Origin of the sequence: Lentzea sp. NPDC004782, from assembly GCF_040609115.1 — a bacterium.
Taxonomy (GTDB): domain Bacteria; phylum Actinomycetota; class Actinomycetes; order Mycobacteriales; family Pseudonocardiaceae; genus Lentzea.
This window is the reverse complement of record NZ_JBEXJN010000048.1, coordinates 1-42050: the sequence shown is the minus strand read 5'-3', so window position 1 is coordinate 42050 and position 42050 is coordinate 1. Positions and strand designations below refer to the sequence as shown.

General features: G+C 68.5%; 48 protein-coding genes. 28 read left to right on the top strand and 20 right to left on the bottom strand.

Translation table 11 applies throughout. From position 1 onward, the window contains the following. Positions 1-147: 147 nt before the first annotated feature. The 3 genes from ABZV40_RS34590 to ABZV40_RS34580 form a co-directional block, all read right to left on the bottom strand. Complete coding sequence (locus ABZV40_RS34590) at positions 148-783, bottom strand: lamin tail domain-containing protein (protein WP_355451340.1); 636 nt, start codon at positions 781-783, stop codon at positions 148-150. Between the two features lie 138 nt (positions 784-921). Continuing rightward, positions 922-1359 (bottom strand): lamin tail domain-containing protein, encoded by a 438-nt coding sequence (locus tag ABZV40_RS34585; RefSeq protein WP_355451337.1) that lies wholly within the window; start codon positions 1357-1359, stop codon positions 922-924. A 229-nt stretch (positions 1360-1588) separates the two neighbouring features. Then, a complete protein-coding gene (locus tag ABZV40_RS34580) occupies positions 1589-1897 on the bottom strand; it encodes a helix-turn-helix transcriptional regulator (protein ID WP_355451334.1) in 309 nt (102 codons plus the stop codon). Positions 1898-2151: 254 nt separating this feature from the next. Here ABZV40_RS34580 and ABZV40_RS34575 point away from each other — a divergent pair, with 254 nt between their 5' ends. The 4 genes from ABZV40_RS34575 to ABZV40_RS34560 all read left to right on the top strand — a co-directional run bounded on the left by ABZV40_RS34575 (position 2152) and on the right by ABZV40_RS34560 (position 5830). Then, the gene (locus ABZV40_RS34575; protein ID WP_355451331.1) at positions 2152-2562 is read left to right on the top strand and encodes a nuclear transport factor 2 family protein; all 411 of its coding nucleotides are present in this window, start codon (positions 2152-2154) and stop codon (positions 2560-2562) included. Then, positions 2559-3176: a ScbR family autoregulator-binding transcription factor gene (locus ABZV40_RS34570; RefSeq protein WP_355451328.1), complete on the top strand. Its 618-nt coding sequence runs from the start codon at positions 2559-2561 to the stop codon at positions 3174-3176. The genes ABZV40_RS34575 and ABZV40_RS34570 overlap by 4 nt, the downstream gene beginning before the upstream one ends. 95 nt (positions 3177-3271) lie before the next feature. Beyond that, entirely contained in the window at positions 3272-4504 is a 1233-nt protein-coding gene (locus ABZV40_RS34565; protein ID WP_355451325.1) for an ATP-grasp domain-containing protein, read from the top strand. Between the two features lie 69 nt (positions 4505-4573). Next, positions 4574-5830: a serine/threonine-protein kinase gene (locus ABZV40_RS34560; protein WP_355451322.1), complete on the top strand. Its 1257-nt coding sequence runs from the start codon at positions 4574-4576 to the stop codon at positions 5828-5830. 105 nt (positions 5831-5935) lie between these two features. Here the strand turns inward: ABZV40_RS34560 and ABZV40_RS34555 are convergent, their stop codons facing one another. From ABZV40_RS34555 to ABZV40_RS34545, 3 genes are all read right to left on the bottom strand, one after another. Next, positions 5936-6601, bottom strand: a complete 666-nt coding sequence (locus tag ABZV40_RS34555) for an HAD family hydrolase (protein ID WP_355451319.1) — start codon at positions 6599-6601, stop codon at positions 5936-5938. A gap of 22 nt (positions 6602-6623) precedes the next feature. Next, complete coding sequence (locus tag ABZV40_RS34550; RefSeq protein ID WP_355451316.1) at positions 6624-7922, bottom strand: wax ester/triacylglycerol synthase family O-acyltransferase; 1299 nt, start codon at positions 7920-7922, stop codon at positions 6624-6626. Between the two features lie 61 nt (positions 7923-7983). Beyond that, entirely contained in the window at positions 7984-8883 is a 900-nt protein-coding gene (locus tag ABZV40_RS34545; RefSeq protein WP_355451313.1) for an anti-sigma factor RsbA family regulatory protein, read from the bottom strand. A gap of 257 nt (positions 8884-9140) precedes the next feature. On the opposite strand from ABZV40_RS34545, the gene ABZV40_RS34540 reads away from it, so the two are divergent. Continuing rightward, positions 9141-9881 (top strand): alpha/beta fold hydrolase, encoded by a 741-nt coding sequence (locus tag ABZV40_RS34540; RefSeq protein ID WP_355451310.1) that lies wholly within the window; start codon positions 9141-9143, stop codon positions 9879-9881. A 145-nt stretch (positions 9882-10026) separates the two neighbouring features. Here ABZV40_RS34540 and ABZV40_RS34535 read toward each other — a convergent pair whose 3' ends face one another. Beyond that, positions 10027-10566, bottom strand: a complete 540-nt coding sequence (locus tag ABZV40_RS34535) for an MOSC domain-containing protein (protein ID WP_355451307.1) — start codon at positions 10564-10566, stop codon at positions 10027-10029. A gap of 18 nt (positions 10567-10584) precedes the next feature. Further along, positions 10585-10764, bottom strand: a complete 180-nt coding sequence (locus ABZV40_RS34530; RefSeq protein WP_355451304.1) for a hypothetical protein — start codon at positions 10762-10764, stop codon at positions 10585-10587. Between the two features lie 162 nt (positions 10765-10926). Between ABZV40_RS34530 and ABZV40_RS34525 the strand changes: the two genes are divergently transcribed. From ABZV40_RS34525 to ABZV40_RS34475, 11 genes are all read left to right on the top strand, one after another. Beyond that, positions 10927-11922, top strand: a complete 996-nt coding sequence (locus ABZV40_RS34525) for a LacI family DNA-binding transcriptional regulator (protein WP_355451301.1) — start codon at positions 10927-10929, stop codon at positions 11920-11922. Between the two features lie 157 nt (positions 11923-12079). Further along, the gene (locus ABZV40_RS34520; protein WP_355451298.1) at positions 12080-13723 is read left to right on the top strand and encodes an ABC transporter substrate-binding protein; all 1644 of its coding nucleotides are present in this window, start codon (positions 12080-12082) and stop codon (positions 13721-13723) included. Further along, positions 13720-14634 carry an ABC transporter ATP-binding protein gene (locus ABZV40_RS34515; protein ID WP_355451295.1) on the top strand — a complete coding sequence of 305 codons (915 nt, stop codon included), beginning with the start codon at positions 13720-13722 and terminating at the stop codon, positions 14632-14634. The genes ABZV40_RS34520 and ABZV40_RS34515 overlap by 4 nt, the downstream gene beginning before the upstream one ends. Further along, on the top strand, positions 14631-15611 hold the full coding sequence (locus ABZV40_RS34510; protein ID WP_355451292.1) for an ABC transporter permease: 981 nt from the start codon (positions 14631-14633) through the stop codon (positions 15609-15611). The genes ABZV40_RS34515 and ABZV40_RS34510 overlap by 4 nt, the downstream gene beginning before the upstream one ends. 7 nt (positions 15612-15618) lie before the next feature. Continuing rightward, positions 15619-16437 carry an ABC transporter permease gene (locus tag ABZV40_RS34505; protein ID WP_355451289.1) on the top strand — a complete coding sequence of 273 codons (819 nt, stop codon included), beginning with the start codon at positions 15619-15621 and terminating at the stop codon, positions 16435-16437. Next, on the top strand, positions 16434-17417 hold the full coding sequence (locus ABZV40_RS34500) for an ABC transporter ATP-binding protein (RefSeq protein ID WP_355451286.1): 984 nt from the start codon (positions 16434-16436) through the stop codon (positions 17415-17417). Before ABZV40_RS34505 ends, ABZV40_RS34500 begins: the two co-directional genes overlap by 4 nt. A 58-nt stretch (positions 17418-17475) precedes the next feature. Next, complete coding sequence (locus ABZV40_RS34495; protein ID WP_355451283.1) at positions 17476-18720, top strand: SidA/IucD/PvdA family monooxygenase; 1245 nt, start codon at positions 17476-17478, stop codon at positions 18718-18720. A 12-nt stretch (positions 18721-18732) separates the two neighbouring features. Then, complete coding sequence (locus ABZV40_RS34490) at positions 18733-18927, top strand: MbtH family protein (protein WP_355451280.1); 195 nt, start codon at positions 18733-18735, stop codon at positions 18925-18927. A 164-nt stretch (positions 18928-19091) separates the two neighbouring features. Next, on the top strand, positions 19092-19457 hold the full coding sequence (locus ABZV40_RS34485; RefSeq protein ID WP_355451277.1) for a GntR family transcriptional regulator: 366 nt from the start codon (positions 19092-19094) through the stop codon (positions 19455-19457). After that, the gene (locus ABZV40_RS34480) at positions 19457-20332 is read left to right on the top strand and encodes an ABC transporter ATP-binding protein (protein ID WP_355451274.1); all 876 of its coding nucleotides are present in this window, start codon (positions 19457-19459) and stop codon (positions 20330-20332) included. The genes ABZV40_RS34485 and ABZV40_RS34480 overlap by 1 nt, the downstream gene beginning before the upstream one ends. Further along, positions 20329-20988 carry a hypothetical protein gene (locus tag ABZV40_RS34475; RefSeq protein WP_355451271.1) on the top strand — a complete coding sequence of 220 codons (660 nt, stop codon included), beginning with the start codon at positions 20329-20331 and terminating at the stop codon, positions 20986-20988. Before ABZV40_RS34480 ends, ABZV40_RS34475 begins: the two co-directional genes overlap by 4 nt. Before the next feature lie 130 nt (positions 20989-21118). Here ABZV40_RS34475 and ABZV40_RS34470 read toward each other — a convergent pair whose 3' ends face one another. Further along, positions 21119-23047, bottom strand: a complete 1929-nt coding sequence (locus ABZV40_RS34470) for a hypothetical protein (protein ID WP_355451268.1) — start codon at positions 23045-23047, stop codon at positions 21119-21121. A 226-nt stretch (positions 23048-23273) separates the two neighbouring features. Here ABZV40_RS34470 and ABZV40_RS34465 point away from each other — a divergent pair, with 226 nt between their 5' ends. Continuing rightward, positions 23274-24101, top strand: coding sequence for a prolyl oligopeptidase family serine peptidase (locus ABZV40_RS34465; protein WP_355451265.1), 828 nt, complete (start codon positions 23274-23276; stop codon positions 24099-24101). Positions 24102-24157: 56 nt separating this feature from the next. On the opposite strand, the gene ABZV40_RS34460 is transcribed toward ABZV40_RS34465, so the two are convergent. From ABZV40_RS34460 to ABZV40_RS34445, 4 genes are all read right to left on the bottom strand, one after another. Next, positions 24158-26677, bottom strand: coding sequence for an ABC transporter permease (locus ABZV40_RS34460; RefSeq protein ID WP_355451262.1), 2520 nt, complete (start codon positions 26675-26677; stop codon positions 24158-24160). Further along, positions 26670-27461: an ABC transporter ATP-binding protein gene (locus ABZV40_RS34455; protein ID WP_355451404.1), complete on the bottom strand. Its 792-nt coding sequence runs from the start codon at positions 27459-27461 to the stop codon at positions 26670-26672. Before ABZV40_RS34455 ends, ABZV40_RS34460 begins: the two co-directional genes overlap by 8 nt. 183 nt (positions 27462-27644) lie before the next feature. Continuing rightward, complete coding sequence (locus ABZV40_RS34450) at positions 27645-28130, bottom strand: hypothetical protein (protein WP_355451259.1); 486 nt, start codon at positions 28128-28130, stop codon at positions 27645-27647. Between the two features lie 45 nt (positions 28131-28175). After that, complete coding sequence (locus tag ABZV40_RS34445) at positions 28176-29153, bottom strand: LLM class flavin-dependent oxidoreductase (protein WP_355451256.1); 978 nt, start codon at positions 29151-29153, stop codon at positions 28176-28178. Positions 29154-29189: 36 nt separating this feature from the next. Between ABZV40_RS34445 and ABZV40_RS34440 the strand changes: the two genes are divergently transcribed. The 6 genes from ABZV40_RS34440 to ABZV40_RS34415 are packed head-to-tail and all read left to right on the top strand — an operon-like array spanning position 29190 to position 31954. Beyond that, complete coding sequence (locus ABZV40_RS34440) at positions 29190-29459, top strand: GNAT family N-acetyltransferase (protein WP_355451253.1); 270 nt, start codon at positions 29190-29192, stop codon at positions 29457-29459. Positions 29460-29507: 48 nt separating this feature from the next. Continuing rightward, positions 29508-30497 (top strand): MBL fold metallo-hydrolase, encoded by a 990-nt coding sequence (locus ABZV40_RS34435; RefSeq protein WP_355451250.1) that lies wholly within the window; start codon positions 29508-29510, stop codon positions 30495-30497. Then, complete coding sequence (locus ABZV40_RS34430; RefSeq protein ID WP_355451248.1) at positions 30494-31219, top strand: lysophospholipid acyltransferase family protein; 726 nt, start codon at positions 30494-30496, stop codon at positions 31217-31219. The genes ABZV40_RS34435 and ABZV40_RS34430 overlap by 4 nt, the downstream gene beginning before the upstream one ends. Beyond that, a complete protein-coding gene (locus ABZV40_RS34425; protein ID WP_355451245.1) occupies positions 31216-31350 on the top strand; it encodes a hypothetical protein in 135 nt (44 codons plus the stop codon). The genes ABZV40_RS34430 and ABZV40_RS34425 overlap by 4 nt, the downstream gene beginning before the upstream one ends. Before the next feature lie 4 nt (positions 31351-31354). Then, positions 31355-31480, top strand: a complete 126-nt coding sequence (locus tag ABZV40_RS34420) for a hypothetical protein (protein ID WP_355451242.1) — start codon at positions 31355-31357, stop codon at positions 31478-31480. Positions 31481-31513: 33 nt separating this feature from the next. Further along, positions 31514-31954, top strand: coding sequence for a ClpX C4-type zinc finger protein (locus tag ABZV40_RS34415; RefSeq protein WP_355451239.1), 441 nt, complete (start codon positions 31514-31516; stop codon positions 31952-31954). On the opposite strand, the gene ABZV40_RS34410 is transcribed toward ABZV40_RS34415, so the two are convergent. Genes ABZV40_RS34410 through ABZV40_RS34400 form a run of 3 tightly spaced genes read right to left on the bottom strand, consistent with a single transcriptional unit; the run spans position 31929 to position 35048 of the window. Next, the gene (locus tag ABZV40_RS34410) at positions 31929-32369 is read right to left on the bottom strand and encodes a response regulator (protein WP_355451236.1); all 441 of its coding nucleotides are present in this window, start codon (positions 32367-32369) and stop codon (positions 31929-31931) included. The genes ABZV40_RS34415 and ABZV40_RS34410 overlap by 26 nt on opposite strands. Next, entirely contained in the window at positions 32362-33906 is a 1545-nt protein-coding gene (locus tag ABZV40_RS34405; RefSeq protein WP_355451233.1) for an ATP-binding protein, read from the bottom strand. The genes ABZV40_RS34410 and ABZV40_RS34405 overlap by 8 nt, the downstream gene beginning before the upstream one ends. Continuing rightward, positions 33903-35048, bottom strand: a complete 1146-nt coding sequence (locus ABZV40_RS34400) for a SpoIIE family protein phosphatase (protein ID WP_355451230.1) — start codon at positions 35046-35048, stop codon at positions 33903-33905. Before ABZV40_RS34400 ends, ABZV40_RS34405 begins: the two co-directional genes overlap by 4 nt. 65 nt (positions 35049-35113) lie before the next feature. Here ABZV40_RS34400 and ABZV40_RS34395 point away from each other — a divergent pair, with 65 nt between their 5' ends. Further along, on the top strand, positions 35114-35599 hold the full coding sequence (locus ABZV40_RS34395) for a GNAT family N-acetyltransferase (protein WP_355451401.1): 486 nt from the start codon (positions 35114-35116) through the stop codon (positions 35597-35599). Here ABZV40_RS34395 and ABZV40_RS34390 read toward each other — a convergent pair. The 4 genes from ABZV40_RS34390 to ABZV40_RS34375 form a co-directional block, all read right to left on the bottom strand. Beyond that, a complete protein-coding gene (locus ABZV40_RS34390) occupies positions 35534-36004 on the bottom strand; it encodes a DUF1232 domain-containing protein (RefSeq protein ID WP_355451227.1) in 471 nt (156 codons plus the stop codon). The genes ABZV40_RS34395 and ABZV40_RS34390 overlap by 66 nt on opposite strands. Positions 36005-36136: 132 nt before the next feature. Further along, positions 36137-36550 (bottom strand): hypothetical protein, encoded by a 414-nt coding sequence (locus ABZV40_RS34385; RefSeq protein WP_355451224.1) that lies wholly within the window; start codon positions 36548-36550, stop codon positions 36137-36139. A gap of 83 nt (positions 36551-36633) precedes the next feature. Then, positions 36634-37371 (bottom strand): zf-HC2 domain-containing protein, encoded by a 738-nt coding sequence (locus tag ABZV40_RS34380; protein ID WP_355451222.1) that lies wholly within the window; start codon positions 37369-37371, stop codon positions 36634-36636. Beyond that, positions 37368-37937, bottom strand: a complete 570-nt coding sequence (locus ABZV40_RS34375) for a sigma-70 family RNA polymerase sigma factor (protein ID WP_030468711.1) — start codon at positions 37935-37937, stop codon at positions 37368-37370. Before ABZV40_RS34375 ends, ABZV40_RS34380 begins: the two co-directional genes overlap by 4 nt. Before the next feature lie 114 nt (positions 37938-38051). Between ABZV40_RS34375 and ABZV40_RS34370 the strand changes: the two genes are divergently transcribed. The 4 genes from ABZV40_RS34370 (at position 38052) to ABZV40_RS34355 (ending at position 41797) form a co-directional block, all read left to right on the top strand. Continuing rightward, positions 38052-38654 carry a hypothetical protein gene (locus ABZV40_RS34370; RefSeq protein WP_355451219.1) on the top strand — a complete coding sequence of 201 codons (603 nt, stop codon included), beginning with the start codon at positions 38052-38054 and terminating at the stop codon, positions 38652-38654. Positions 38655-38715: 61 nt separating this feature from the next. Then, positions 38716-39426, top strand: coding sequence for a DUF4142 domain-containing protein (locus ABZV40_RS34365; RefSeq protein WP_355451216.1), 711 nt, complete (start codon positions 38716-38718; stop codon positions 39424-39426). 164 nt (positions 39427-39590) lie between these two features. After that, positions 39591-40418, top strand: a complete 828-nt coding sequence (locus ABZV40_RS34360) for a ferredoxin (RefSeq protein ID WP_355451213.1) — start codon at positions 39591-39593, stop codon at positions 40416-40418. Next, positions 40415-41797, top strand: coding sequence for an FAD/NAD(P)-binding oxidoreductase (locus ABZV40_RS34355; protein ID WP_355451210.1), 1383 nt, complete (start codon positions 40415-40417; stop codon positions 41795-41797). Before ABZV40_RS34360 ends, ABZV40_RS34355 begins: the two co-directional genes overlap by 4 nt. Positions 41798-42050: the final 253 nt, after the last annotated feature.

The window sequence follows — 42050 nt, the reverse complement described above, 5'->3', positions numbered from 1 at the left end:
GGCCTTATTTCTTTGGTCAACTGGTTATCGGGGGGTTTCGTCGGGGTGGGCTATTCCGCCCCACACGAACAGGGGCCCGGGGGCGGTCGAGGGGCGACGGCCAGGGCGCCTCGGGTGCACCCGCTGGACGGTTCAGTTGTTGATCTCTTAGAAGGTGCGCAGCTGCAGCGAGAAGTCACGCTGGTTGTTGTTCGTGTCCTGGCTCAGGATGTTGCGCGTGTTCGATCCGCCGAGCGCGGCGGTCTGCGGGGTTTCCGGAGCGGCGTTCGTGCCTTCCTTCGGCGTGATCGCGCTTGACGAGAACGCGACGCCGTCGATCTTGAAAGCGGTCGGGGAGTTGCTGCCGAAGATCGCGACACCGCCGAAGACCGGAATGCCCTCGGTGCCGAGGAAGTTCACCGGGAGAACGTGAGGAGTGCTCACCGTGCCGGAGAAGTCGGCGCCCGTCAGCACGAGCGTGCTGCCGACGTTGTTCTTGGGCGCGAGCACGATCGGCTGGCCGAGCGTGTCCATCAGCGGAATGGTCTGAATGACCTGGTTCTGCTGGTTGTAGATCTTCAGGACCCAGTTGGTGAGGTCGAGTTGCTGGTCCGTGGTGTTGACGAGCTCGATCGCCTCGTCGAGCGGTCCGTTCGGGCCCATCGTGGAGACCTCGTTGATGAGCACGGAGGGCACGGCCATGACGTCGGGGCCCTGGGGCTCCTCGGCCGCGGACGCCATGCCCGCGAACGCGATGGTGCTCGCGAATGCGAGAGCGGCGGCACCGCTCAGCAGTCGACGCATTGTTCCAGTCCCTTCGAGAAAGTGAATTCGGGGTTTTCTCGCACACGGCAACTGTGGTCGAGGGGAACGACCTGTCTTGCCGCTGGGACTGACTTTGCTCGCATTTGTTCGGGATCGAAAGGGGCCATTTCAGATAGGTTACAGATTGTTTTCGCCGGGAGACGGAATTCGGCACCTGAAGTCGTCCGAGTTACGATCGGTGTCGCGGGAGGTGCTGTCGCGGCCGAGCGAGGAATCGGTGCAGGGCGTCGCGGCTCCTGCTTCGCGACACGGCGACGTGGTGCTGAATCCCACGCTGTCGGTGTGCGCGCCGTACCGGTTCCTGACGATTACGCCCGTTCCGTCCACGGTGTCCACGACGAGGCTGTTGGGTGCTGTTCCGCTGAACGCGCTGCCCACTATCACGAAGTATTCACCCGGAGGTAGGACCGTGCTGGGTGAGATGGTGGCGAGGATTCGCGTGGCCGGGCCGGAGCAGGACTGGACAGTCCATCCTCCGATGTCTGCGGAGGTTGTGCCGGTGTTGCGCAGTTCGACGAATCCGGCCGGTCCGAGCTCGATCTCGTTGACCTTCACCGGGGAAACCCCCGGCGCGGTGCCGAACGTGCTACCGGCAAGTAGTGACAACGTTGCGACTGAGTTTCCAAAGGGGATCACAGCTCGCAGTTTGGCCCCCTGTGCGCGGACGCACAGGGGGCCAAAGGTCCTTCCTGCCTGGGACTTGTGGGAGGGCGGCGCCCGCGGCGGCCGTCGGGCGCCGCCCTCTGAGCGGGCGGGCAGACCCCTGCCGTCTGCCCGCACTCCGCTAGTGGGAGTGGTCTTCGTTCCTCGTCCTGCGAGATTCCCGTTCGAGCACCGCGGCCCGGTCGACCTCGGCGTGCGGCACATCGAGCGCCGCGCTGATCCAGGCACGCCAGTAGGGGCCGGGAATGCGTTTACCGCGTTCCCATCTCGACACTTCTTCACGGGTGACGCTGTCGTTTTGTGAGATCTCGCACAACAGGTCCGCGAGTTCGCGCTGGGTGAGACCCTGCTCCCGCCGCGCCTGCGGAATCAAGGCGGTAATCGGCGGGGTGTCCTGGTGCTCGTGGGCTCGATGGACTGCCTTGAGCACGGTTCTGCTCCGTTTCAGTGAGATGGCGGGTGCGTCATCCACCATGCCGCAGAACCTGGGAGTTCGGTCCGTGCAATGCGGTGATACCGACGGTCGTTGAAACTTCGCGTACCGTCTGAATCATCCGATCGGATGTTTGGGTGAAACGCAACTGGGCCAATGGGGTGTGCGCGCCCACAATGTGCGCCCGCCGCTAGTGTATGCAGGACCGTGATCGTTGCGACAGCAATGACCGGGGTGAGAAGGTGGAGGAAATGCTCTCGACGGTCGAAGTGGTGCAGGTGTTCCTCTCGCGGTTGGCGGCACAGGACGCATCGGGCATCGCGCGGTTGTGCGCACCGACCGTGGAATGGGAGTCGCCCGAACCGGGCGGCACCCGGTGGGCACCCGGTCCGCGTACCCGCCGCGAGGTCGAGTCCCAGTTCCTGACCTTGTTCGCCACGTTCGACCTGGAGCAGCTCTCGGTGCGCCAGGTGATCGTCGACGGAGGTGACGCGGCCGTGGTCGGCTGGGCGCGCTGGCGGGTCCTCGCCACCGGTGAGCAGGCGGAAGTGCGTTTCGCCGCGGTGCTCTCGGTGCACCTGGGTGAGATCGAGCAGTACTGGCACATGCCCGACACGCTGGCGGTGGCACTGGCGACCGGTGCCGCGCGGACCGAGGCATGAGCGTCAAACGCGAGCAGTCGACGCGCACTCGGGCGAGGCTTCTCCGTGCCGCGGCGGAGGTGTTCGACCGCGACGGCTTCGCGGGCTCCAGCCTCACCGCCGTGTGCGCGCGGGCCGATGTGTCGAAAGGTGCGCTCTATTGCCACTTCCGCTCCAAGGAGGCGCTCGGCGTCGCCATCATCGAGGAGCAGTCCCTGCTGTGGCACCGGTTGCGCGACGAGCAGCTCGCCGTCGAGTCGTCGCCGATGCAGGCGCTGATCGCGATGTCGTTCGAGTTCGTCCGCAGGCTCGACTCCGACCTCACCGTGCGGGTGAGCGCGAAGTTGTTGCGGGAGGCGGTGTTCTTCGACGTCGCGGCCGCCGCGCAGGTCGTCGGCTGGATCGCGGTCGTGCGGGACCTGCTCTCGCAGGCACAGGAACGCGGTGAGCTGCGGTCCGAGGTGAACGTGCGGCACGCGGCCGAGCAGCTCGTCGCGGAGCTGCTCGGCCTGCAGTTCGTGGCGCAGGCGTTGAGCGGCGGCACGGACCTGCGCGCCCGGCTCGCGCGCGTGTGGAAGGCGTCTTCTGGCTGTCTGGTGACAGCCTCTGTCTACGAGACGTTGCGGTTCGAGTGACGGTCGTCTCGACCCAATCGAGACAGGAATGCCTGGTCAGGCCACTGCTGTTGTGCTCCTCGTTCGGAAGAGTCCTTTACTTTTGAGGAGCAGCGGTGGCGAGCATCGTCGTGGTGGATCCGTACTCGGCCGGCAAGGGCATCGCGCCCGCGTTCGCCGAACGTGGCGTCGAGGCGATCGCCGTGCTGACCACTCCCGAACCGCCCGCCGGCCTCGCCAAGTCGTGGATCCCGGAGAACTACCGCGAGGTCCACGTGCTGACCGACCTCGACGAACTGGCGTCGAAGCTCGCCGTGCACGAGCCGATCGCCGTCGTGCCGGGCACCGAGACCGGCGTCGAGGCCGCGGAGATGTTGTCCGAGCTGATCACGCCCGGCCGGTCGAACGTGCTCGCCCTGTCGTCCGCGCGTCGCGACAAGTGGCAGATGGCCGTGGCGTTGCGGTCGGCCGACGTCCCGCACCTGCGTCAGATCAGCTCCGACAACGCCGGCGAGGTGGCCGCGTGGCTGCGCCGGGAAGGGCTCGCGGACTCGCCGATCGTGCTGAAGCCGCAGGAGAGCGGCGGCACGGACGACGTGTTCGTCGCTCGGCCCGGTGACGACTGGCGGGCCAAGTTCGACCGGATCCTCGGCAGCGTCAACAAGCTGAACCTCCGCAACGACCGCGTGCTGGTGCAGGAGCTCGCGGCCGGCACCGAGTACGAGGTCGACACGTACTCGATCGACGGACGGCACGGCCTGGCCGCGGTGTGGCGCTACGCCAAGGAGTGCCGCGGCGACCGGCTCGGCATCTACCTGTCCAACACGCTGATGCCCGCGGACGATCCGGTGGTCGACGTGCTGTTCGAGTACGTGTGCCGGGTGCTGGACGCGACCGGTGTCCGCAACGGTCCCGCGCACGTCGAGGTCATGATCACCCCCGACGGTCCGCGGCTGATCGAGATCGGCGCGCGGCTGGCCGGTGCCGAGCAGCAGGAGCTGACGATGATCGGCGCGCGCGAGAGCCAGATCACCCGAATGGTCCGCCACCGAGTGGATGGTGCCGTTGACGTTTGGCGGTACACGCGGCACCAGCACGTGAAGTCGGTCTACCTGTCGTCACCCGCGGCCGGTCAGCTGAGCGACGCCGCGCGGCTCGACTCGCTTCCGGAGCTGTTGCCGAGCTTCCAGCGCGCGGTGCTGCCGTACCGCGAAGGTTCGCAGGTACCGCGCACGGAGGACCTGTGGACGTCGCTCGGTTACGTCGTGCTGGCCACGACCGATATCTCAGTGCTGGAACGTGACGAGGCACTGGTGCGGGAGATCGAGGCCGGACTCGTCGTAGTTTGATCTTCAGGACGGCCGGGTAGCCGTGATTCCACGCGACCCGTTAGGTTGCTGCGCGACGAGCGGAGGCCCATGAGCGCACCCTGGGACGGCGACCTGACCGGCGCGGTGATCGACGACCGGTACGTCGTCGGCTCCTTGCTCGGCTCCGGTGGCATGGCCGAGGTCTACCGCGCCTACGACCGCTCCACGACGTCGTCCGTCGCCATCAAGATCTTCACCGGCCCCGGCCTGCCCGACGACGAACTGCGGCTGCAGCGCGAGGCCACGATGCTCGCGTCGCTCGACTGCCCCGGCCTGATCCCGGTGTACGCGTCCGGCACGGTGTCGCGCCGCCCGTACTTCGTGATGCGGGAGATCACCGGTGGCACGCTGCGCCAGCGGATGCGCGAACCGCTGCCGCCCCGGTTCGTGGCGCGCATCGGCGGGCAGATCGCCGCCGTGCTCGACCACGTGCACGGCCTCGGCGTGGTGCACCGCGACATCAAGCCGTCGAACATCCTGCTCGACGACGAGGAGAAGCAGGCCTACCTCGCGGACTTCGGCCTCGCCCTGGCACCGGAAGTGACGCGGGTGACGACCTCGGGCGTGCTGGTCGGCACCGCCGGCTACCTGGCGCCGGAACAGGTCCGCGGCTCGGACGTCGGCCCCGCGGCGGACGTGTACGCCCTCGGCCTGGTCCTGCTGGAGTGCCTGACCGGCCGTTCCGAATACCCCGGAGGCGACGCCGAGGCCGCACTGGCCCGGCTCGCGCGTGCGCCGCGAATCCCGGTCGACCTGCCGCTGGCGTGGGTCTCGCTGCTGTCCGCGATGACGGACATGAAACCGTCACGCCGACCTACTGCTGCTCAGTGCGCGCTCTCTTTGTCGGCTGCCTACGAGGCCAGCCGCGGGTTGCCGGCACTGCTGCCGGACGCGGCGGTGTCGAGCTCGGACGTGCCCCGCCCGCGCCGCGGCAAGCGTTTGGCGATCACCGGGGCAGCCGCGGCGGCCGTGGCAGCGGTGGCAGTGGCCGTCGCGAACCTCGGCGGCAGCGAGGCGCCGGCGGCCGACCAGAAGCCGGTGCCGGGACCGGCCACCCAGGTGATCACGGTGGGCCCGTCGACGGTGACCCTCGTGCAGACGCCGGGCGCGCCGGGGGCACCGCAGCCGGGCAACTCGGCCGGGCTGAGCACGGCGCCGAGCAGCGGGAGTCCGCAGGGTTCCGGCTCGCCGGGGTCGAGCGTGACGCCGACGGCGCAGCCGACCACGACCACCGAGCCGGCCCGGCCGAGCAAGGACCGGGACCCCGGCAAGCCGACGAAGAAGTCGGACACGCCCAAGCCGTAGCGCCGCGACTCCGAGCGCTCGTCGTGGTCGATGAAGGGCGCCTTCATCGACCTGAGGTGGATGAAGGCGCCCTTCATCCACCTCGGGGCGCGCCCGGAACGGCCCTCAGGCGCTTGGTTCGCGCACCGCCGCGAACGGCAGGTCGGCCAGCTCCGCCCGCAACGTGTCGAGGTCCGAGTACACCGCCGACGCCCCGCGGTCCATCAGCTCGTCCTCCCCGAACCCGCCGGTGAGCAGCCCGATCGACGGCAGCCCCGCCCGGCCGGCGGCCTCGCAGTCCCACACCGAGTCGCCGATGACGACCGCGCGCGAGCCGCGGACCTCGCGCAGCGCCACCTCGATCAGGTCGGGTGCGGGCTTGGAGTCCTCGACGTCGTCGGAGGACGTCCACGCGATGTCGCCGGGGTCGATCAGCTTCAGGTAGTGCTCGACGTGCTTGCGCTTGCCCGACGACGCCAGCACCACGGCGAAGCCCAGGTCCGTGGCGGCGCGGACCAGGCGGTGTGCGCCCTCGAACGGCTGGATCTCGTCGAGCATCTCGTCGAAGTGCCGTTCCCAGGCCGAGCGCACCGCGTCGCCGTGGTCGCGTTCCACCTGGTCGCCTGCGACGGCGGCGACCAGGCGGTCTCCGCCCATGCCGATCGAGCGGTGCACTTTCCACGCGGGCACGGTGATGTCGGCTTCGCGGAACGCGCGCAGCCACGCCACCGTGTGGTGGTAGTTGGTGTCGACCAGGGTGCCGTCCACGTCGAGGACCACGGTGTTGCTCATGGAGCCAGGTTTGCCCGCGCTCCTACCTCGGCAAACCCACCAGCTCGCGGGCGTCCTGAAGGGACGACAGCTCGCGGCGCAGCACGCCGTCGAGCCACTGCGCGTCGGACATCCACGACTGGTTGGTGTGCAGGCAGACGTGCACGGAGGACCGGTAGACCGACAGCGCGACGCCTACCGCGTGGCCGGGTGCGACCGGTGCCACCGGGTACATCTCGCACAGTGCGGCGCCGTCGAGCGACAGCGGCACGGACGGCAGCGGCACGGACGTGACCAGCGTGTCGAACAGCAGTGGCGCGCAGCGGGCGGCGACCGGGGCGGCCAGGCGGTGCAGCAGCGGCGGCACCTTGTCGGCGAGCAGCGGCAGTGCGCCGGCGCCTCGGTCGGGGCCCTGGGCCTTGGCCGATTCCATCTGCTCGCGGACGTTGCGCAGTCGTTCCACCGGGTCCGCGATGCCGACCGGCAGCGCGAGCAGGAAGCCGGAGATCTGGTTGCCCGAGGCGCCGTCGCCGGAGCGTGAGCGCTGGTTAACCGGGATCAGCGCCCGCACGACCGACGAGGGTTCGGCGCTGCCGTGCGCGGAAAGCCAGTGCCGCAACGCACCGGTGACCAGCGCGAGCAACACGTCGTTGACCGTGCCGCCGTGTGCGCGGCGGATTCGGTGCACGTCCGCGAGATCCAGGCGCGACATCACCACGCGGCGCGGCCGGGTCGACGCGGTCAGCACCGGCGAGTTCAACGTCGGCGGGCGGGTGTTCATCAGCACCGACGAGGCGATGTCGAGCGTGTCCTTGATCCCGCGCAGCGACGGGAGCGACGGGATGATCGACCGCGAGACCGGTGCCGGAGTGTCCGGAATGGACAAACGGGACGCGTCGAACAGCTGAAGTCCCAGGCCCACGGCCTTCATGCCGTCGCACAACGAGTGGTGCAGCTTCGCCACGACCGCGAACCGGCCGCCCGCGAGACCGGTGATGACGTGCAGCTCCCACGGCGGTCGCGCGAGGTCCAGCGGCTGCGCCATGAGGTGGGAAACCAGGGTGGCGAACCGCTCCCGGCCGCGCACGTGGTGTGTGAAGACGTGGTCCTCCGGCGCGAAGCCGGGGTCCTCCACCCAGCGCGCACCGCCCAGCAACGACGTGCGGGCGCGTTGGCGCAGGCGCGGTATCTCCTGCGCGCGGTCGCACAGCACGGCGGCGACGCGGGCCGGATGCACCGGAGTGGACGGTGCGAAGGTCGCGACCGCGCCGAGGTGCAAAGGGTTCGCGTTGCCCTCCATGGCGAGGAAGGCGATGTCGAGGGGGGAGAGGTGGTCTGTCATAGGTTTGTCAGGCAACCAGGTTCGCGTGACGCGCGCATTTCTATGAGATGGCGGCGACTCTCTACCGCCCCAAGTACACTCGAACGGTGGTACCGGTGTGACTCGTGTGGGTGCGAACCAGGTCACACAACAGGTTCACCATCACGATCCCGAAACCGGACAGACCGGTGAACGAGGGCGGCAGGCCCGTGCCGGAGTCGCTCACCTCGCACACCGCCGTGTCGCCCTCGCGCCACATCCGCAGCACTCCTCGCCCCGACGCGTGCAGGATGCTGTTCGTCGCGAGCTCGTTCACCGCCAGTACGAGGTCCTCGACCTGTTCGCGGCGCAGCCAGTTCGCGTACGCCGTCACGATCTTGCGCATGTGCGCGAGAGTGCCGACGGAGAAGGGGTGCTCCTCGGCGGACGACGGCGGCGGGGGTAAGGGCACGTTGTAGACGTCGGCCAGCCCGGCCGGGTCGGTGTACCACTCGCTCGCGGTCCGCTTGGAGCCCTCGATCACCACCGGATGCGTGCGCTGGGCGTCCTTCAGCACGTGGCCGGGCAGCGCACCTGCGTCGTACAGACACAGCAAGGTGCCTTTGCGTCCCTCGAACGCCGTGTTGATCAACGCCTCGTGCTGCACGCACGCCGGGTACTCGAGCTCGGTGCGGCCCGGCCACACCGGCTCGCCCACCATGCGCACCCGGCGGTGCGGCGCGCTCGCGCTGAACGCCATCAGCACGCCGGGGATGATCCGGCCCGGGTTGCGGCCGGCTTCGGCCATGTCGATGAAGTGCACCTGGTCGGCCTGAGCGCCCAGCCTTCCGCGCAACAGGGCGATGCTCGCCTCCGCCACCGCCACCAGCACGGGCTCGCCCCGGCTCACGCCGTCCGCGACGAACTTGGCCGTGCCGGCGAGGAAATCGTCCTCGTCGCGGTAGAACAGGGCCTCGTGTGCGAACGGAGCAACGGAGTTCATCGGCGTCCCGGTGGGGTCGGTGGCTGAGCAAGCTTTCATTCTGCTCCCCGTAACACCGTTACGGCGGGGGCCAGGCCGGTGGTTTGTCGAGGAACGCCGCCGTCTCGGTCGTCTCGTTTCGATCGCTGGGCGTTCGCGACGTGCCGTCACCGAGGCGGGCGAACCCGTCCGGCGCGATCTCAAGTGGATTCGGCGTGCGGACGGGGAAAACCCCAGGCAGACTCCCGAGCCTCGGGGGCTTGCGAGGAGGTGACGCAGTGATCGGGCACTACGCGCTGACCGGGCCGGACGATGCGCCGGTGCTGGTGCTCGGCAACGCGCTCGGCACGACCACCGACCTCTGGCGCGGCTTCTCGCTGCCCTTCCGGTTGCTGCGCTTCGACCACCGCGGCCACGGTGGCAGCGCGCCGGTCGAGGGCCCGTGCACGATCGAGGCGCTGGCGTGCGACGTGCTGGATCTGCTGGACCACCTGGAACTGCGCCAGGTGCACTACTGCGGCGTGTCGCTCGGCGGGATGGTCGGCATGTGGCTCGCGGCGAACACCGACCGGATCTCCCGGCTGGCGCTGGTGTGCACCGCGGCCTGGTACCCGGACAAGTCCGTTTGGGACGAACGGATCGAGGCGTTGCGCGCGCAGGGGATGGAGCCGATCGCGGACGCGATCGTGTCGCGGTGGTTCACACCGGCGTGCTCGCCGTCCGTGGTCGCGGACTTCCGCGCGCAGCTGCTGAAGGTCGACGTGCCGTCGTACGTCGCGTGCGCCGAAGCGGTCAGGGACGCGGACCTGCGGCCGGACCTGGCGAAGATCGACGCGCCGACCGTGGTGATCGCGGCGGCGCAGGACCACGCGACACCACCGGAGTTCGCCCGGCACATCGCCGACGAGCTGCCCGACTCGGACCTCTACATCGTCGGGGACGCCGCGCACCTGGCCGTCGTCGAGGCGCCGAAAACGATCTCGGTGATCCTCGACGGGCACTTCGGCGAGACGAACTGAGCAGGCAGCCAGAAGTCGTGTTCGCAACTCGCCGTCCGGTGAGGTGGATGAAGGGTTCCTTCCTCCACCTGGTGTGGATGAAGGCGCCCTTCATCCACGTAACTGCCCGGCAGGCGGGTTGCGGACAAGACCTCCGGCGAGGCGCTTAGACCTTCTGCAGCGGGCGGTGCGGTTCCGGTGGCAGCTCCACGCGGATCTCGTCGCCGGGCCGCACGACGCCACCGACGCGCACGACCGACATGATGCCCGCGCGGCGGATCAGCTCACCGTCGGGCCCCTTGCCCACGACCTCCTTGAGCAGTCCCCTGGAGAACCCGTCGATCTGCACGCACGGGTTGCGCAGCCCGGTCACCTCGACCACGGCCTCGGCGCCCAGGTGCAGCAACGTCCCGGTCGGCAGGCCGAGCAGGTCGATGCCGCGCGTGGTGACGTTCTCGCCGATCTCGCCGGGGGCCACGGAGAACCCCTTGTCGCGCAGCTCGTCGAAGAGCTCGGCGTGCATGAGGTGCACCTGGCGCAGGTTCGGCTGGGTCGGGTCCTGCGCCACCCTGGACCGGTGCTTCACCGTGACGCCCTGGTGGACGTCACCCTCGACACCAAGCCCCTCCAGCAGCGTGATGCTGTCCCGGACGGGCTTGGTGAACGTGTACTCCTCGCTGCGGCTGACCGCGGTCACAACCCCCATGCACCCGATTGTGCACGATCAGCGGGGTTTGGCCTCGCCTTCGCGGGCAGCGCGTTCGATGGCACGGCGGACCTCGTCCCACGTGAGGTCGCGGCCCGTGGCCTGGTCCTGTTGCGCCATTCGGCCCTCCGTCCGGTAGAGCGACGCGACGGGCACGGCGCTGATCAAGGTGAGGTTCGACGTCTCGATTCGGTTCACCCGAACGGCACGACCTGCGGAGACGCGCCAAGCCGTGGAAACGCTCCCACGAAGTTCCGGCAAGAGTCTTGACTAATGCTCACGTCAGGCTGTTGACTCCGTCACACCTCGTCGGAACCGGTACCGAAACCGGTTTCAGAGGCGGCGGAAAGGAAGTTCGGCATGCGTGTCACGATCGCGGAGGTCGCCCAACGCGCCCAGGTGTCCAAAGCGACCGTGTCACGTGTGCTGAACGGAAAGCCGGACGTCGACGCCAGTACCGCGCAGCGCGTGCGCAAGGTGATCGACGAGATCGGGTACGTGCCGAGCGCGCGTGCCGTGGGCCTGGCGAGGGGGCGGACCCGCACGGTCGGCATGCTCGCGCCGTCGCTCACCTGGCCGTGGATGGGTGAGGTCCTGCAGGGCATCGTCGACACCCTGGAGGCCGACGGGTACGGGCTGCTGCTCTACACGATCAACCGCGGGCCGGAGTCGCTGAACCAGTTCGCGAACCACGTGTCCGCCAACGCCTTCGACGGCCTGCTCGTGATCGAGCCGCCGGACACGCTGCACTACATCTCCACGCTCTACCGGGCCGGCCTGCCGGTCGTCATGATCGACGACCGCGGCTCGCACCCGGAGTTCCCTTCGGTGACGACGACGAACCGGCAGGGAGGCGCCGATGTCGCAAGGCATCTCGTCGCGGCCGGTCGCCGCAGGTTCGCCGTCGTCACCGGACCACCGCACTTCGGGTGCACTCAGGCGAGGCTGGACGGGTTCCGGCTCGCCTTGGCGGAGGCGGGCCTGACGCTGCACCCGGACCTCGTCGTCGACGGCGACTTCACCACCGAAGGCGGGGAGGTCGCCGTCGACAAGCTGATCGCGAGCGGAATCCCGTTCGACGCCGTGTTCGCGCACAACGACCTCTCGGCGGTCGGGGTGCTGCGGGCGCTGCGCGAGGCCGGCCGGTCCGTCCCGGGGGACGTGTCCGTGGTCGGCTTCGACGACGTCCCGGTCGCGGGACACACCGAGCCGCGGCTGACGACGATCCGCCAGCCGTCGCGGGAGATGGGGTCCGCGGCCGCGCGGATGCTGCTCTCCACGCTGGAAGGACAGCCGCTGCCGGACCACCCGCTGGTGCTGCCGACCTCGTTGATCGTGCGCGAATCCGCGCCCTGACCCACGCGATGAAGGGCTCCTTCCTCCACCTCAGGTCGATGAAGGAGCCCTTCATCCCACCCAACTGAACGGACACGCCGGGCCGCACGCGGTCTGGCGAGTTCGCCGTGCCGTGTACGAGAGCGCTCTCATACACCGTCGTATCGGGAGATACCCCATGCGCAGAACAATCGTCGTCGCGCTGGCACTGGCGCTCGCGGCGACAGGTTGCTCCTCCTCCGGTGGCACGAGCAAGGCCTCCGGGGTGCTGACCGTGGGCATGCCCAACGGGCCGCTGACCGAGAACCACAACCCGTTCCTGCCGACGTCCGCGGCGGGTTCGCTCGGCTACCGCTACGTGATCTACGAACCGCTGGCGTTCGTGAACAACACGCGGCCCGCCCAGGAGCCCGTGCCGTGGCTCGCGACGAAGTGGGACTGGGCGGACAACTACAAGAAGATCACCTTCACGGTCCGGGAGAACGTGAAGTGGTCCGACGGCAAGCCGCTCACGGCCAAGGACGTGGCGTTCTCGTACGAGATCCTCAAGAAGTGGCCCGCGCTCAACAACCGCGACTCGCTCAAGGTCGAGACCGCGACCGCGACGCCGGACGGCAAGGTCGAGGTCACGTTCGCGCAACCGCAGTTCGTGAACCGCAACAAGGTCATCAGCGCGATGGTCGTGCCCGAGCACATCTGGAGCACCGTCGCGGACCCGACCACCTACACCAACCCGAACCCGGTCGGCACGGGCCCGTACCAGCTGAAGTCGTTCACCTCGCAGACCGTCACGGTCACCAGGCGCTCCGAGTACTGGCAGGAGCTGCCGAAGGTGCCGGAGATCCAGTACACCTCGTACAACGACAACACGGCGCAGACCACCGCGCTGGCGTCGGGCGCGAGCCAGTGGTCGTACGTCTTCATCCCGGACTACCAGAAGCTCTACGTCGACAAGGACCCGAAGAACCACAAGCTGTGGTTCCCCGCCGGCCTCGGCATCCACGGCCTGTGGCTCAACCAGACCGTGGCGCCGTTCGACAACGCGGCACTGCGGGCGGCGATGAGCGACGTGATCGACCGCGAGGCGATCTTCGTGCGCGGTGAGGCGCGGTTGTTCCCGAAGCTGGAGTCGCCGACCGGCCTGCCGTTGCCCGCCGGTGAGTCGTTCCTCGCGCCGGAGTACAGGTCCGCGAAGTTCGAGGTGAACGTCGACAAGGCGAAGCAGCGGCTGACCGCGGCCGGGTTCACTTCGGACGGTGGGGTGCTCAAGGCGCCCGGCGGCAAGCCCGTGACGATCGAGCTGACCAACCCGTCCGGCTGGTCGGACTACCTGACCGTGCTGGACATCGTCAAGAGCGACCTGAAGAAGATCGGCATCGAGGCGACCGTGCGCACGCAGACCGCGGACGCGTGGACGACCGACTTCGCCAACGGCGCGTTCCAGGGCTCGTTGCGCTGGACCAACACCGGTGCCACTCCGTACGAGATGTACCAGAACATCATGGACGGCGCGGAGATCAAGCCGATCGGGCAGACCGCCGCGGTGAACTTCGGCCGCTACAACAACCCCGACGCCACCGCCGCGCTGGCCGAGTACGCGAACGCCGCCGACGACGCGACGCGCGCGAAGAGCCTCGCGGTGCTGCAGAAGATCATGGTCGAGCAGGTGCCGATGATCCCGACCTCCGCGGGCCCGATCGGTGCCGAGTACAGCACCAAGAGCTGGGTCGGCTGGCCCTCGGAGGAGGACCCGTACGGTCCGCCGCAGGCCACGCTGCCCAACGCGCTGCAGATCGTCATGAAGCTGAAGCCGGCGGCATGACGAACGACGCGGCACTGGAAGCACGGGGTCTGGTCAAGACCTACCGGCGCGTGCGCGCGGTGCAGGACGTCTCCCTCGTCCTGCGCCGCGGGCGCGTGACCGCCCTCGTCGGCGAGTCGGGATCGGGCAAGTCGACGGTGGCGAAGCTGCTGGCGCGGCTGGTGGAGCCCACGGCGGGCGAGATCCTGCTGGACGGCGAGAAGGTGCGACGGGTCCGGGAGTACCGGCGCAAGGTCCAGATGGTGTTCCAGGACCCGTTCGCCTCGCTCAACCCGATCCACACGATCCGCTACCACCTGACCCGGCCGTTGAAGATCCACAAGCGGCCCGAGACGGTGGAGGAGCTGCTGGCGCGGGTGAACCTGCCCGCCGACTTCGCCTCGCGGTACCCGCACGAGCTCTCGGGCGGGCAACGGCAGCGCGTGGCGATCGCGCGGGCGCTGGCGGCTCACCCGGAGGTGCTGCTCGCCGACGAACCGGTGTCCATGTTGGACGTCTCGATCCGGCTCGGTGTGCTGAACCTGTTGCTGGACCTCAAGGAACGACTCAGGCTCGCAGTCCTCTACATCACGCACGACATCGCGTCGGCGCGGTACTTCGCCGACGAGACGTTCGTGATGTACGGCGGGCAGATCGTCGAGGGCGGCGACAGCGAGTCCGTGACGCAGCAGCCCGCGCACCCGTACACGCAGCTGCTGATCGAGTCCGCGCCCGATCCGGAACGGTCGGTGGCCGCGCTGGACGCGCCGGTGGAGGAGGCCGCCGCGGTGTCGGCCGGCTGTCAGTTCGCGGCGCGCTGCCCGAAGGTCCAGGCCCGGTGCTGGGTCGAGGCGCCACCGCGGTCGGACGTCGGTGCCGGCCACTGGGCGGCGTGCTGGCTCTACGTGGAGACAGTGGGGGCAGTCGCATGAGGTTCCTGCTGCGTCGCGCGCTGTTCTACCTGATCACGCTGTGGGCGGCGATCACGGCGAACTTCCTGCTGCCGCGCCTGCTGCCGGGCGACCCGGTGCAAGCGATGATCACCAAGCTCGGCGGGCGGCTGAACAGCGACGCGATGGCCTCGCTGTACATCCTGTTCGGGCTGGACGAGAAGAAGTCGATCTGGGCGCAGTACGCCGACTACTGGGGTGCGCTGGCGCGTGGTGACCTCGGGCTGTCGTTCACGTTCTTCCCCACACCGGTCGCGGACGTGCTCTCGCAGTCGTTGCCGTGGACGCTCGGCCTGATCGGTGTCACCACGGTCATCGCGTTCCTGCTCGGCACGCTGCTGGGCGTGTACGCGGGGTGGAAGCGCGGTTCGTGGATGGACAACCTCATCCCCGTGACGACGTTCCTGTCGTCGATCCCGTACTTCTGGCTCGGGCTGATCGCGATCTCCGTGTTCTCCGTGACGTTCCCGCTGCTGCCGGCCTCGGGCGGGTACGCGGCCGGGCTCGTGCCCGAGTGGTCCGGCGAGTTCGTCGGCAGCGTCCTCGAACACGCCGTGCTGCCCGGGATCACGATCGTCATCAGCTCGGTGGCCGGCTGGATCCTGGGCATGCGCAACATGATGGTGACCGTCACGGCCGAGGACTACGTGCTGGTCGCTCGGGCCAAGGGCCTGTCGCAGCGGCGGATCATGTTCGCCTACGCCGCACGCAACGCCGTGCTGCCGTCGATCTCCGGTTTCGCGCTGTCGCTGGGTTTCATCGTCGGCGGTGCGCTGTTGGTGGAGATGGTGTTCTCGTATCCGGGCCTGGGCTACGTCCTCTTCCAGGGCATCGGTGCGAAGGACTACCCGCTGATGCAGGGGGTGTTCCTGGTGATCACGCTGGCCGTGCTGGTGGCGAACCTGCTCGCGGACGTCGGCTACCTGCTGCTGGACCCGCGCACGCGGCGGGAGGGCTGACTCGCTCATGAACTTCAAGACTCGGCTGGGCCTGGGCATCCTGGCCTTCTTCACGCTGATCGCCGTGATCGGCTCGTGGATCGCGCCCTACGACCCGTCCGCGATGAGCGACGACCTGCTGTCGCCGCCGTCGGGCGCGCACTGGTTCGGCACGACCATGACCGGGCAGGACATCTTCTCCCAGGTGCTCGTCGGCACCAGGGGAGTGATGGTCGTCGGCCTCGTCTGCGGTGTGCTCGCGACCCTGTTGTCCATTGTGGTCGGGGTGACCGCCGGCTTCCTCGGTGGGGCCGCCGACGAGGCGTTGTCCGCGCTGTCGAACGTCTTCCTGGTGATCCCGGCGTTGCCGCTGATCATCATCGTGGCGTCGATGCTGCCGTCCGCCGACACCGTGCTGATCGCGGCCGTGATCTCGTTGACCGCGTGGGCGTGGGGTGCGCGGGTGCTGCGCGCGCAAACGCTGTCGTTGCGGCGCCGCGACTTCGTGGAGGCCGCGCGGGCGTCCGGTGAGCGCACCTGGCGGATCATCGTGTTCGAGGTGCTGCCGAACCTGACGGCCGTGATCGCGTCCGGTTTCGTCGGCACGGTGATCTTCGCGGTGATGCTGCAGATCACGTTGTCGTTCGTCGGCGTCGTGTCCCTGTCGACCTGGAACTGGGGAACCGTCCTGTTCTGGGCGCAGAGCAACCAGGCGCTCGGCCAGGGCGCGTGGTGGTGGTTCGTCCCGGCCGGCCTGTGCATCGCGCTGCTCGGCACGGCGCTGGCCCTGATCAACTTCGGGATCGACGAGTACGCGAATCCCCGCCTGCGGAAGGTGCGTGCATGAGCCCGGTGCTGGAGATCCGCTCGCTGTCGGTGGACTACGGCTCGCTGCGAGCCGTGCACGACGTGTCGTTGTCGTTGGGGGCCGGGGAGGTGCTGGGGCTCGCCGGGGAGAGCGGCAGCGGCAAGTCCACTCTGGCCTATGCCGCCACCCGGCTGCTGCAGCCGCCGGGCCGGGTGCCGTCCGGGGAGGTGCTGTTCAAGGGGCGGGACCTGCTGGCGTTGAGCGAACGGCAGCTGCGGGAGCTGCGGTGGACCGAGATCGCCATCGTGTTCCAGGGCGCGATGAACGCGCTGAACCCCGTGATCTCGGTCGGCGCGCAGATCGACGACGTGCTGCGCGCCCACCGGCCGGCGATGACCCGTGCCGAGCGGGTCGCTCGCGGGCGTGAGCTGCTGTCGTTGGTCGGCATCCCGGTGGACCGCCTGTCGTCGTACCCGCACCAGCTCTCCGGTGGGATGCGGCAGCGCGTGATGATCGCGATGGCACTGGCGCTGGAGCCGGAGATCGTGATCATGGACGAGCCCACCACCGCGCTGGACGTCGTGGTGCAGCGGCAGATCCTCGGGCAGATGATGAGGCTGCGCGAGACCCTGGGGTTCTCGGTCGTCTTCATCACCCACGACATCTCGCTGCTGGTCGAGTTCTCCGACCGCATCGCGATCATGTACGGCGGGCGGGTGGTGGAGGAGGCACCGGCGGCCGAGATCTACCGCGCGGCCAAGCACCCGTACAGCCAGGGGCTGCTCGGGTCGTTCCCGGCCTTGCGGGGGCCGCGCCGGGAGCTGCGGGGGATTCCCGGGTCGCCGCCGGACCTGCGGTCCATGCCGTCCGGGTGTCCGTTCCACCCGCGGTGTCCTTCCGCTCTGGAGGTCTGCGGCGAGCGGATGCCGTCGTTGGAGCCGGTGGACGGGCGCCGGGTCGCCTGCTGGTTGGAGGGTGTGCGCGAGGCGGTGCAGATCACGCCCGAAAGCACTGGCTAAGGTATGCCTCAGTTAAGTTAGGGTTGCTTTAGAGCTCAGGTGCCAGGGAGGACGCGCGATGGAACCGGTGTTCGACCTGGCCGGGATCGGCTTCGGGCCGTCCAACCTGGCGCTCGCCATCGCCGTGGAGGAGTCGGAAGGGCCTGTTCGGGCTCGGTTCTTCGAGCGGCAGGCCCGGTTCGGGTGGCATCGGGGGATGTTGCTCGAAGACGCGACCATGCAGGTGTCCTTCCTGAAGGACCTGGTCACCCTGCGCAACCCCACGAGCGGGTTCAGCTTCCTGTGTTACCTGGGGGAACGTGGGCGGTTGATCGACTTCGTCAACCACAAGAACCTGTTTCCGCTGCGCAGGGAGTTCCACGACTACTTCGAGTGGGCGGCGGAGCGGGTGGCGCACCTGGTGTCGTACGGGGCCGAGGTGGGCGGGGTCGAACTGGACGGGAACGGGTTCGCGTTCGTCGCCGGTGGGGAGACGGTCCGGGCGCGGAACCTGGTGCTGGCCACCGGGCTGGAGGCCAACCTGCCCGAGGGGGTGGAGGCGGGGGAGCGGATCTGGCACAACCGGGACCTGCTGCACCGGGTCGAGGCGTTGAGGGATCCCCGGCAGGTCGTGGTGGTGGGGGCCGGGCAGAGTGCGGCCGAGGTGGTGGCGTTCTTCCACGACCGGTTTCCCGAGGCTGTGGTGCACGGGGTCTTCGCGCGGTTCGGGTACAGCCCGGCCGACGACAGCTCGTTCGCGAACCGGATCTTCGACCCCGCGGCGGTGGACGAGTTCTACCGGGCGCCGGAAGAGGTCAAGCAGAGGTTGATGAGGTACCACGCCAACACGAACTGCGGCGTGGTGGACGGGGACCTCATCGAGGAGCTGTACCGGCGGGTGTACCGGGAGAAGGTGCTGCGGCGGCAGAGGTTGTCGCTGCACAACACATCGCGGTTGACGGATGTGAGCGCGGACGGCAGGTGCGTGATCGAGTCGCTGGCGGACGGGTCGCGGGTGCCGGTGGACGCGGACGTGATCGTGTACGCGACGGGGTATCGGCCCGCAGATCCGGTGAAGGTGCTCGGAGGGGTTGCTGAGCACTGTGAGCGGGACGAGCGCGGGCGGTTGAAGGTCACCCGTGACTATCGGGTGGTCACGAGCGACGTGGTTCGCGGTGGGATCTACCTGCAGGGCGGAACTGAGCACACGCACGGCATCACGTCGTCGTTGTTGTCGAACACGGCTGTGCGCGTCGGCGAGATTCTGGAGTCCGTGGTGCGCGGGCTTTCGGCGCCGGTGCGCGCGCTCGAAGAGATCAGGTAAGAGGAGACAGTGGTGACGAACCCGTTCGACGACCCGCAGGGGCGGTTCTTCGTGCTCGTCAACGAGGAGCAGCAGCACTCGTTGTGGCCCGCGTTCGCCGAGGTGCCCGCCGGGTGGACGAAGGTCTTCGGTGAGGAGAGCCGGGAGGCGTGCCTGGCGTACGTGGAGGAGAACTGGACGGATCTGCGTCCGGCTTCCATCCGCTGAGGTGAGATCCGGCTGCCGCGCCGATGCGGCACAGCCGGGGACCTGAAGACGACGATCACCGGCGGTGGCGACGGCCACCGCCGGTTTTTGCGTGCGCGCCGCTGCGAGCGTCGCGCCTGTGCTGCTATGGTTCATTACATGAGTAACGAACCAAGGAAGTAGTCGTGTTCGACGACCGGAGCCCCATCTACCGGCAGATCGCGGACCGGATCAAGGCGGACGTGCTCAGCGGGGTGTTGAAGGCGGACGAGCAGGTCATGTCGACCAACCAGTACGCGGCGTACTACCGGATCAACCCGGCCACCGCCGCCAAGGCGTTCCAGCAGCTCGTCGACGAGAAGGTGCTCTACAAGAAGAGGGGGATCGGGATGTTCGTGAGCGCGGAGGCTCGCGACATGTTGCGGGCACAGGGGAGGGAGACGTTCTTCGGCGAGGTCGTGGACCCGATGGTCGCGGAGGCGCGGGCCATCGGGATTCCGCTCGCCGACGTCATCCGCCGCATCGAGCAGCACCAGAACGGAGCCGTGTGATGCGCGTTGACGTGCAGGGGCTGACGGTGCGCTACGGCAGCGTCACCGCGGTCGACGACATGAGCTTCTCCTTGTCCGGCAAAAAGATCTACGGACTGTTGGGCCGCAACGGGTCGGGCAAGACGAGCCTGATGTCGGTGCTCGCCGGATATCGGAAGCCCGCCGGGTCCGTCGAGCTCGACGGCGCGCCGGTGTTCGAGAACGCCGCGGCGATGCGGCAGGTGTGCCTGGTGCGGCACACGCCCGACGCCGCGGACAAGGGGGACAAGGTCTCGTACGTCCTCGAATACGGCGCGGCGTGGCGGGAGACGTGGGACCACGGCTACGCGCTGGAACTGGCCGAGCTGTTCCGGATCCCGTTGAAGGCCAAGGCGGGGGAGCTGTCGCTGGGGCAGCGGTCGGCGCTGGGGGTGGTGATCGGGCTGGCCAGCCGGTCGCCGTTGACGATGTTCGACGAGTCGCACCTCGGCATGGACACGCCGACGCGGTACGCGTTCTACGACGCGTTGCTCAACGACTTCATGGCGCACCCGCGGACGATCATCGTCTCGACGCACCTGATCGAGGAACTGGCCTCGTTGCTGGAGGAGGTCGTGATCATCGACGCCGGGCGGCTCGTGTTGCAGGAGGAGGCCGACGTGCTGCGGTCGCGCGGCACCGAGGTGACCGGGAACGCCGCTGACGTCGACGAGTTCACCGCCGGGCTGACGGTGTTGAGCGAGAAGTCGTTGGGGCGCACCAAAGCCGCGATGGTGTACGGCACCCTGGACGACGCGCGCCTCATCCGGGCGCGGCAGCTCGGACTGGAGCTGGGGCCGATCGCGTTGCAGGACCTGTTCGTGCACCTCACCGCACCGGTCGGGGGTGCGCGGTGAAGATCTTCCGGCACCTCACGACGACGCTGGTCACGTTCTGCGCCATGGTCGCCGCGTCGGTCTTCGCGTTCGCGGTGGCCGTCACGTTCGTCGTCTCGGCCTTCAGCGACGTCGAGATCAGCGCGTGGAACGTCGTCACGTCGCAGATCGCGCGCTGGTTCCTGTTCTGGGTCGGCATCTACGTGATCCACAACGTGCTGCCGATCGCCGTCGCGCACGGGCGCACGCGGCGCGAGTTCCTCGTTGCGGCGTCCGGGTTCTCGGTGGTGCTCGCGCTCGCGATGGCGGTGCTGGCCTGGCTCGGGTTCCTGGCCGAAGGCGGGATCTACGCGCTGATGCACTGGCATGCGGACGAGCACGGCACACCGGTCGCGTACTTCCTGATGTTCCTGGTCTGGTGCGTGGTCGGGATGTTCTGCGCGGCCGCGTTCGACCGGTTCGGCGCGGCCGGCGTCTTCTCGGTTCCCGTCGGGCTGGCGTCCGTGATCATCACGACGGTGCGGATTCCCGGATCGGGGAACCTGCCGTTCATCCGCAACATCCCGTCCCTGCTCGGAGCGGGCTGGCACGTCGCGTCGGTGGCGGCGTTCCTCGTCGTGCTGGCCGGGACGTGGGCCGTCGTGCGGGACATGCCGGTTCGCGTGCGCACCAGCTGACGGCCAGCTCGGCCGTGCGGTGGGGCAGTCACGTGGATGAAGGGCTCCTTCCTCCACTCCAGGTGCAGGAAGGAACCCTTCATCCACCTCACCGGACGGCGAGTCGCGAACCCGAATTCCGGCTACCTGCTCAGGCTGTACCGGTGATCGAGACGCGGGCCGGCGGTGAGACGTCGAACGCCTCGCTGACCGCCTCGACCTCGATGCTCGCGGTGCCACCCGGCGTCAGCGCGATCGCGGGCACGAAGTACGCGTCACCGGTCGTGCCGCCGAGGAAGATCCGTTCGGCACCGGTCCACTGGTGAACCCGGTACTGCCGCACGGAACCGGGCGCCCGCTTCCAGGTGAGCCGCGCCGACACCGTCGCGGCGTCGGTGCGGCTCACCTGCTCGACCTGCACGGCCGACGGCGCCGCCGGGGGCGTCATGACCGGGTCGGCGACGGCGATGCGGCCGATCGACGCGGTGACCGCTGCCCCCGGCAGCACGCGCAGGCCGATCTCGGTGAGCGTCGCGCCGGCGTGCTCGCCGAGCGGGAACACGCTGCGCCGCCACGCCCCGCTGACCCCGCCGAGGTCCAGCACCTTCTCGATCGCGCCGATCCGCAGCACCGCCTGCAGCCGCGACGGACCGGCGCCGGTGCGGTGGACGATCTCGAACTGGCTCTCGCCGGTCAGCTTCACCGACGTGGCGAACAACCGGACGTCGTTGGCGGACACCGGAGTGCCGGTGATCTTCAGTGCGGTGCCGCCGTCGTACGGGTCGTCCCAGTCGAGCGACGGCACGACCTTCGTGCCGGTGCCCGTGACGCTCCACCGCCAGGTGGGCAGCACGTCCTGCAGCGACAGGTTGTTCCACGCCTGCGTCGAGCGCACGGTGCCGTTGACCGCGAACTTCTTCCCGTGTCCGGTGTTGAAGTTCGTCACGAACGGCAGCGAGGTGATCGGCGTCAGCTCGGTGATGTGGTGGGCGACGCCCTTCCACGCGGCGGTCGTCGTGGTGTTCGCCGGGTCACCGTTCGGGCCGACCCAGAACCTGTTGTCCCGCGCGTAGAAGTCGGCGGGGCTCGTGGCCGACTTGAACGTCCACTCCGGACGGTAGAAGCCGAGGGACGTGGTGTGCGGCCTGCCCTCGGGGAAGACCGACGCCCAGTCGACGCTCGTGTTGTAGCCGTTCGCCTCGACGTCCACACCGGACGCGAGGTCGTACGGGCTGCGGTTCATCTGCCTGGCGAGCGCCGCCGAGTTCGCCAGGCCCTGGGCGCTCCACCAGAAGTTGAGGAACATCTCGTCCGACTGCTCGAAGAACATCCGGTTCCGCGCGGTCAGCGCGTTCTGCCAGGAGACGCTGCCGGAGTCGGTCATCGCGTCGTACCAGATGATCCGCAGCCCGCTCCTGCGGAGGTAGCCGATGAAGTCGCGCATGTCCTGCGCCAGCTGGGTGTTGCCGCCGGCGGTCTCCTGGTTGAGGAACCAGCCGTCGAACCCGCAGTACCGCGCGGCCTGGATCATCTTGTCCGCCACCGGGAACCGGTCGCCCTCGCGCTTGACGAAGTCACGGACCCACTGGAGCTGACCGCCGTACGCGGTCGGCGGGAGGAACACGTTGCCGAGCACCCGCACCCCGTTGCGGTGCGCGGCGTCGGTGACGGTCGGGTTCGGCGCGAGGATCAGGCCCTCGGACGCGGAACCGCCCCAGAACACCAGTTCGTCGATGTACTGCCAGTAGTTCGTGGCGTAGTAGTTCATGTCGAGCGAGCCCTGGGACGGGTTGTTGCTCGTCGGCGCATACGCCACCAACGCCTGCACTCGCGCTTCCCCGGCGTGGGCGTGCGCGTTGGCCGGTCTGGCCGGGACGACACGTTTCGCCAGCGGCACCGTGCTGCGGTTGTACCTCGCGTCCCGGTCCGTCGCCGGGTCCCAGTGGAGGATCGTGGCCGGGTGCCAGTACGACGCGTACGGCTGGGCGACCGCGTCGGCGGCGGACGCGGGAGTCTCGGACAGCAGACCGGCCAACGCCGCCGTCGAGCTCAGAACGAGGAACTGTCTGCGAGTGGGCACGCGGTTCACCCTTGTGCGCCACCGGATTCGTCGCATACCGCCGCTTCGGTGACTGCACCGGACGACAATTGCGCGATCTGCTGCGCTGGGTGACCGAGTTCCGCGGCTCCGATCGAGTCGAATTCGAGGCCGGACAGTTCGATCCTGGCGTTACCTACTCGCGAGTAGTTAACATGTGACCGCCGTCGCATTTGGTTCCCTGCCAACCAATCGAGGTGTATTCGTCGTGCGCGTCAAAGCTGTGCTTGCGGCGCTCGTGCTGGCGCTGACCCCGGCCACCGCCAATGCGGCGGCCAACCCCTACGAAAGAGGCCCGGCTCCCACCGCCGCCTCGGTGGAGGCCGCCAGAGGCACCTTCGCCGTCACCCAGGTCACCGTTCCCGTGCAGACGGGCTTCGGTGGCGGCACCATCTACACCCCCACCAGTGACCTCACCTTCGGTGCGATCGCGGTCTCACCCGGATTCCTCGCACCCCAGTCGGCCATCGCCCACTTCGGCCCGCGGCTCGCGTCGTACGGGTTCGTGGTGATCACCATCGACACCCTGTCCGGCTGGGACGACCCGGACAGCCGGGGCCGTCAGCTCCTCGCGGCGCTCGACTACGTGGTGGCCCACAACACCCACGTCGACGCCTCGCGCCTCGCCGTGATGGGCCACTCCATGGGCGGCGGCGGCACCCTGCGCGCCGCCGCCACGCGTCCCGCCCTGCAGGCCGCCGTCCCGCTGGCTCCCTGGAGCGTCACCAAGAACTGGTCGGCGATCAAGGTGCCGACCATGGTGCTCGGCGGCCAGAACGACGCCGTCGCCCCGGAAGCCCAGCACGCGTTGCCGTTCTACGACTCGATGACGGCCGCACCCGAGAAGGCCTTCCTGGAGTTGCGCGGCGGCAACCACTCCGCCCCGGCCAGTGACAACGCGACCGTCCGCAAGTACACGCTGTCGTGGCTGAAGCGGTTCGTGGACGACGATCTGCGCTACGACCAGTTCCTCTGCCCGCCACCGGCACCGAACACCGCCATCTCCGACTACAAGGACACCTGTCCGCACGCCTGACCGAACGCGAAAGGCCGCTGACCGTCCGGCAGACGGTCAGCGGCCCCGCGTGATCATCACTCGTAGGCGATCGCGTCCAGCACGTTGAGCCGCGCGGCGCGGATCGCGGGCAGGATCGCCGCGATCACACCGACGAACGCGGCCACCACGAGGTACTGGACCATGGTGGCCCAGGGGAACCCGATCTCCGTGATGCCCTGGTCCTTCAACGCCTGCACGGTCGCGAGGCCCAGCGCCACGCCGACCCCGAGACCGAGCACCGCGCCGAACACCGAGATCACCACCGACTCCACGGTGATCATCCGCATCACCTGCGACCGCCGCATGCCGATGGCCCGCAGCAGACCCAGCTCACGGGTCCGTTCGATCACCGACAGCGCCAGGGTGTTGATGACGCCGAGGACCGCGATCAGGATCGCCAGCGCCAGCAGGATCTGGATCATCAACAGGACCGTGTCGAACTGCGAGGTCGTCTGCTTCACGAACGCGCTGCGGTCCTGCACGGAGATCTCCGGGTTGTCGGCGAACAGCGGCTCGACGCGCTTCTGCACGTCCGCCACGTTCGTCCCCGGCTTCACCTGCACGAACGCCTCGTTGATCTGGTCGGAGCGGAAGCTGCGCGCCGCCGACTCCGGCAGCACCACCGCGTTCTGCAGCACCTGCGACTTGGCCCAGACGAACCCGACCGTGAACGTGCGGGCGTCACCCTTGGCCAGCTGCAGCTTCACCGTGCTGCCGACCGACCAGCCCTTCTCCGCGGCGAGGTCCTCCGGCGCCGCGAGCTGGTCGTCCTTCAGCGCCGCGATGTCGCCCGACTTCGGGCTGAGCCCGAACATCGTCTTCATCGCCGGCACGTCGGTGACCGCGACGGCGAACAGCTGGCTGTCGCCCTGCAGCACGCCGTCCTGCGACCAGCCGAACGCCGAGCTCACGCCGTCGGTCTTCTCGACCTTCGTCAGCACGTCCCGCGCGAACATCGCCTGCTGGCCCTCCAGCTGGCCCTCGCCGGAGATGATCAGATCGGTCTGCAGCTGACCGGCGGCCAGCTTCTCGATCGACTTGGTCGCCGACGTCAGCACCACGCTCACGCCGGTGATCAGCGAGATGCCGACCATCAGCGCGGCCGCGGTGATCGCGGTGCGGCGCGGGTTGCGCGCGGAGTTGCGCCGGCCCAGCAGGCCCGGCATCGACCACGACAGCAGGCGGCCGATCAGCGACACCATCGGCCTGGACAGCAGCGGGGTCAGCAGCGCCACGCCGACGAACGCCACCAGGATGCCGCCGAAGATCAACGTCAGCGACGCCTTGCTGAAGCCGAAGCCCAGCGCCGTGCCGCCCAGTGCGACGACCAGCGCGCCGATGATCGTGACCTTGGTCAACGGCCGGTCCGGCGTCGCCGCCTCCCGCATCGCCGCGACCGGCGCGATCCGCGAGGCCCGCAGCGCCGGCATGACCGCCGCGACCACGGTCACGATGATGCCGACCGCGAACGAGGAGATCACCGCGGACATCGGCACACCGAGGCCCGCGAGGTGCAGGTTGCCGCCGCCGATCCGGCTGAAGATGCCCGCCAGCAGCGCACCGACGCCGACACCCGCGCCGAGACCGACGATCGACGCGATCAGGCCGATCACGATCGCCTCCAGCACCACCGAGCCGATGACCTGGCCGCGGGAGGCGCCCATCGACCGCAGCAGTGCCAGCTCCCGCGTGCGCTGCGCGACGATGATGGAGAACGTGTTGAGGATGATGAAGATGCCGACGAACAACGCGATGCCGGCGAAGCCGAGCAGCACGTAGTTGAAGAACTTCAGGCCGTCGTTGATCCGGTCGGCCTGCTCCTTCGCCAGCGCGGCACCGGTCTTCACGTCGTAGCCGGAGCCCATCTTCGCCGCCACGGCGTCCCGCAGGGTGTCGGCGGACGTGCCGTTCGCCGCTTTGACCCGGATCTCGGTGAAGACGTCCTTCTTGCCCAGCAGCAACTGTTGCGCGACAGGTTCGGTGAACCCGACGGAGAGCTCGCCGCCCATCGAGTCACGGCCACCGGGGTAGCCGTAGATGCCGACGACCTTGAAGGTCTTCTTGGGCTGCAACGTGAGCAGGCCGATCTCGTCGCCGACCTCGAAGCCACCGGTCGAGGCGAGGTACGCGCCGAGCACCACCTCGTCGTCGGCGTTCGGCGCCCGGCCGTCGCGCAGCTCCTCCTGCCCGAGCCCGGTCCAGGCGAAGCCGAACCGCGGCGCGCCGGAGGTCGTGATCACCTTGCCGTTCTTGCCGATCGGGCGGGCCGAGCCCTGCACCAGACCGTGGGCCTCCGCCACACCGGGGGCAGCCTTCGCCTCGGCGACGGCCTGAGGCGTCAGCAGTTCCGGTTGCTTGCCCTTCTCCTTCTTCGGCGCCACCGAGACGTCCACTTTGGCGTAGACCGTGGAGAACATGTCGGTGAAGGACCGCTGCAGCGTGTCGGTCAGCACGAACGAACCGGACACGAACATCACGCCCAGCACGACCGCGAGCGCGGACAGCACCAGCCGGAGCTTGCGCGACAGCAAGCTCTTGATCGTCGCCTTAAACATTCTGCACCGCGACCGAGTCGAGGTGCTTCATCGTGTCCAGAACCTCTTCCGCGGACGGCGACAGCAGCTCGCGGACGATGTGGCCGTCCTTGAGGAAGATGACGCGGTCCGCGTACGAAGCGGCGTTCGGGTCGTGCGTGACCATCACGATCGTCTGCCCGAACTCACGGGCGGACCGCTGCAGGAACCCCAGCACCTCGGCACCGGACTGCGAGTCCAGGTTGCCGGTCGGCTCGTCCGCGAACACGACGTCCGGACGCGACACCAGCGCACGTGCACAAGCGACACGCTGCTGCTGACCGCCCGACAGCTGCGTCGGCCGGTGGGTCAGCCTGTCCCTCAGACCCACCGTGTCGACGACGACGTCGAACCACGCGCGATCGACCTTCTTGCCGCCGATCGCGAGCGGCAGCGTGATGTTCTCCTCCGCGGTCAGCGTCGGCAGCAGGTTGAACTGCTGGAAGATGAAGCCGACCTTGTCCCGCCGCAGCTCGGTGAGACCGCGGTCCTTCAACCCGGTGACCAAGGTGTCACCGATCCACACCTCGCCGCGGGTCACGTCGTCGAGGCCCGCGAGGCAGTGCATCAACGTAGACTTGCCCGACCCCGACGGCCCCATGATGGCCGTGAACCGGGACCTCTCCAGCTCGACGCTCACCCCCGCGAGCGCGGTCACGGCGGCATCGCCGGACCCGTATTCCTTCCACACGTCGACGGCTCTGGCCGCGACACCTTCGGACGCGCTCACCTTCAGTCCCCTCCTGTGGGTTTTCGTGCGCACCATCTTCGGCGACACGAACGCACCGAAGGGTCAGGTTCTCCCCTGAGAGAACCCTGATTCCAGTGTGCCCCTACCCCCGAGTGGACACGCTGAGAAACCTCTCAGCTCCAGTGCGTGCGCGTCTGCACGTGGTTGCGGGGGAACGATATTTCACCGGCGGGACAAGCGTCTTCCGCCTTCGGGTGACTAGGCCGTCAACTTCCGTCGCATTGGGACGGACGGTTGCATTCGCCAGGAAACCAATTCCACGCGGAGGCCTTCGGCCAACGCGTTCTCGGCGAGCCAGTGGTCCACGTCACCGCGGTAGGCGCTCGCCGGCCGCGGCCAGCGGTCGAGCCAGTCGAGGAACGCCGCGTTGCACGTGATCGGACCACCCGGCGGGCGCACGCCGAGCACGAGCACGGGATCCTCTCCGATGGCGAAAGAAGCGGCGGTGTCGTGCACACCCCCGAAGAGGACCCGGTCCGCACCCAACTCACGGGCTTTGTCCGCCACCCCGAAGAACGCCGACCCGCGCCCGTATGCGCGCACCACGAGCTGATGCGCGCCGAAGTCGGTGTCGAGGAACTCATCGGCGTACGTGCCGTCGTCGGCCAGCACCAGCACGTTCGTGCCGTCGGGGAGTTCCCCGACCTGACCCGGATGCGTGATGCCGATGACGGTGATGCCCACACGGAAATCCTCGCGGATCTGTGTTAACCCTTGGCACCGTTGGTGTTAAACAAGTTTCGGCAGCACTTCGGCACCGAACAGGCGAATCGTTTCGACGACCGACTCGTGCGGCATGCCACCGATGTCGACCATCACCAGGTGCGTGTCGATGGACAGCAGCTCCGCCAACGCGTTCAGCCGGTCCGCCACCTCCTCCGGCGTGCCGCACACCGCCGCGCCGTCCATGATGGCGTTCACATCGATGTCGCCGTCACCGCGCCACGGGTCCGCGAACCGCGCGTACTCGGCCAGGTGCGGCCGCCACCGCTCGCGCGCATTGTCGTGCGCCACGAACACATGGCTCGGCACGCCGACGCGGCCGCCGGGGAACCGTTCGCGGTACCGGTGCACCACGTCCGCGTAGATCGCGGGATCCCGCAGCGTCGACGGCAGCATCAACGGCATCTTCAGCTCCGCGCCCAGATCCGCCGACACCGCCGAGCCGGACCCGATCCACACCGTCGGTCGCGGCGCCTGCACCGGCCGTGGCGTCGTGGTCACGTGGCTCAGCGGCCCGCGGAACCGGCCGTCCCAGCTCACCCCCGGTTCCTCCAGGAGCTTGAGCAGCAGCCGCAGGTGCTCCTCGAACCGCTCCCGCAGCTCGCCCGGCTGCACCCCGAACGCCGCGTCGGTCTGCTGGTCGACCCCGCGCGCCACGATCAGCTCGGCCCGCCCGTCCGACAGCACGTCCAACGTGGCCAGTGCCTCGGCGACCAGCACCGGGTCGCGGTGGGCCAGCAGCGTCACGCCGGTGGAGAGCTTCAGAGTGGACGTTCGCGCCGCCACGGCCGCCAGGAGCAGCTCGGGGGCGGACACGATGTAGCGCGTGAAGTGGTGCTCGCCGATCGCGACGCCCGCGAACCCGGCCTCCTCGGCCACCACCGCCTGCTCGACCATCGCCCGCAGCCGGTCGGACTGCGACACCTCCTCGCCCGTGCACGGGTTGGGCAGGTGGTCGCCCAGGATCAGCAGGTAGACGTCCATGCGGATCATTTTCCACTGAGCGGGCAAGATGGGCGCATGGTCATCGACAACAGCGCCGAAAACCGGTACGAGGTCCACGTCGACGGCGCGCTCGCCGGGTTCCTGGAGTACCGGGTGGTCGGTGACGTCATCGCCCTGGTGCACACCGAGGTCGGCGAGGCCTACGCCGGCCGGGGTCTCGGCGCGCAGCTCGCCAAGTTCGCGCTCGACGACGCCATTGCCCGTAGCATCAAGGTTTCGCCACTTTGCCCGTTCGTGGCGAAGTACATCGACAAGCACCCCGAATACCGTGTTACCGTCCGGTAGTAGTTGCGTACGCGAACAATGTTGGCGCTGACAATGAGGTGAGCGGGCGTGTGGAGTGAACCGGGCGCGTTCGAGGTGGCACCAGGCGTGCACCGCATTCCGCTGCCCCTGCCGAACGACGGCCTGCGCGCGGTCAACGTGTACGCGATCGAGGACGGCGACGGGCTCGTGCTCGTCGACTCCGGCTGGGCGCTCGACGAGGCCCGCGACCAGCTGGAAGCCGCGCTCGGCACGTTGGACAAGGGCTTCGAGGACATTCGCCGGTTCCTCGTCACGCACGTGCACCGCGACCACTTCACGATGGCCGTGTCGTTGCGCCGCCTGTTCGGCGCGAAGATCGGCCTCGGTCTCGGCGAGCAGCCGTCGTTGCGGCACATCCTGCACGGTGAGGGTGACCAGCACGTCGACGACCTGCGCAAATGGGGTGCGGGCGAGCTGGCGGAGACGTGGATCAGGATCATGCACCACGTCAACGTCGACGACGCCCGGCGCGGCTACGAGGAGCCGGACGAGTGGCTCGTCCGCAGCACCCTCGACCTCGAACACCGCAAGCTCGAAGTGATCCCCACGCCCGGTCACACCCGCGGCCACGTCGTGTTCGTCGACCCCACCGCCAAGGTGCTCTTCTCCGGCGACCACGTGCTGCCGCACATCACGCCGTCGATCGGCTTCGAGCCGTTGCGCCCCGAGCTCCCGCTCGGCGACTACCTGACGTCGCTCCGGCTGACCCGTGAGCTGCCGGACCTGAAGCTGCTGCCCGCGCACGGCCCGGTGACCGACAGCTCGCACGCCCGCGTCGACGAGCTGCTGCACCACCACGAGCAGCGCCTGGAGGAGATCCTCAAGGCGGTCAGCGGCAGCGCGTTCGAGACCGCCCGCAAGATCGGCTGGACGCGCCGGCAGCGCCGGTTCGACGACCTCGACATGTTCAACCAGGTCCTGGCCGTCGGTGAGACGGCCGCGCATCTCGACGTTCTGGTCGAACGTGGTGAATTGACCAGAACGGTGAACGCCGGCGTGCTCGAATATCAGGTGTGACACCGCTCGAGCTGGCCGCCTGGACGTGGAAGATGCCCAGGAGAGGCCGGGGTTTCTGGTTCTCGCTGGCGATCGACGTGCTGTGGCCGGTCGTCGTGCTGTTCGTGCGTCTGCGCGTGCGCGGCAGGCAGCACGTGCCGGGCGACGGCGGCGTGATCCTCGCGTTCAACCACCTGTCCAACGCGGACACCGTCGCGGCCGTGGTGTTCGCGCTGATGTCGAACCGGGTGCCGCGCGTGCTCGCGAAGGCGTCGTTGTGGCGCACGCCGGTCATCGGCTGGGTCATGCGGTCCGGCGGGCACATCCCGGTGGAACGCGGCACGGTCAAGGCCGCCGAGGCCCTGAAGCCCGCGGTGGAGGCGCTGCGGGCGGGGGAGTGCGTGATGGTGTTCCCCGAGGGCACCTTCACCAGCGACCCCGACCACTGGCCCATGAAGGGCAAGTCGGGGGTCGCGCGGATGGCGCTGGAGAGCCGCGTGCCGGTCGTCCCGGTCGCCGAGTGGGGCACCCAGGACCTGCTGCCGAAGGGCACGATCCTGCCGAGGTTGTTGCCCCGCAAGAGGGTCGAGGTGGTCGCGGGCGCACCGGTCGACCTGTCCGACCTGTACGACCTGGAACTGACCGCCGAGGTGCTCGACGAGGCCACCACGCGGGTCATGGACGCCATTACGACCATGTTGGTGGGTATACGTTCCGGGCGAACGGGTAGCCAAAAAGCATGACTTTCCCGAATGAAGGCGTGAGGCCCGGAGGGGATGGGCTGTGGGCGCCCGTGATCCCCGAACCACGTGAGGACCAGCAGTGGGTCGTGCAGGCCGACGACGACCCGTTGATCGTGCGAAGCCTGGACTGAGCACGTGTTCGTCACCCGCCCCGCAGGCCTGCTGCCGTGGATGAAGGGCGCCTTCATCCACCTGAGGTCGATGAAGGCGCCCTTCATCGACGACGGGAGGTTTTCGGGCAGGACCTACGATCATGTCTAGGCAGACTAGACGCGTCTAGCTACTCTAGACGGCATGACTCTGGATGAGGAACTGCTCGCGTCAGCGCGCAAGGCCGGCACGCTCGCGGCCGCCGCGCAGGACCAAGCCGACATCGCCAAGGCCGTCTACCACCACAGCGTGCTGCGTCTGCACCGAGCCGGCGGCTCGATGCGCGAGATCGCGGAAGCGCTGAAGATGAGCCACCAGCGCGTGCACCAGATCGTGGAACAGTCCAAGCGCACCGAGAAGTGCTGGTTCTGCGGGCGGATGGGCGACGAGGTCGGCAAGATGATGGCCGGTCCGACCGCGCTCATCTGCGACATCTGCATCGCCGCTGCTCAGGTCGCCGAGGTCGGCGACTGCTCGTTCTGCAGCGAGACCAAGCCGGTCCACCGGGGCGCCGAGGCGGAGATCTGTCAGTCGTGCCTCGACTTCAGCGCCGGCGTGATCAGCGGGGCAGCTTCACCACGGTGACGAAGAAGTCGTCGATCTGACGGACGACCTCGATGAACCTCTCGAAGTCCACGGGCTTCGTGACGTAGGCGTTGGCGTGCAGGCTGTAGCTGCGCAGGATGTCCTCTTCGGCGTCCGAAGTGGTCAGCACGACGACCGGGATCGACCGCAGTTCGGCGTCCGCCTTCACCTCGGCCAGCACCTCGCGCCCGTCCTTGCGGGGCAGGTTGAGGTCCAGCAGGATCAGGCCCGGCCGCGGCGCGTCGGCGTACTCGCCCTCGCGCCGCAGGAAGGCAAGCGCTTCCACGCCGTCCTTCACCACGTGCAGGGTGTTGCGGATCTTGTGGTGCTCGAACGCTTCCTGCGTCATCAGCGCGTCGCCGGGGTCGTCCTCCACCAGCAGGACGTCGATCACGGTCAGCGGTGTCTCATTCATGCGCTACCTCGGCCAACTCTTCCTCTGCCGGCTGTTCTTCGGCCGGCTGTTCTTCGGCGACGGGCAGGGTGAACTCGAACGTCGTCCCGGCGTCACCATCGGTCTTCAGCCAGATGGTCCCGCCGTGGTACTCGACGATCTTCCGGCACATCGCCAGGCCGATGCCCGTGCCCGGATAGGCGTCCTTCGGGTGCAGGCGCTGGAAGATGATGAAGATCCGGTCAGCGTACTCCGGCTCGATCCCGATGCCGTTGTCGTGCACGGAGAACTTCCACATGTCCCCGTCGCGCTCGGCCTCGATGTTGATCACGGGGTCGGCAGAGCCGCGGAACTTCAACGCGTTGCTGATCAGGTTCTGGAACACCGCGCTGAGCAGCGACGCCTCACCGCGCACGCAAGGCAGGTTCTCCGCCACGATCCGGGCGTTGGTCTCCTCGATGCGTTCGGAGAAGCTGTCGACGAGGTGCCGCACGACGTCGCCGATGTCCACCACCGTGCGTTCACGGGTGATGCGGCCGACGCGGGAGAACGCCAGCAGGTCGTTGATCAGCCCCTGCATCCGCTTGGCGCCGTCCACGGCGAACTCGATGTACTGGTCCGCGCGTTCGTCGAGCTTGCCGCCGTAGCGCCGTTGCAGCAGCTGGCAGAACGACGCCACCTTGCGCAGCGGTTCCTGCAGGTCGTGCGACGCGACGTAGGCGAACTGCTCCAGCTCGGAGTTGGACCGCTGCAGCTCCGACTTCGCCGCGTCGAGCGTCGCCAGCTCCTGCACGATCCGGCGGCGCATCGCGTCGACGTCCTCGCCGAGCATGACCGTCTCCAGCGGACCGTGCGCGTCGATCTCGTGCTCGAAGTCGCCCGACGCCACCTGCCTGACCTGCTCGGCGAGCTCGCTGAGCGGTGCGATCAGCAGGCGGTGCAGCAGCAGCGACAGCCCGCCGATCACCGCGACCAGCAGCACGCCCATGCCGATCACCAGCCACAGCACGACGGTCGCCGCGTGGTTCACGTCGTCGCGGGCGCCCGCACCGAGGCGGCCGATGTCGGCCTGCACCCCGTCGAGCTCGGCGCGGACCTGGTCGAAGAGCGCCTTGCCGCGATCGTTGTCCTGCGAGGTGGTGCTGACCGGACCGGACCGGCGGACCCCGGCGATCGTGGGTTCCGCGTACTGGGCGCGCCACTCGCGCGCGAGGTCCTCGATCCGCTGCACCCGGCCGTTGACGTCGCCGACGAGGTCGCGCACGTCCTTCGCGGACCGCGCCTCCTCGGTCTGCCCGTCCAGGTACGGCTTGAGGAACTCCATCTCGCCGGTCAGCACGTATCCGCGCAGGCCGGTCTCCTGGTCGAGCAGCGCGCGGCTCAGGTCCTTCGCCCGGCGTTCCGCGGGCGCGATCCGGTCGATGGAGTGCTCCCGCGCGTCGGCGAGCGAGTCGAGCGCGACCACCGTGGACGCGATCGCCACCGCGGTCATGGCCAGCAGGATCGTGACGATGACGATCAGCAGCCGGCTCGCCGGCAACCGTTCCGGCAGCTTCACCTGGGGTCCTTCAGCAGCAGCACGGCCATGTCGTCGTCGAGCGCCCCTCCGTTGAGCTCCGTCACCTCCGCGATCAGGGGGTCCAGCCAGTCCGGGCCCTGCCGCAGGTGTCCGCGCAGGATCTCGCACAGGCGCTCGACGCCGAGCCGATCGGTGTCACCGGGTACCCGGCCCTCGATCAGTCCATCCGTGAAGCAGGCGAGCTGCCAGCCGGGCGGCAGGGGCACGTCCACGCCGGTCCAGGCGTAGTCGGGCAGCACGCCCAGCGGCACGCCCACCTTCGACTGCGGCAGATCGACGATCTTCTGCCCGGCCACGAGCAACGGCTCGGGGTGCCCGGCCAGGAAGTAGCGGGCCGAACGCCGGTCCGGCGCCACGGCGACCACGCAGGCGGTGGTGAAGATGCCCTCGCCGTGCCGTTCCGCGACGAGCACCTGGTCCAGGGTCCGCAGCACCTTCTCCGGCGGTTCGCCCGCGAGCACCAGGGCCCGCCAGGCGATCCGCAGGCAGACGCCGAGTGCCGCCTCGTCCGGGCCATGACCGCAGACGTCGCCGATGATCGCGTGCACCGAGCCGTCGGGCAGGCCGACCGCGTCGTAGAAGTCGCCGCCGAGCAGCATGCGCTGGCCGCCGGGCTGGTAGCGGACCTCCAGGTCGAGGTCGGATCCCTTGAGCAGCGGGGGAGGCAGCAGGCCGCGTTCGAGGCGGGACCGTTCGGCCGCCAGCAGCTTGGCCTCGCGCAGCTGGAACTGGGCGTCGTCGGCGCGGCGGCGTTCGACCGCGTACCGGACGCCGCGCAGCAGCAGTTCGCCGTCGACCTGGCCCTTGATGAGGTAGTCCTCGGCACCGGCCGAGACCGCCTCGATGCCCTCGCGTTCGTCGTTGAGCCCGGTCAGCACCAGGATCGCGGGCGCGTCCGGCTTGCTCAGCAGCCGGTGCAGGGCGTCGAGGCCCTGCGCGTCCGGCAGACCGAGGTCGAGCAGCACGCACTCGGCGTCGCCGAGCATGCGTTCGGCCTCGGCGAGCGTGTGGGCGCGCGACAGGATGAACGGCGCACTCGCCTCTTCGAGCAGTGCCTCGACGAGCAGGGCGTCGCCATCGTCGTCCTCGACCAGGAGGACGCGCACGGTCTTGGTTCGCATCAGGTCGGACTTTAACGTTATTCAGGTGCGGCGCTCGCGTCCGACCTACCAGGATTGCGGGCGTGTTGATCCGTCTCGCCCAACCAGCCGAACTGCCGTACCTCCAGGAGATCGAAAACGCCTCCTGCGAGGTGTTCCGCGACATCGGCATGCCGGAGATCGCCGACGACGACCCGATCTCGCTGGAGGCGCTGGCAGAGCACGAGGTCTGGGTCGCCGTGGGGGAGCAGGGCGTGCCCGTGGCGTTCATCGCGACCGGTGACGTGGACGGCGCGACGCACATCCACCAGGTCAGCGTGCACCCGTCGCACGCGCGGCAGGGCATCGGCGCGGCGCTGATCGAGCACGTGCGGCGGGCCGGCCGCACCGTGACGCTCACGACGTTCCGGGACGTGCCGTGGAACGCGCCGTACTACGAGCGACTGGGTTTCCGCCCGGTCACCGGGACCTCGCCCGGTCTGGCCGAAATCATGAGCGAGGAGGCCTCAAGGGGCCTCGATCCCGCGACTCGGCTCGCGATGGTCCTTCTCCCAGCGCAGGAACGAGCCTGACGCGATCGAGAGGCTGCTGAGCAGCCAGACCAGCACGCCCGCGTCGTCGGTCACGCCGATCACCGGCAGGAAGTCCGGCAGGACGTCGATCGGCGAGATCAGGTAGACGAGCGCGACCGCCCACAGCAGCACCTGGCTGCGTGGCAGCTCCGGGTACCTCCCGCTGCGCCAGGCCTTCCACAGCCGCGGCAGGGCCTTCGCGCGCTGGATCGGGTTGCCGACCGGCCCGGGAACGCCCTGGGCGCGTTTGCGACGGTTGCGCAGCACGCCCAGGACGACGAACAGCAGGCCGAGCGGGATCATCACCCAGCCGACGACGGTCGGGCTCAGCCCGCCGAGGCTCGCGGTGCGGAAGAGCAGGATCAGCAGACCTGACAGGGAGATGACCGATCCGAAGACGACCATGAGTGCCGCGGCCTCCAGCCTTTGCCTCGTATTTCGCCGGTCAGACGGGTGCATCGCGGTGCCGGCGCCGCGAGGGTGGTACCAAGCACCTCGCCAGGCGGCGAGTCGCGAACACGACTTCCGGCTACCTGCTCAGCTCGGCTCCTGGAAGAGCATCGTCGGGACGGCTTTGGGCGGCTGCTTCTCCGCTCGTTCCGGCTGCTTGAGCTCGATGACGGGCTCGGGCTCGGGTTCCCGCGGGGCGACCTCCTCAACCACCGGCTTGCGCGCCGCCTTCACGGGCGCGGGCGTGGTCTGGTCCAGAGCGGCACGCGCCTTGGAGATCCAGACCTTCTGCATGGCCTCGTCCTTGCTGCCCGCCGCCGTCGCGGCGAGTCCGGAGAGGACACCGCGGATGCGCGGAACCAGAGCTGGATGACGCCGAATCGCCTGCCACACAGCGTGATCACCCGGTAGCCGGGCGGACACGAGCTGCTTGACCTGAGCGCGCAGCTCCTCTGTGGACAGATCGAGCCAACGCTCGACCGCTGACGGGCCAATCGCCACGTGCACAGCCTCCCCGAAAACGACAACCGCCCCCACAGGATCTCACGGATCCAGCGGGGGCAGTGGTCTGGTGTCGGGAAGCGTCAGGAAGCGACGACTTCGAGCAGGGTCTTGCCGTTCTCGTCCACGATCCGGAACGTCGCGATCTCGTGCCAGCGCATGGCCACGTTCGCCTGGAGCCGGATCGTCTTCTTGTCCCCGGCCACCGGTTCGGGGGCGTACCAGGACGTGACCTGGGCGACGCGGCCCGCGCGCCCGACGGCGACGAGTGATCCCCTGCTGGGGCCGGACATGCCGCTGACCTCGATGTCCATCGAGGTTCCCCAGGGCTCGTCCGAAGCGGTGATCTTGGTGAAGACCCCGCTGTTCGGGTCCTGCTGCTGCACCCGCATCGAGGAGTCGGTGGAGTTGTTCGCCACCGGCGTCTGCGACGTCGTGGGGTGCTGGGGCGCGGCCGAGTTCGAACCGTTGTCGCTGCCGCGCACCACGAGCGACGTGACGACGGCCGTCACCGCCACGATGCCGGCGGCGGCGGCCGCGACACCCTGGGCGACGAACCACCTTCTGCGCTTCCTGCGTGCCGCGACCGCGTCGAGCATGACCCGCACCGACTTGCCGTCCGGGCGTTCCGGAGCTGTTCCGCGCAGCATTCCGCCCGCGTCGGCCTCGTCGATCAGGTCCGGCACCACCGCGAAGTCGCGCAGGTCAAGGGCACACCTGCGACATTCCGTCAGGTGGTTCTCGAACGCCTCCACCTCATCGGCATCGAGGATGCCGAGCACGTAGGCGGCGACGTCGAGGTGATCTGGTGCCGTTGTCACCGCGTCTCTCCCCGATCGTGCAACGCACGCCGCAACGCTCGCAGCGCGTAGTACACCCGCGACTTGACCGTTCCCGGTGGCACACCCAGTGCCGCCGCGGCCTCACCGACGGTGCGATCCCGCAGGTATGTCTCGAGAATAGCCTCCCTGTGTTCCTCTGAGAGACCGTTCATCGCCTCGGCGACGACGATCGCTGCGAGGGTGCGATCCTCCTCGCCGCCCGAAGGCGACTCGTCCGAAGGGGTCAGTTCGAACTCCTGCGGACGGACGCTTCTCTTCCGTCTGTCGTCAATGACCAACCGCCTTGCCACCGTGAACAACCACGACCGCAAGAGCACGGGGTCACGCTCGAGTTTCTCGGCGTTGCGCCACGCCCTGACCAGGGTTTCCTGCACGATGTCCTCGGCCCATTGTCGATCATGGCCCGTCAACCTCATGCAGTGTCCCAGCAGGGCGCTGCCGAATTCCTCGTACAGCCGGCGGATCAACTCTTCCTCGAGAGACCCCGGTCTTGGTGATTGTTCGTCTAACTCGCGTTGACGTCTATGCCGCGCCACGGGGGACATCCTTGCCCCATGAAGCGTCTCAAGTCGAGAGGCAAATATTCCTCACGAACTCCGTGAACCGTTGCCGGATCGTGTCCGTACTCCTCGGTACCCAAGCCGAGAAAGGACCTGCCGATGCGACGTGGTCGAGCCATCACCGCCCTGGCGGCACTGGCTGTCAGCCTCACCGCGTGCGGCAGCGACCAGACCCCTCCTGGAGGCTCCGGAGCAGGCGGTTTGTCGGCGAAGAACGCCGACACCAGCGCCTCGATGATGTTGTTCATCTCCAACCGGGACGACATGGGGTGGTTCGTCACCGACGGCGACGGGCTCCCGCTCTACCGCTTCGACAAGGACACCCCGAAGCCGTCGAAGTCCAACTGCGAAGGCGAGTGCGCCAAGACCTGGAAGCCGGTCCCCGCGGACAAGCCGGTGATGGCGACCGGGGTCGACCCGATCTCCATGGGCACCGTGACCAGGGCCGACGGCACCAAGCAGCTCACCATCGCGGGCTACCCGCAGTACACCTTCGCCGAGGACAAGGTCGCCGGTGACCTGAAAGGCCAGGGAAAGGGCGGCACGTGGTGGGTCACCGCCCCCAACGGCGCCAAGATCACCGGCGGCAAAACCCAGAACAACACGCAGAACAAGAGCAGCAGCACGCCGAGCACGTCCCCCAGCCCGACCGGCGACCAGGCGCCGCCGCCTGCGCCGACCTCGGGTGCGCCCGGCTACTGAGCCCACTGCTCGACCACGAAACCCCTACCGACTTCCACTGAACAACGAGGACATCAAGACGATGACCAGAGCCCTCGCCACCGTCTTGGCGATGTTGTTCCTCTTCTTCGCCACTCCATTCGCTGCTCAGGCGCAGCCCGCGGACACCGGCGGAGTGCAGGACACCCCGACGGGTCCGTTGACCGCGAACGACCGTGAACTGCTGAACAAGGTGCGCCAGGCGGGCCTGTGGGAAATGCCGATGGGCGAGCTCACGGCCACGAAGGCGTCGAACGCGCGGGTCAAGCAGATCGGCAAGATGATCATGCTCGACCACATGATGCTGGACAACCTGACCAAGAAGACGGCTGCCCAGTTCAACCTCACCACGCCCGACGTGCCGAACCCCTCGCAGCAGTCGTGGATGGACGAGCTGAACGGTCTCGAGGGAGACGCGTTCGACCAGGCGTTCGTCGCGAGGCTGCGGGCCGCGCACGGCCAGGTCTTCAACTTCATCGCGAAGGTCCGCACGCAGACCCGCAACGACACCATCCGCGGGTTCGCGCAGGCCGGTATCGACGTGGTGATGAAGCACATGACGTTGCTGGAGAGCACGGGTCTCGCAGGCGATCCCGCCTTCGCCGAGCCCCAGCCCGCCGGCGGCATCATCAAGGCGAACCTCGCCTCCGGCGACGGTCCGAACATGTGGGTGATCATCTCGGTCACCGCCGCGGGAGCCGTTCTCACGGTGCTCCTGCTCCGAGTACTCCGCCCGCGACGACCGGTGCGGTGATTCGGCAAGACCCCGTTCTGTAACGGGAAACGGAGGTGGTGTCCCAAGGTCAGAGGCACTCCAACGCGGACCTGTTCCCACCCGCCCGGCCCTGATGTGTCCACTCCTGCACGGCAGGACCGGGCGGGTTCCCCGCGAGAAGTTCTTTTCCGGAGGAAGAGTTGTTGTCCAGCCAGATTCCGCTCCTGGTGGCCCAGGCTTCCGAGTTCGACTCGGGCGTCAAGAAGATGGCTCAGCTGTCTGCCAGGCTGGCTTACGTCATGATGTGCGCCACCTTGTCCTGGGGCGTGCTCATCGCGACCGGGTGGGCCGAGAAGCTCACCGGCCGTGAGGGACTGAAGAACGGGCACATGGTGCTCGCCTCGCTGACGATCGCGTTCGGTTCCATCCACGCGTTCGCCTTCACGTTGATCCAGAACGGCACGTTCAGCTTCATCAAGCTGGTGCTGCCGTTCGTGGACGGCGGCCTCTTCCGGCACGCGCTCGGCATCGTCGGACTCGAGGTCATGGCCGCGATCGCCATCCTGGCGTCGATGCGGCACAAAGTCTTCTACCGCAAGTGGCTGAGGTTCCATCAAACGGCGTACATCGTCGTGGCCGCCACTGTGGTCCACTCCTGGTTCGGCGCCATCGCGAACGGCAACCTGTCCGTTCTCTGGCTCGCCGGCCTCACCATCCTCGTCCCGACCGCGACCGTGTCGCTGGCCCGTTTCCTGCCGCCCGAGGTGCTGATGCGCATCGGCATGCTCGACGCCGAGCGCGGCAAGGAACCCGGTGTCGGCGAGGGCGACGCGATGGACGTGAGCGTCAACAACGAGAAATGCCACCGCTACGGCACGTGCCAGGCGGAGGCGCCGGATGTTTTCCAGTTGATCGAAGACAACCGCCTGACCTACAACCGCCGCCCGCCGGAGGAGCACTTCGCCCAGGCCCGAGCGGCACAGCGCGCGTGCCCGATGCGCGCGATCGAGATCAGGGAGCGAGTGAAGTGAGCGAACGGATCGTGGTCGTCGGCGGCGGGCTCGGAGGAGTCCGTTCCGCGGAACGGCTGCGGGAGATGGGTTTCGACGGGCAGATCACGATCCTGTCCGCCGAGCGGCACCTCCCGTACCACCGCCCGTGCCTGTCGAAGCAGATCATCACCGGTGAATGGCACCCGGACGACTCGCTGCTGAACTTCTCCGGCGACCTCGACGCCGAGTGGCGGCTGAACTCGCCCGCACTGCACCTCGACCCGAAGAAGCAGTCGGTCTGGGTGCCGGGAGGCGAGGAGATCAAGTACGACGGCATGATCATCGCTACCGGCGTCGACGCCAGGGCGATGGGCGGGGCGCCGCGCCACGACCCGCGGGTCCACGTGCTGCGGACGCTCGACGACGCGGTCGCGATCCGCAAGAACATCCGTCAGTCGCAGGGTCTCGTCGCCGTCATCGGCGGCGGGTTCATCGGTTGCGAGCTCGCGTGTTCGGTTCGTCACATGGGCCGTGACGTGGCTCTGATCGTGCGCTCGCCGGCGTTGCTGGGAGGCATCGTCGGTGACGAGATCGGCAAGAAGATCACCGAGGCGCACATCCACCACGGCGTGCGGCTCGCCACCGGTGTCGGCATCAAGCACTGGGTGCGCCAGCCCGGCGGCATCGGCATCCACCTCTCCGACGGCCAGGTCTTCTTCGCCTCGTGCGTCGTGCTCGCCGTCGGTGCCTCGCCGGCCGTCGACTGGCTGCGCGGCTCGGGCCTGGACATCAGCGATGGCGTGTTGTGCGACGCCACGAACCACGTGGTCGGCGCCGAGAACCTCGTCGCGTGCGGTGACGTGGCCCGTTGGCCGAACATGCGCTTCAACGGCGCCACGCGCCGGGTCGAGCACTGGCTCAACGCCGTCGAGGGCGGCCGTGCCGCCGCCGAGAACCTGCTGGTCGGCCGCAACCACGCCAAGCCCTACACGCCGGTCCCGCGGTTCTGGACCGAGCAGTACGGCATGCGGGTCCAAGGCGCCGGACTGCCGGTCCTGGGCACCGACACCACCGACGTCAACGGCCTCACCGGCTTCATCGCCAACGGCAAGCTGGTCGGCATCGTCGGCCTCGAACAGCCGGGCCGGATCATCACCGAGACCCCGGAGCTCTTCCGCCAGAACACCGTGGACACGAACGTCTCCGTGTGGACGCAGCCCGCGGAGGAAACCAGGGTGGCCGCCGCGCCGCAGGTCGCCCCGACCACCCAGATCCAGGTACCCGAACCAGTCGCCGCCCACGCATCATCCGTTCCCCCGTCCGTCTCGTCGTCGATGTCCCCGCCTTTGCAGCGGCGGCGGCATTCACGATCGAGGCCGGAGATGGTGCGAGTGGGCGGAGGACGCGCGAGGCCTTAACCCGGTCAGGAGGTATCGGCTTGCCGGCACAGGGCAAGCGGGAACGGCGAACTCCGACGTCGCTCGCGTTGGCCAGGTGGCGGACCTATGACGCCACGCGCGCGATGCGCTCGTTCCCGCGCCGGCAGGCTGACCTTCCTTCTCGTGCGTCATCAACGGTGTGGCGGCTCGGCGGGCTCCCGAGTCGCCACACCGGCCTGTTCGAAGGTTGTCGATGAAGGGCGCCTTCATCCACGTGGAGTGGATGAAGGAG

Bases quoted from the DNA above. Each gene is read 5' to 3' on its own strand.
- ABZV40_RS34590 (WP_355451340.1), bottom strand. From the start codon at position 783: ATGCGTCGACTGCTGAGCGGTGCCGCCGCTCTCGCATTCGCGAGCACC.
- ABZV40_RS34575 (WP_355451331.1), top strand. From the start codon at position 2,152: ATGCTCTCGACGGTCGAAGTGGTGCAGGTGTTCCTCTCGCGGTTGGCG.
- ABZV40_RS34570 (WP_355451328.1), top strand. From the start codon at position 2,559: ATGAGCGTCAAACGCGAGCAGTCGACGCGCACTCGGGCGAGGCTTCTC.
- ABZV40_RS34560 (WP_355451322.1), top strand. From the start codon at position 4,574: ATGAGCGCACCCTGGGACGGCGACCTGACCGGCGCGGTGATCGACGAC.
- ABZV40_RS34555 (WP_355451319.1), bottom strand. From the start codon at position 6,601: ATGAGCAACACCGTGGTCCTCGACGTGGACGGCACCCTGGTCGACACC.
- ABZV40_RS34550 (WP_355451316.1), bottom strand. From the start codon at position 7,922: ATGACAGACCACCTCTCCCCCCTCGACATCGCCTTCCTCGCCATGGAG.
- ABZV40_RS34545 (WP_355451313.1), bottom strand. From the start codon at position 8,883: ATGAACTCCGTTGCTCCGTTCGCACACGAGGCCCTGTTCTACCGCGAC.
- ABZV40_RS34535 (WP_355451307.1), bottom strand. From the start codon at position 10,566: ATGGGGGTTGTGACCGCGGTCAGCCGCAGCGAGGAGTACACGTTCACC.
- ABZV40_RS34525 (WP_355451301.1), top strand. From the start codon at position 10,927: ATGCGTGTCACGATCGCGGAGGTCGCCCAACGCGCCCAGGTGTCCAAA.
- ABZV40_RS34520 (WP_355451298.1), top strand. From the start codon at position 12,080: ATGCGCAGAACAATCGTCGTCGCGCTGGCACTGGCGCTCGCGGCGACA.
- ABZV40_RS34515 (WP_355451295.1), top strand. From the start codon at position 13,720: ATGACGAACGACGCGGCACTGGAAGCACGGGGTCTGGTCAAGACCTAC.
- ABZV40_RS34510 (WP_355451292.1), top strand. From the start codon at position 14,631: ATGAGGTTCCTGCTGCGTCGCGCGCTGTTCTACCTGATCACGCTGTGG.
- ABZV40_RS34505 (WP_355451289.1), top strand. From the start codon at position 15,619: ATGAACTTCAAGACTCGGCTGGGCCTGGGCATCCTGGCCTTCTTCACG.
- ABZV40_RS34500 (WP_355451286.1), top strand. From the start codon at position 16,434: ATGAGCCCGGTGCTGGAGATCCGCTCGCTGTCGGTGGACTACGGCTCG.
- ABZV40_RS34495 (WP_355451283.1), top strand. From the start codon at position 17,476: ATGGAACCGGTGTTCGACCTGGCCGGGATCGGCTTCGGGCCGTCCAAC.
- ABZV40_RS34480 (WP_355451274.1), top strand. From the start codon at position 19,457: ATGCGCGTTGACGTGCAGGGGCTGACGGTGCGCTACGGCAGCGTCACC.
- ABZV40_RS34460 (WP_355451262.1), bottom strand. From the start codon at position 26,677: ATGTTTAAGGCGACGATCAAGAGCTTGCTGTCGCGCAAGCTCCGGCTG.
- ABZV40_RS34455 (WP_355451404.1), bottom strand. From the start codon at position 27,461: ATGGTGCGCACGAAAACCCACAGGAGGGGACTGAAGGTGAGCGCGTCC.
- ABZV40_RS34445 (WP_355451256.1), bottom strand. From the start codon at position 29,153: ATGGACGTCTACCTGCTGATCCTGGGCGACCACCTGCCCAACCCGTGC.
- ABZV40_RS34440 (WP_355451253.1), top strand. From the start codon at position 29,190: ATGGTCATCGACAACAGCGCCGAAAACCGGTACGAGGTCCACGTCGAC.
- ABZV40_RS34425 (WP_355451245.1), top strand. From the start codon at position 31,216: ATGACTTTCCCGAATGAAGGCGTGAGGCCCGGAGGGGATGGGCTGTGG.
- ABZV40_RS34415 (WP_355451239.1), top strand. From the start codon at position 31,514: ATGACTCTGGATGAGGAACTGCTCGCGTCAGCGCGCAAGGCCGGCACG.
- ABZV40_RS34410 (WP_355451236.1), bottom strand. From the start codon at position 32,369: ATGAATGAGACACCGCTGACCGTGATCGACGTCCTGCTGGTGGAGGAC.
- ABZV40_RS34400 (WP_355451230.1), bottom strand. From the start codon at position 35,048: ATGCGAACCAAGACCGTGCGCGTCCTCCTGGTCGAGGACGACGATGGC.
- ABZV40_RS34390 (WP_355451227.1), bottom strand. From the start codon at position 36,004: ATGGTCGTCTTCGGATCGGTCATCTCCCTGTCAGGTCTGCTGATCCTG.
- ABZV40_RS34375 (WP_030468711.1), bottom strand. From the start codon at position 37,937: ATGTCCCCCGTGGCGCGGCATAGACGTCAACGCGAGTTAGACGAACAA.
- ABZV40_RS34370 (WP_355451219.1), top strand. From the start codon at position 38,052: ATGCGACGTGGTCGAGCCATCACCGCCCTGGCGGCACTGGCTGTCAGC.
- ABZV40_RS34365 (WP_355451216.1), top strand. From the start codon at position 38,716: ATGACCAGAGCCCTCGCCACCGTCTTGGCGATGTTGTTCCTCTTCTTC.